The sequence below is a fragment of the Actinomyces provencensis genome, assembly GCF_900155435.1.
Classification (GTDB): Bacteria; Actinomycetota; Actinomycetes; order Actinomycetales; family Actinomycetaceae; genus Pauljensenia; species Pauljensenia provencensis.
This window is the reverse complement of sequence record NZ_LT700212.1, coordinates 3,025,046-3,082,716: the sequence shown is the minus strand read 5'-3', so window position 1 is coordinate 3,082,716 and position 57,671 is coordinate 3,025,046. Positions and strand designations below refer to the sequence as shown.

Sequence of the window (57,671 nt, the reverse complement as noted above, 5' to 3'; positions counted from 1 at the left end):
ATCGAACGATCACATGCCTTCTACGGCCAGCTCTTCGGCTGGACCTTCACGGACTCGGGCGCGGAGTTCGGCCACTACAACATGATCACCCTGGACGACGCCCCCATCGGTGGGGCGATGGAGAACAGTGCGGCAGCCGCCGGGATGCCTCCCGAGATGGCCGACATCGCGATCGGGAACTACTGGAGCACCTACCTCCACACCGCTGACATCGACGCCCTGGCCCACCGCGCGGCCGACCACGGCACCCAGGTGCTGGGCGGGAGCCCCATGCAGGTCGGCGAGCTGGGGTGGAGCCTGGAGGTGCTCGACCCCGCCCTGGGCATGATCGGCGCCTGGCAGCCCCTTGAGTTCCCGGGCACCGGTCTCCTCGCCGCCGCGGGAGCACCCTGTTGGTTCGAACTGCACACCTCCCATTTCCCCGAGGCCGTCTCCCTGATGCGGGACGTCTTCGAGTGGGATGCCGCCGTCACGGCCGACACCCCACAGTTCCGCTACGCAGAGCACAGGAACCCGGAAGGTGCCACTGCCGGAATCTACGACGTCACGCGAACCGGTCCCGGTACGGATGAGGACGCCGGCGTCGCTGCACCCGGGGAGAGCTCGGAAGGATCGGGCGGACCCGAGCCCGCCCACTGGGTCGTCTACTTCGGCACCCCGGACGTGGATGCGGCCGCGTCCCGGGTCATCGAGCTGGGCGGCAGCGTGCTGCTCGGTCCCCACGACTCCCCCTACGGCCGCATGGCCGCCGTGGCGGATGACCAGGGAACCACCTTCAGCCTCGTCCAGGCGGACGCCGTCTCCTGAACCCTGAACAGGGGGGTCGGGCCGGGACGACGCGTCCCGGCCCGACCCGCCCTCAGTCCTTCCCTGCGAAACGGTCGGTGGCGGTGACCAGGGCGTCGGTGATCCCGGGCTCGGAGAAGGCGTGGCCGGCGGCCTCGACCAGGTGGAACTCCGCTTCGGGCCAGGCGCGGTGCAGGTCCCAGGCCGTCGTCGCGGGGCAGCACATGTCGTAGCGGCCCTGGACGATGTCGGCCGGGATCCCCGCCAGACGCTCGCGCGCCTCCGAGATCAGCTGCCCCTCACGGAGCCACCCGTGGTGCATGAAGTAGTGGTTCTCGATGCGGGCGAAGCCGAGCGCCTCCAGCAGTTCCTCATGGGTGAGTTCCTCCTCGGGCTCGGGCAGCAGGTGGATGGCGCGGGACTCCCACTGCGTCCAGGCATCTGCCGCCCGCAGACGAGCGCCCTCGTCGGTGCCGTTGAGGACCTCCCAGTAGGCCTCGATGAGTCGTCCCCGTCGCTCCGGGGCAATGGGTGCCACGTAGTCCTCCCACCAGTCCGGCAACACGGAGGAGGCACCTCCGCCGTGCTCGGAGCCGCCCTCGTAGAACCACGCGAGCTCGGAGTGCCGCAGGGTGAAGATGCCGCGCAGGACCAGCTCGGTGACACGTTCCGGATGGGTCTGCGCATAGGCGAGGGCGAGCGTGGAACCCCAGGAGCCGCCGAAGACCAGCCAGGAACCGATGCCCAGGTGCTCGCGGATCGCCTCGATGTCGGCGACCAGGTGCCAGGTGGTGTTCGCGGTGAGGTCCGCGAAGTCCGATCCTGCCCGCGGGGTGGAGCGTCCGGCTCCACGCTGGTCGAAGAGGATGATGCGGTAGAGCTCCGGATCGAACTGCTGGCGGTGCTCGGGGGAACAGCCCGATCCGGGACCACCGTGGAGGAAGACGGCCGGCTTGCCGTCGGGGTTGCCACACTGCTCGACGTAGAGGCGCTGTCCGTCACCCACGTCGAGCATCTCGGTGTGGAAGGGTTCGATCGCAGGGTAGAGGTCTCGCATGGGAGCCAGCCTAGAGGTCCTGCCTCCCCCGGGTGCTCGTCGCCACCCGCGCCATCAGCAACCTCCGAGAGGCGGGGAGGGAACCGTCGACAGCGTGAGCGCCCGGCGGCCCGGCGACTCCGGGCTCATGCGAGTCAGGGGTCATGTGGCCCGGGGCTCATGCGCCTCAGTCCTCAGGCCGCGACTCCGCCCCCAAGCTGCGGCGCGGGGCTCGTGCGGCCCGACCCTCTGGCTGCGGCGCGGGCCGTGTCGAGCTTCTTGAGGAAGGAGGAGTCCTTCGAGGTGACCGTCAGCGGGAAACCCTGGGGCGCGGCGCTCTCAGTGGCGCGCAGCAGCTCGATGTAGGAGTTCGTCCCTCCGACCAGGCCCGTCACGAAGGCAAGCTCCATGCCCTCCTCACCGAAGGCCTCCGGTGAGTGCTTCTCGATGTCTGCACGGAGGTCCGGAGCCAACGCCTCGGGAGCAAGCCGGACGACCACCTTGCGGTCGTCCATGCCGTAGATCAGGTTGAGGATCACCTTGGAACCACCGCTCAGGGCGTAGGCGAAGTCGATGCCCGTGAAGGCCGACCAGGGAACCAGACCGTGCGAGGGGAGGATGAAGCCGTCGGCGTCGACCCCTGCGGCAACCATGTCGGTCGGTGCGAACTTCCCCTTGGCGCCCGTGGCATTGGCCAGTCCGAGCAACGCCACCAGCACGCCCAGGATCGCCAGGAAGATCGCCTTCCATCCCCACTCCCCCCACTGCATGATCGCTGCGACGACGATCAGCACACCTGCGGCCAGCAGGACGGTGTTCGCAATGAGGACCGTGATCCACTTGCTCGGCTTGTAACGGACGGTCAGGGGAAGGGACCGGGACGCGGTCATTGCGTGATCCTCCGGGTGCCAGGGTTGACTCGACTCAGATGCGGAATGCACATCCATGGTAGGACTTCGGTCCCATTCCACCGCAAGACACACCACCACCGGGGCGACTCCCCCGGCACGGCTGTCGTCGCCCTCGTGAACAGGACAGTGCCCGACTCCCCGCCATCGCGCAGGCCTCGATGACACCCACCTGGACCGCGGCCTCCCGACCGGAGCACGGGCAGTCCCCCCTGCACGGCTGCTGGCGCCCCGACGCCCATCCGGAGCTCAGCGCTGGAGGCTGTGCCCCCGGGCGACGTAGGCCTCCATCTCGGCACGGGGGACCATGCTGCCCCCCGTCGCCCAGGCGATGTGCGTGGCCCGGGAGAGCCGGGCATCATCCAGACCGATCCGCTCGCGGTACTCCCCCGCCTCCACGACCCGCCCGATGCCGACCAGGCCGGCCGTGGAGGAGGGCTCGATGTCGATGCCCTCGGAGTCGTGGAGCTCGGCGACCAGGCGGTAGAGGTGGTCGTCGTCCACGGTCATGTAGCCGTCCACCAGGTGCTGCATCGCCGGGCCGACGAAGCCGGAGGGCCGGGCGCACGCGAGCCCATCGGCTGCCGTCACGTTGTCGATCCCGAAGTCCAGGACCGAGGTCCGGCTGTGCAGACCCGTCCGCACCCCCAGGAACATGCTCGGGCAGTGGGTCGGTTCGGCGAAGACCAGGTGGACGTCGTCCCCGAACTCCACCCTGAGGCCGAACCCGACACCCCCGGGCCCGCCACCCACCCCGCAGGGCAGGTGGACGAAGAGGGGGTGGTCGCGGTCCACGGGCACGTCGAGGACCTGCAGCTGTCCCGCCAGGCGGTGGGCGGCCACGGCGTAGCCGAGGAAGAGGGTGCGGGAGTTCTCGTCGTCGACGAAGTGGCACCTCGGGTCCGACTCCGCCTGGGCACGGCCCTGCCGCACCGCCTCGGAGTAGTCGCCCTCGTACTCGATGACCTCGACCCCGTTGGCCCGGAGTCTGTCCTTCTTCCACTGGCGAGCGTCGGCGGACATGTGCACCGTCGCCCGGAAACCGAGCTTGGCGCTCATGATGCCGATGGAGAGTCCGAGGTTCCCGGTGGATCCCACGGCGACCCCGTACTGCCCGAAGAAGTCGGTGAAGCGGGGCGAGTCGAGGACCGAGTAGTCGTCGTCGAGGTGCAGCATCCCCGACTCCAGCGCCAGGTCCTCCGCGAAGGCGAGGACCTCGTGGATGCCGCCACGTGCCTTGATGGAGCCGGACACCGGCAGTTCGCTGTCCAGCTTGAGCCACAGGTTCCCCGGGAGCCCGCGTCCGGCACCGGCCCCGAGGCGCTCCTTCATCGCGGGGACCGACACCAGTGGCGACTCGATGATGCCCGCGGTCCTGCGGGTGTCCGGGAAGACGCGGGCCAGGTAGGGGGCGAAGCGCCTCAGGCGCGCGGAGGCACCCCGGATGTCCTCCGCGGTCAGGCCGACCTCGGGGAGTGCGCGGGCGGTCGGCTTCAGCGCGGGGTTGAACCACTGGGTCTCACGGCACTCGGTCAGGGAGCCGATCTCGGGGGCCTCCGCGACCCACTCCTGCAGCGTGCGGCCGTGGACCAGGGTCTCTGTCATGCGCGTCTCCCTCGGGGTACGTGGGCGCGGCTCCCGCTGCGGGCTGCCGTCCTTGCGTCCGACGGGTGTCGACGAGGGCGGGGCGGTGGTCCGCTCGGTCCGTGTCCTGTGGACATTCTGTCGCGTACTCTCCCACGCGAGTGGGGCCGCCCGCGACCGTGGTCGCCACGGTTCCAGCGGCACCACCGTCCTGAGCCCGAGTGGCGCGAACTCGTGCGGCCGGTAGCCTTGGGAGTGTCCCGCATCACACTGAGGCGTGGCAACTCCCCTGTCCGCCAGCACCGCGAGGTGGGCACGACACCGAGGAGAAGACGATGACACACAAGACGGAAGAGCACGACCCGCCCTGGACCACTGATGAGGACGCCGCAGCAGCGAGACGGCGCCAGGAGACCACGGAGCAGGGGGAGTACGTGGGCCGCCACGGGACGCGCCAACCCCAGGAGGGCCTGGGGATCGGGAACGCGCCCCTCGACGATCCCTTCAAGGACGCGGCCGACCGCGACGACGACGCGGACGGCACCACCGGGCACCGCGACCCGGCGGAGGGAACGCAGGGGGAACGCGCTGCCCGACGCTTCAACGAGTCCGAGCCCCGCGAGGGACCCGCCTGGGCCGACCGGCCCGAGGGCGGCGGCGTGCGACGGCACGGGACCGGCACCCCTGACAGCGAGGGTGCCAACGCAGAGAAGCCGAGCTCGGCCGGCGGGGACACCCCCGTCGAGGAGATCACGCCGGAGGACCTGCCCGAGGTGGGCGAGTCCTACGCCCAGCCCGGCGCCCCCTTCGAGGTCCAGGGCCCCGACCGACCCTGAGTCCTGGGTCCGCACCGGACCGGACGACCGCACCGTGGCGGCGCAGGTGACCACGGACGGAACACGACGCGGCCTCTCGTCCGGCAGACGTCAATGGCTACACGAGAAAACCCCGGGACCCTCACCAATCGGTGGGATCCCGGGGCAAACCCTGGCGGTAGCGCTGGGATTCGAACCCAGGGTGGCTGTGACACCACACAGCATTTCGAGTGCTGCACCTTCGGCCGCTCGGACACGCTACCTCGGCGCACCAGAGTACAGCAGCGCTCGGCCCACGTGCGAATCCGTCCCGTGGGAGCCTCGACACCCACGGTGGGCCGCTCCCGCCGACGGCCATCGGGCTGATCCTGTCGGACAGGTCATCGGCGCCGTGGGCGTCACTGCCCCCACGCGTACCACACGGGACTCAGGAGTCCTTCTTCGTGCGCCCCTCCTTGGAGCGCTGCTTGTTGACCGTGGCAGCGGCGATCTCCTTGGCGCGCTTCTCGCTGCGGCCCCGGTCCTCCTCACTGTCCTTGACGTGCCGGTACTGCTTCTCGTCCTTCTTGGACCATGCCTCGGGCATCGTCGTCCCCTTCCGTCCTCGTCATGGATGGGTCCTGGGTGCCCACCGAGTGCGGGACGCCCTCGTCCCCGTCAGAAGACCGGGCGACCACCCGTCACGCCGAGCACCGTGCCCGACACGTAGGAGGCCTCCCGCTCACTGGCCAGGTACACGAAGGCACCGGCCAACTCGACGGGCTGTCCTGCCCGACCCAGCGGGGTGTTCTTCCCGAAGTCGGGGATGGAGTCCGCGGTGCGCGTCGCCGGCTGCAGCGGGGTCCAGATCGGACCGGGCGCGACCGCGTTCACGCGGATCCCCTTCGGCCCCAGCTCGGCGGCCAGGTTGACGGTGAAGTTGTTGATGGCCGCCTTGGTCGAGGCGTAGTCGATCAGGGGGACGGAGGGGTCGTAGGCCTGGATCGAGCTGACGTTGATGATGCTGGACCCGCTGTGCAGGTGGGGCAGGGCCTGCTGGGTCACCCAGAACAGGGCCTTGAGGTTCGTGTCGAACACGCGGTCCAGTTCATCCGTGGTGACCTCGGCCAGGCCGCCGTCACGTCGCGCCCACTGGAACCCCGCATTGTTGACCACGACGTCCAGACCGCCCAGTTCCTGCACCGCACGGTCCACGACACCACGGGCGACGTCCTCCTCCCGGAGGTCGCCCGGGAGCAGGACGGCGACACGTCCCTCCTTGCGGACCCACGAAGCGGTGTCCTCCGCGTCGGGCTGCTCCTCGACCAGGTAGGACAGTGCGACATCCGCGCCCTCCCGGGCGAAGGCGATCGCCACGGCGCGCCCGATGCCGGAGTCACCGCCGGTGATCAGCGCCTTCACACCTGTGAGGCGTCCGTGCCCCACCCAGGTGTGCTCGCCGTGGTCGGGGACGGGGTCCATGCGGGAACCCAGTCCCGGATAGGGCTGCTCCTGCTCGGGGAAGCCCTCCCCCTGGAGTGCGGTGGCCTTCTCGGCCGGTTCTTCGACATGTGTGTTGTCCATGCCTCCAGCATGTGTGATCCACACCATTCCCACCACCGGAAGCACCCGACCCACGCGGAGCGCGCCCTCCCCGGACATCCCCTGTGCCCCCGACGGGTGCGCGGCGCGGATCGGTGTGACAATCGAGTCCTGCGACCGGGTCCGCGGCGAGGCGGCCCACGGGATCGACCCGGTCGGAGCGGGCGGTGCGCGGCGCGGATGCCGTGGCCACCCGTGGGTCCACGACGAACGAGCACCCGCACCGCACCGAGAGGCACCCCCATGGACGACCGCCACCCACCCTTCGAGTCGAACCCCGACGCACCGCCGCGCGTGGCCCCGACCGACCCGCCCGACGAGGGCGCCCCCGAACCCGGTCGGGAAGCCCCTGGCACCGACCCGGGGACCCAGCCCGTGGGCGATCCGGACACGGACACTCCCCCACAGGAACCCGACGGTCCGGGGACCCCCGAGGAGGGGACGGCGGACGAGGGCGAAGCCTCGTCATGAGAGCAGTCTTCTGGATGTGGGTCGGCATCATCGTCGTCGGCCTCGCCTGCATGTTCACCGTCGTCGCGATGGGGAGATGACCGATGAGGATCCGCGAGCACGCCCTGAGCCTGGTCTTCGCCGCGTTGTTCCTGGCGGCGCTGGCCGGACAGTCCGTCGTCGGACTCGCCGCCTTCAACGAGGAACAGGCAGCCCACGGGGCCGCCGCCCTGGACTGGGCGTCCTTCGTGACCTCCTCCGCATTCGTCGTCGATGTCGCGGAGAACTGGCAGTCGGAGTACCTGCAGTTCTTCCTCTTCATCCTGGCCACCGTGTGGTTCGTGCAGAAGGGGTCCCCGGAGTCGAAGAAGCCGGGCCAGGAGGGGCTGGGCACGGACAGCGAGCAGCTGGTCGGCCCCCACGCCCGCCCGGACTCGCCCCGCTGGGCGCGGGTGGGCGGCTGGCGCCAGGGGGTCTACTCCAACTCACTGCTCCTGGTGATGGGGACGGTATTCCTCCTGTCGTGGCTGGCCCAGGCCCTGGCGGGGAGGGTCGTGCACAACCATGACCAGCTCCTGCACGGCCAGGAGCCAGTCACCCTGGGCGGCTACCTCGTCTCCCCCGACTTCTGGAACCGCACCCTGCAGAACTGGCAGTCCGAGCTCCTCGCGGTGGGCTCGATGGTCGCCCTGTCCATCTACCTGCGCCAGCGGGGCTCAGCGGAGTCCAAACCCGTGGGCATGCCCCACTCCGTCACCTCCGTCGCCAGCGACTGAGGGTGCCGGGAGGGTGGCCCGGACCCCCGCACGTCGCCGACGGGGCTGGCTAGACCAACGCCGCACCCAGGGCGAGCACCCCCACCAGTCCGACCACGGACACCGCGCACTCCATGAGCGACCAGGTCTTGAACGTCTCCCCGACGGTCATGCCGAAGTACTCCTTGACCAGCCAGAAGCCCGCGTCGTTGACATGGGAGAGGAACACCGACCCCGCCCCGATCGCCAGCACCAGCAGTGCCAGGTGGACGTCCGTCAGCCCGGCGGCCAGCGGCGCCATGATGCCCGATGCGGTGATGGTCGCGACCGTCGCGGACCCGGTGGCGACACGGATGGCGACAGCGACCAGCCACCCCGCCAGCAGGACCGGGACACCGGCCTGGATGATGCTGTCACCGATCACCCCGCCCACTCCCGAGTCGACCAGGGTCTGCTTGAACCCGCCGCCGGCGCCGACGATGAGGAGGATCCCGGCGACCGGTCCGAACGCCGCTCCCGTCAGTGAGGACACCCCACTCGTCGAACGTCCCAGGGCGAGGCCCAGCACCACCATCGCGTAGAGGGAGGTGATGAGCAGGGCCAGCAGCGGGGTCCCGACGAAGCTCAGGACTGCTCCCCACGCCGTGGTGTCGACCCTGAGGGCAACCACCAGCGTGTGGGCCAGCATCAGGAGGACCGGCATGAGCACGACGGAGAGGGCGACCCAGAAGGAGGGTCTGCGGCCGCCCTCGTCCACCCTCTGGCCGACGATCCGCTCGGGCGCCTGGATGGGAACCCAGCGTGCCATGGGGATCGCCAGGAGGGGTCCGGAGACGATCACGGTCGGGATGGCCACGACCAGGCCGAGCGCCAGGGTGAGGCCCAGGTTGGCCTTGAGGGCATCGATGGCGATGAGGGGACCCGGGTGGGGTGGCACCAGACCGTGCAGGGCGGAGAGGCCGGCCAGGGCGGGGATGCCCATGAGGATCACGGGCAGCTTGGCGCGCTTGGCCACCAGCATGACGATCGGGATGAGCAGGACGACGCCGACCTCGAAGAACAGGGGGATGCCGATGATGAAGGCCGCCCCGGCCATCGCCCAGGGCAGACGCTTGGCCGGGGTCTTGGAGAGGATCGTGTCCACGATCTCGTCTGCTGCACCCGACTCGGTGAGGAACTTGCCGATGACCGCGCCCAGCGCGATGAGGACGCCGACGCCTCCCAGGGTCGAGCCGACGCCGGAGCTGAAGGCCGTGAATGCGTTCGCGAAGCCCATGTTCGCCGCCACGGCCATGACGCCGGAGCCGAGCATGAGGGCGAAGAAGGGATGCATCTTCACCCAGACGATGAGCACGACGATCAGGGCGATGGAGACCACGGCCGCGAGGACCAGCTGGGTGGTCCCCGCAGTGGGGGCGGGCGGGTCGTCCGCCAGGGGAAGGAGGGCGCCGACGAGGGCGGGAAGGGTCGTGAGCGGGCTCATGGTCGCGCACCTCCTGACAGGTCATGGCACGGGTCGGGGATCATGGCAGTGGCCTTCCGGGGTGTGATGGGGTCCAGCGATCAGGGGTCAGTGGTGAGGGTTCAGCGCTCGGCGACGACGTCCCGGTAGGTGGCGTCGAAGCGGGCGCGCAGGTCGGCGTAGTAGGACTTCTGGGCGTGGTCGGGCTGGAGCGTGGCCGACTGGGGGACGGTGGCGCGCTGCCCCTCCGGGTCCAGGACCGACAGGGCGAAGACGGCCGTGCCGCGCATGGTGACGCGCTTGACGTCCACCACGCGCACCGGGAAGCCCAGGGCCTGGGCGACGACCTCCATGGTGGCGGGGTAGTGCTGGGTGACGCCCCCCGATGCGATGACCTGGTGGATGTCGGGGTTGACGGAGCGCAGCTGCTCGAAGATGCGCTCGTAGGAGATCGCCACACCCTCCACCGCACCGCGCCAGATGTCCACCGCACCCGTGGAGGAGGAGACGCCCGTGAGCACCGCGCGCGCATTGCCGGCCCACCCCGTGGCGCGCTCGCCGGTGAGGAACGGGAGGACCAGGGGGATGCCGGGGACCGGGTTGCCGCGCAGGGCCACGTCCAGGACGCGCTCCTCCACGGGGGCGAGCGTGGACTCCAGCCAGGTCATGACGCGCCCGACGTCGTTGAGTGCGCCGCCCACGATGGACTCCGAGGCGGAGACCCGGTACGCCCACAGTCCGGTGGGGAGGACTTCGGGCGTGCCCGGCACGATGACGCGCATGGCACCTGAGGTGGCGGCGGACAGCGCCACCGTGCCCGCATCCGTCGCACCCACGCCCAGGTTCGAGGCGTAGCCGTCGGGAATGGCCGGGAACCACAGGGCGCCGACGAGGGCGGGCCAGCGCACACCGGTCTCGGGGGAGACGGCCTCGACGGGGCTGTCGGCATCCACGATCTGCGCGAACTGCTCGCGCCGGGTGCCGGTGGCGGAGAGGAGGTCCACGTCGAGATCACCCGTGTGGCGGTTGAGCAGCCCCGTCCACGCCATCGTCGAGGTCGCCGCCGCATCGACGCCGGCGAGGCGGGTGTAAACGTACTCCCCCAGCGAGACGAAGCGGACGGTGCGCGCGAGCACCTCCGGACGTGTCCGGGCCAACCACAGCAGCCGGGGGGCGTGGTAGCTGGTGTGCAGACGGGCACCCACCGCCTGGTGCACGGCCGACTCGTCGAGTTCGGCGCGCAGCTGGGCCAGCTGGGGCGCGGACCGGGAGTCCGCGTAGGTGATGCAGGGGGTGAGGGCATCGCCCTGTGCATCCACGCAGACCAGGGAGGAGGCGAAGGTGTCCATGGCGACACCGCGCACACTCCCGGGAGCCAGGTCGGCGAGGACCCGGGTGATCACGTCGGCGATCTCGGCGGTGACGGCGTCCGCATCGATCTCGGCCGTGCCGTCCGCGCCCTCACGGAACTGGTGGGCGGCCTTGGCGGCGCGCTTGCGGATGGGACGGGCCAGGGCGTCGTAGAGACAGGCCCTGGTGGAGGTGGAACCGATGTCCATGGCGAGGACCAGCGGCTCGACCGCCTGCTCCAGGGGCACGCCGCGTGCCTCCGGAATGTCGCTCGGTGGGGGAAGGGGTGTCGTCACAGCGGGCATGGTGGCCTCCTTGGGGACAGCCTAGGACTCACCATTCCCTCCGTGGAGCGAACGGAGGGGGCGTCCCGGACCGGCACGCTGCACGGAACCATCGCAGCGTTCCCGGATGCCCCGCCAGGGGCGCGGGGAGACCGACCGGTCCCCGGAGTCGCCGCCGCCCCGCCAGGTGGTCGAAGCGGGGGGCGGGCGCCCTCGTGCATCCCAGATGCCCACGGCATGAGCGAAGATGTCTCCCATGGGGGAGGACGCCGTGGAGCTGAGGGAGTCGCGCAAGGAGCGCGGCGCCTTCTTCACCCCCGCGCCCATCGCGCGCTTCATCGCGGACTGGGCCGTCCGCTCACCCGAGGACACCGTGCTGGAACCCTCCACCGGGGAGGCGGTGTTCCTGCACCAGGCCGGGGGGACGGTCACCGATCTCGGAGGTGTCGTCACCCCGGGCCAGTTCATGGGTGTGGACATCCACGCCGGCTCCGTCGAGCGCGCCCGGCGGTCCCTGTCCTCCTCCGGCATCGAGGCGGACCTGCAGGTCGGGGACTTCTTCGAGTACCGCCCCCCACGCCCCGTCGACGCCGTCATCGGCAACCCGCCCTACATCCGCTACCAGGACTTCACCGGCGCCGCCCGCCTGCGCGCACGCGAGGCAGCGTTCCGGGCCGGGGTCCGCCTGACGGCGCTGGCCTCCTCCTGGGCGGCGTTCACGGTGCACGCCTCCACCTTCCTCGCACCCGGGGGGCGCATGGGGCTGGTCCTGCCCGCCGAGCTCCTCAGCGTCAACTACGCCGCTGCGGTGCGCGCCTACCTGCTGGCCCACTTCGCCGACGTCCGCCTGGTGCTCTTCTCCGAGCGGGTCTTCCCCGATGTCCAGGAGGAGGTCGTCCTGCTGCTGGCGGACGGCTATGCGCCCGTCGGTCCCGGCACCGACCACTTCGAGCTCGTCCAGGTCACCGGTGCCGAGGACCTCCGCGCCGACATCGCCTACCGCAGCTGGGTTCCCCCCAGCCCGGCGGACAAGTGGACCACCGCCCTGGCCCTCTCCCCCGCCTTCACCGAGGTCACCGGTGCGCCAGGGTTCGCACGGCTGGGCGACTGGGGGCGCCTCGCCCTCGGGGCGGTGACCGGCAACAACCACTTCTTCGCCCTCAGCCCGCGGCGGGCGGCAGACCTGGGCCTGGAGCGGCGTGACGTCGTGGCGTTGTGCCCACCGGGGTCCCGCCACCTGCGCTCACTGCGCCTGACCCGCTCCGACCTGCGCCGACTCGGGAGGGAGGGCTCCCCCACGCTCCTCTTCAGTCCGCGCCGCGATCCCTCCCCCGCGGGATGGGCCTACATCCACGAGGGCGAGGCCGTCGGCGTCGACACCGCGTACAAGTGCCGCGTGCGTGACCCGTGGTGGCGCGTGCCGGGTCAGCCGCCGGCCGATCTGTTCGTCACGTACATGAACGCGACGAGCGTGGCCCTGTGCGCGAACGACAGTGGAGCACGCCACCTGAACTCCGTGCACGGACTCTTCCTGGGTGAGGACACCCGCGACGTCGGGCCCGCACTTCTCGCCCTGGTCGCTCTGAACTCCGTCACGGCGTTGGGATCGGAGCTGGTGGGGCGTGCCTACGGCGGGGGGATCCTCAAGGTGGAACCGCGTGAGGCCGTCCAACTGCCGGTGCCCGGGGCTGACCGGGTCCGCGCCCTGCACGGCGAGCTCACGGAGCTGCTGCCCGTGGCGCGGCGCCTGCTGCGCCGCGGTGACCAGGACAGCGCCCGGGCCGCGGTCGACGAGGTCCTGGTGGGCGCCGGGATGGTGTCGGACGAGCAGCTCCAGGAGGTCCGCCGCGCGCACCGACTCATGGCCACACGCCGCAGGACCCGGGGGAGGTCGTCCCGGTGAGCGACCCGACAGCACTGGTCCCGGGGCCGGAGCCGGAACCCGGCGTGCCGACGTCTGGGGGAACCTCGGCCGGCGACATCTCCATCGGGGACGGGACCGACGCGGCGCGGCGCGTCCGTGTCCGCGGTGCCGCTCGCTTCGATGACCTGCTCGCAGCGGCCGGGGTGTCGGACCCGTGGGAGGGCCCCGGGGGCTCCCGCCGCTACGTCCCCGACCTCTCACTGCTGGAGGACATCCTCGCGATCCCCGTCCGGGAGGGGGCGCGCTCCCAGTCGGGCCTGTACGGCCGTGCACTGGATGCCTGGCTGGCCCATGAGTTCCGCCGGGCCGGTTTCGAGGCCGACTCCGTGTGGCCACGCGCCAGCGACCCCCGGGTCCTCCCCCAGGAGATCGGGCATCTGCTGGAGGTCCTGCCCGACCGTGTCGCACGGGCGATGCGCGAACGCCTGCTGCGCGCCACCTCGGTGGCGCCCCAGGACGCACGCATCAGGGGCCGTGCCTACGTCAAGCAGGTCGATGTCGGGATCTCCTCGTGGACCACGGGCCCCGAGCTGCTGCTGTCGACCAAGGCCCTGAACTCCTCGTTCGGCAACAACCTGGCCAACCGCTTCGAGGAGGCCTACGGGGACGCCGGCAACCTGCGGGCACGGTACCCACTGGCCGCGGTCGGCTTCGCCTTCTTCGTGCGGTCCACGATCCTCGACGAGCCCCACATGCTGGCCCGGGCCGTCGACATGGTCGACAAGCTGCGTGACCGGGGCGACGGCAACGGCTACACCTCGACCTGCCTGGTGGTCACACACTGGTCCCCGGACGGATCGGTGTCGGTCATGCCTGATGCGGTCCCCGACCACCTCGGTGCCGGCCCGTTCATGGAGGCACTCATCGACGTGATCCTCGGGTACGCCCCCGTCACCGAGCACACGCGGGTGCGGGACCTGCGTGCGGGCGGGCCCATCGGCTGACCAGCGGGCCCGCGTGCGGCCGCGGCGGTCAGTCATCGGCAGGCAATCACACTGCGACAGGCCCGCGTGCGGTCGCCCAGCTCAGTCGCCGGCAGGCGATCACCGTGTCCGCCGGACTGCCGGACTGCCGGTGCATCGAAGTGTGTTCTCGATGCGAAATCCGGCCCGGATCACCTCGAGACGTCAACGAGACAACACTTCGATGCACTGACACCTCGCCCCCGGAGACCCGGGACCGGACATCCATTGACGGGATGAACGCCAGACCGCTGACACCCGCTGACGGGATGAACGCCTGACCTCTGCCATCCCACCGACGCACAGCGCGCCGCTCGACACACTGTCACTTCTCGACGCACGGGAGCGTCGGCGACATCGCCGAACGGTCGAGCCCACCCGGTCAGTCGCCGGAGCCGCGCTCCAGGGTGCCGATCTCGGAGCCGCCCTCGTCCCTGACGACCATGGTGTCACCGTCGACGGTGGCCGACTTCGCGCCGGAGAGCCAGGTGTCGACGTCCACGCAGGCCATCAGCGTGGAGGCCAGCGCGCCGAACTCGACGGTCTCACCCTCGGCCGTCCACGAACCCATCAGACGGTTGCAGCCGTCCGTGCCGGTGACGTTGCCGTCCTCGGTGAACGTGAGGTTCGGTGACTGTGCGGCGGTGCTGCCCCAGGTGCCCAGAGGGTCCACGGTGCCGCCGTCCGCGGAGCCGGACTCTCCGCCCCCGCCGCCGCAACCGGTCAGTGAGAACGCCATCAGCAGGCCTGTCGTCAGTGCCACGAGTCTGTGTGTGGTGCGCATGGGTTCATCGTGCCATGCGGGGAGGATCCTCGGACAGGCTCCCGGGGGCGGGGATCCACCGACGGGGGCGACGGCGAGGTCGGCGGTGGCGGTGTCCGTGACGGTGAAGGTGAAGGTGACGGCGACGGTCCGCCCCAGGGGGTCTCCCCGACACCGACCCGTTCACCCGTCCAGGCGCCGCGCCAGTTCCCGGTACTGGTGCACCTTGACCTCGACATCCGCGATGTAGCTGATGAGCATGATTTCGTCGACGCCGTGGGTGTCGGCGAAGGTCCGCAGCTGCCCTGCGACCTCGTCCCACGTCCCCACGACGAAGGAGGGATCGAGCCGGAGGTACCGGCGCAGCTCGGCGCGCCGCTCCTCGGGGATCCGTGCGGGGTCCCGGAAGTCGACGGGGCGCCCCTGACGCATGGAGAGCCTGAAGTCCGCGGCAGCGAGTGCCTGTTCCTCCGCCTCCTCGCGCGTGTCGGCGGCGGAGACACCCATGGCCGACAGGGTGCGCCCGGCCGTTGCCGGCTCGGGGAGGTGGGCCCGGTAGTGGTCCATGACGCCGGGGTCCTGACGCCCGGAGAAGAACTGGGCGTAGGCATAGTTGAGGTCGTGCTCCCCCGCCCACGCGGCCGACTGGCCGGAGGATCCCAGCAGCCAGATCTCGGGCAGCACCTCGGCGTGCGGCGTGACGGTCAGCCGTGCGTAGGGATGGTCCTCGGGCAGCGTCCCGCGCAGCAGGCCGACGGTCTCCGCGATGAGTGCGTCGATGGAGGTCGGGTCGATGACACGGCCCTGGTTCAGGGCGTGCGCGGCGAGCATGTCGCCCCCGGGCGCCCGGCCGAGTCCCATGTCGACCCGACCGGGGAACAGCGTGGCCAGGATCGAGAAACGCTCCGCCATCTGCAGGGACCCGTAGTGCATCGCCATCACTCCGCCGCTGCCCACCCGGATGCGTTCGGTCGCCTGGAGCGTGTGCATCATCAGGAGGTCGGGTGCGCTGGAGAGGAACGCGGAGGTGTTGTGGTGCTCGGCGAACCAGAAGCGTGCGTATCCCGCCTCCTCCAGGGCACGCGCCAGACGCACCGTGTCCTCCAGGGTGTTGCGGGCATCGTGGCCGGCGAAGAGGGGGACCTGTTCGAGGACGGAGAGCTTCACGGGGTGTCCTTCCGCATGGGGGGAGTCGCGTTGTGGCATTCCCTGTGTGCAACGCGTGCGACCCGTCCGCCATTCCCGCCGACGAGGACGGTCACACCCCTGCCCACCGGACCCGATGCCCCATGACCCGCCGAGGGACGCCCGAGCCGGTCCCCGAGGTCCTGTGCCTGCCCCGCGGGACACGCCGTGCTGCGCGGCCGATCCGTCCCGGTGCCACCGGGCACTCCCGCCGGGACGGGAGGTCCCGACACGGTGGTCAGTCCCTGAGGCGCTGCCCCTTGAGCTCAGGCAGGGTGAAGGCACCCGCCGCCGCCACGGCGAAGGCCACGGCGAACACGCCGAACACCAGGTGGTTGCCCCCGGCCCCCAGGAGCACCGGAACCAGCAGCGGCGCACCGATGGATGCCAGGCGGCCGAACCCGGCAGCCGCACCGGTTCCCGTCCCGCGCACGGCGGTCGGGTAGAGCTCCGGGCCGATGGCGTAGAGCGCACCCCAGGCGCCCAGGTTGAAGAACGAGAGCAGCATGCCGGCCGCGATGATCGTCGACCCGGTGCTCGCCAGGCCGTACAGTGCGGCAGCCACCGCCGAACCGATGAGGAAGACGCCCAGGGTCAGGCGCCGGCCCCACTTCTCGATGAGCCAGGCGGCTGCCGCGTAGCCCGGCAGCTGGGCCAGGGTGATGATCAGCGTGAACTGGAAGGACTTCACCATGGTGAACCCCTGCTCGACGAGCAGGCTCGGGATCCACACGAACGCTCCGTAGTAGCTGAGGTTGATGCAGAACCAGATGGTCCACAGGGCCGTCGTGCGCCGCCTCAGCTCCGGCGACCAGATGGAAACCGTGCCGGCCTCCGCCGCCCGCGCCCCGGCACGGTCCTGCGCGTACTCCTGGTCCTGGTCCTGGTCCAGAGGATCGGGAAGGCCCGCGGAGCCGCCCTCGTCGACCCCCGGGGTGCTGCCGCCGGCCCCTGGACGCGCGGGGGCCCCACTGACCTGCGGCGCAGCCACTCCGGCAGCGGCCTCGAACTCGCGGACGCTGGCCTCGGCCTCCTCGTGACGGCCCTTGGACTCCAGGAAGCGCACGGATTCCGGCAGGTGCAGACGCACGATGATCGCGTAGAGGGCGGGCACCATCCCGATGGCCAGCGCCCAGCGCCACCCGGCGTCGGAGGAGGGCACGACGAACGCGCCGATGAGGGCCGCGAGCAGCCAGCCGACCGCCCAGAAGGCCTCCAACCACACGACCATGCGACCGCGGATGCGCCGCGGTGCGTACTCGCTGACCAGGGTCGAGGCGACCGGCAGTTCCGCGCCGAGGCCCAGGCCGACCAGGAAGCGCAGCACCATGAACATGCCCACCGACACCGACAGGGCGGAGATCCCCGTCGCCACCCCGTAGAGGACCAGGGTGAGGGCGAAGACCTGGCGACGCCCCACGCGGTCGGCCACGGCGCCTCCCAGCGTGGCGCCGATCGCCATGCCGATGAAGCCGACCGAGGCGATCCAGCCCGTCGTCGAGGAGGCGAGGTCCCAGTGCGCGGCCACGGCGACCATCACGAAGGAGATCAGCCCGACGTCCATGGCGTCCAGGGCCCATCCGACACCGGAGCCGACCAGGAGCTTGGCGTGGCGGCGGGTGAAGGGCAGGCGGTCGAGGCGCTCGGCGCGGGTGAGGGCTGGTTGCCGGCCCGGGTCCCGGTCGGTCCCGTCGGGGTCGGGGAGGTGCGAGGAGGTCTGGGGTTTCACCGGATGCTCCAGTTCAGGCGCGGGGCTGGGATGGTGACGTCGACCGAGCTCGCTGCGGCCCGTCCGGCCACGCCGGATCCACCGCGGAGCCACCGGGGGATGTCCGCTGAAGTATCGCGCCGATCCGGTGGCGGTCGCCGGAGTGTCCGTGTGGTGGTGCCCGCGAATGGTGCGTACGCATGGGTGGGTGAGGAGAGCTTGGGACGTGTTCCTCGCCGCGGGACTCCCGTCGACCGGTCGACGCACGGTCGGTGGACTCGCCGTCGGTGGGCCCACGGCCTGTCGACGCGTCCGTCCGCCCGCGGCCCGCTCTGGGGTGTGCCCGCCTGCGGTGCCTATGCTGGGCGCGAGGACGCGCGGACGGCGCGGCCACCCACGGCAGTGGGAGTCAGTCAGCAGGAGGCACCACCGATGAGCACCTACTACACGCAGACACCTCCGAAGAGTTTCGTGATCACCTGGCTGTTGTCCCTCTTCCTCGGGGTCATCGGCGTGGACCGCTTCTACCTGGGCAAGGTCGGCACCGGCATCCTCAAGCTCATCACCGCAGGCGGATTCGGACTCTGGGCGATCATCGACCTGATCCTGGTGCTCACGGGCAACCAGCGGAGCAAGGACGGCCGTGCCCTGGAGGGCTACGAGCAGAACAAGGTCATGGCGCTCGTCGTGACGCTGGTCGTGTGGATCTTCGGGCTCGGGATCGGCGGCTTCTCCGCCCTGGGCGGAAACTGAGACAGGCGCGGGCCCGGTCTGCGCCGGGCGCGTGGTATCCCGCAGGCCCCCGGATCGGGCACTCGTGCGGGGACGGCACCGCAGGCGGGTGGGTGGTGCCTTGCGGGCCACAGGACGAGCGCACATGCGGAGATGACGCCGCGGGGGTCGGGCGATTGACGAGGGCGGGGCACTTCCCCTCCTGGTCGGACCCATGAGCCACAGGGCCAACACCTGAGGTCGTGGGCGGTGCCTGCTCGGAGTGGTCGGGTGGACCGACCTTGTGGCGAACGGTGCCGAGCGGGGAGGCCACATCTCCCCACTCATTGTGATTCGCATCACATTCTCGCGCTCGGGTCCACATCGAACACCTGTTCGACTCCAAGTGCCCATGGCACCGCACACACTTGACCCATGAAAGCGGATCTGGAGCACGCGGACCTCGCGGTCGTCCCTGAGGACGGTCGTGGGGACCTCGTGTCGTCCTGGACCCCGGTGTCCCACGGCGGTGCATCCTCGGGCGCGAGCACATCGGCCCGGGGCCTGTCCCCTGCCCGTGGCGGTGCCGGGACCGCGCCGACTAACCGGTCCGTTGACGAACCGCCTGCAGACCCGTTGACCCTCCCGGGTCACGCGCAGCACCCAGACCCCGTGGTCCCCGCCTCGGACGGCCTGTCCCCCACCTCGGTCGGCCACGCATCGGTGGCGGCACCCATCAGCAGGTCCTCGAGCACTTCATCCGAGTCGGACACGCACCCTGCGGGGGCCGCACACTCGGCCCTGGAGTGGATTCGCCACCTGGCTGACGGCGACCGGCTCGCCCTCCTCGACGACGACGACCTCGTGGCGGAACTCCGGGTCCTGGAGGAGGTGGGCAGGCTGGTGGACGCGGGCCGCATGTTCGCCGCTGGTCTGGTCGCCCAGCGCTCAGACACGTCGAAGGGCACACAGCGCCTCTGCGCCCGTGAGGGGTTCACCAAGCCGGAGGACATGATCGCCGAGGTCACAGGCACCTCCACCCGCACGGTCCGGGAACGGATCCGTCAGGCGGAGCCCCTCCAACACGTCGAGGAAGCCGCCGGTCCGGACCCTGATCCCGCTGAGACCCCACGACTCGACACGACCCAGTCGGTCCCGTTCCCCCTCCTGCGCCGGGCCGTCAGGGAAGGACTCATCTCCCCCGACGCTGCCAGCGTGATCACCGGCGCACTCGCTCCGGCACGGAAGAGCGGAGTGCCCACCCTCCGCGTCGCCGAGGCGGAGGGTGCGCTCCTGGCGGCGGCCATGGGCGCGGATGCGGTGACGGCCCGGGCGCACGTGTTCGGGGATGCGGCCGAGGCCCTCCTGACGGAGGTACGGCGCTCCGCCACCCAACCGGGGGCGATGGCGCTGACGCAACTGGCTCGGCTCGCCCGGTCCTGGAGCAGGATGCTCTCCCAGGAGTCCGACCCCGATGGTGGGCTGGAGGACGCGCGTGCTTCACGTCATCGACGGGAGGCACGGCGATTCCTGACCATCCACGCCCTGCGCGAGGGTACGAGACGGGTGGAGGGCGAGCTCCTGCCCGAGACCGCAGCACAACTGGAGCGCCTCCTCGATGCCTACCTCAATCCGCGCACCGAGACCGCCTCACCGGGTACTGCGGACCTGTGGGGACCGGGGCCCGGAGTTGCCGGAGGTGTGCGCGAGCACGGCTCCGATCCGTTGACCGACCCCGACTCGGCAGCGGGGGCCGACCCGACTGCGTGCCGCGGCCCTGGCCCCGGTACTGGCACTGGCACTGGCACTGGCCCCGGGACCATCTCGGAGCTCGGCGCCGTGAACGCTCCGGTCATCGATCACCGATCGCCTCGCCAGAAGCGCCACGATGCCCTTTCAGGGATCCTCGCCACCTCCGCCGGCATACCCGAGATGCCTCTCCTGGGAGGCGCAGCGCCCACCCTCGTCGTCACCACGACTGCCGACCAGCTCGGTCGACCCAACGGCACGGCCTTCCTCCAGGGCGCCCACGACGAGGCCGACAGTGCGGTCGACATCTCGGTCGCACACCACATCGGATGCGTCGGCGCCGTCCAGAAGGTCGTCATGGACTCCCGGGGCCGGATCGTGGAGCTGATGGCGCCACAGAGGATCTTCACCGCCCACCAGCGTCGCGCGATCGCCACCAGGGACGGAGGTTGTGTCATCCCCGGGTGCTCGGTCCCCGTCACCTGGTGCGAGATCCACCATGTCCGTGAGTGGCACGAGGGCGGGGAGACCCACACGGACAACGGTGTCGCACTCTGCTGGCACCATCACCGGAGCTTCGAGCAGCTCGGCTGGGACATCCAGATGCGGGACGGTGTTCCCTGGGTCAGACCACCCGCCGCCATCGACCGTCGTCGACGATGGATCCGTGCCCAGTCCGGTCTCCACCAGATGTTCGGTCAGCTGACGGACGAGCGCACCCTCGTGGACACGGCGGATTCCCGGGACGACAGGTCCCGGAGTCCCGGTGGCGATGGCAGCCGCCGACATCTGAGTGGGGGCGGAAGCCAGCGTGATCGAGCTGGCGGCGGCCGGGATCCGGGTGGTGGTGGCAGCAGCCGGGATCCGGGTGGTGGCGGCAGCGGCCGGGATCCGGGTGGCGGTGGCAGTGGCCGAGATCAGGGTGGTGGTGGCAGCGGCCGGGATCCGGGTCAGAGCGGTGAAGACCGGGGCGGAGGAGGCACCCCTGCGCACGGGCTCACCGGGACAGTTGTGTCCGACGCAGGCGGCGGTAGTTCACCCGGGGCGCGGGGACCTGGTGGTCCCACCGCGCGTGATGCGTGGACACGACCGCAGCCGAGGCCGCAGCCGCTGAGCCACACGCTCCCGCCCATTCCCACGCACCTTCCCGCGCCCAAGGCATTGGGAACGGCCACGGCATTGGGAACGGCCACGGGCGGCCAGCAGGGGGTAGTGATCCGCAGCAGCCCCAGTCCCGACGCGGGAGGCAGCCACGACGATCAAGCAGACCTGGGCACACGGCAGGAACAGGACGTCCTCTTCCCGTTCAGCGGGTGAGCACTCGCGACCGCCATCCGATCGGCACCCGGGCGATCTTCCCCGGATGGGCGATCTTCCCCGGTTGTCCGGTGGTCAGATGGGTGCCGTGATCGTGCCCTGCCCCATGAGCGGGTCCCTGACTGGTCCTCCTCGATGTTCGTGTCACGCCCCCGGTCCCGACGACGGTGCCCCTTCAGGAATCCCGGCGGATCACCATGACCGGAATGGGACGGCGACCGGCTCGATCGACGGGCATCCCCTCGGAACCGCCCACGACAACAGCCCCGATTTCACAGCCACCAGCGGCGACACCCCCGAGATCGCAGCCACCACACGCACACGCGCCGGTGCTGGCGCCAGAGCCCGGGACGCCGGGCGCGGAGCCCGGGGCACCGACGGCGGACAGCGGACCATCGCTCTCCCGCCCGCTCACGGGGTCCGCACCCCAGGCGAGTCCGGCGGCCTCCCCGTCGTCCCGGGATGTCCCGCGCTCCAGCGCGGTCGAGATCATGAGCTTGATGCGGTTGAGCTGGTTGACCTCCGACGCGCCCGGGTCGTAGTCCACGGCCACCAGGTTCGCCTCCGGGTAGCGGGTGCGCAGCGCCCGGAACATGCCCTTGCCCACGACGTGGTTGGGCAGGCAGGCGAACGGCTGGGCGCAGATGATGTTGGGGCACCCGTGCTCGATCATGTCGACCATCTCCGAGGTCAGGTACCACCCCTCCCCCGCCTGGTTGCCCATCCGGGCGATGTCGGTGGACCGAGCCGCCATCTCCTGGATCGGGCGGTGCGGCTCGAACTTCCCCCCGGTGCGTGCGAACGCGGCGCGCACCGGCGCCTCGCACCGCTGCATCGCCCACAGCGCCAGGGGCTTGGCCCAGCGCGCCGTCCCCCCGATGCCGAGGTTGTCGTGGTTCCACCGCGCCGACACCATCGCGTTGTGGAAGAACTGCATCATCCCCGGCAGCTCCGCCTCGCAGCCCTCCTCCTCGATGACGTCGACGGCGTGGTTGTTGGCGTCGGGGTGGAACTTCACGAGGATCTCCCCCACCAGTCCCACACGCGGTCGCCGCGGTTCGTCCCGCAACGGCAGCGCGTCGAACTCCGCCACGCACCGCCGCACGAGGCCACGGAAGGTGAGGCGCCCACCCCAGGTCGCGGACCGTTCCCTCCCCTCCAACCATTCTCGGCAGATCGCGTCCCACCGCCCGTACAGGGCCATGGCGGCACCGGGCTCCTCCTCGTAGGGACGCACCCGCAGGACCATCGTCTGGAGCATGTCCCCCAGCACCAGGGCACGCACCGCGCGGTGGACCATGGGGACGGTGAGCTCGAAACCGGGGTTGTCCTCCAACCCCTGCACGGAGGCGGCGATGACCGGCACCTGCGGGTATCCGGCGTCGCGCAGCCCCTTGCGCAGCAGGGACGCGTAGTTCGTCGCCCGGCATATCCCACCCGTCTGGGTGATGGCCACGGCCGTGCGGTCCGGGTCCGAACGCCCCGAGGTGAACTCCTCCAGGAGCTGCCCGATCACGACGATCGCCGGGTAGCAGGCGTCGTTGTTGACGAAGCGCAGCCCGGTCTCCATGGACTCCCGCGAGGTGTGCTCCAGGAGCCGCACGTTCAGCCCCGCCCGACGCAGCACGGGCACGACGAGCCGGAAGTGGATGGGCGACATCTGCGGCGCCAGGATCTCCCACCCCTGCTCGCGCATCTCGCGGGTGAACCGCGCACGGGGCTGGACGTGACCGGCACGTGTCTCCTCGGCTGCGGCGCGCGCGGCGGGGTCCTGGGACGTCCCGACATTCACGAGGGCGGAGCCGCCGTCGTCTCCGGGCAAGGTCGTAGGGTCGGGAACTGCGCCGATCGCGGCAGCCGGTCCACCCACGGCAGAGGATCCCTCCCGACCGTATACGGACGCCACGGACGCAGGCCCCCTCCCGCGCAGCGTCGTGGGGACGGGGGCACCCCCGGGCAGCGTCGCTGGGACCGGGGCGCCCCCCGATGCACGTTCCCGGGCGGCGGCGTCGAGGGAGCGCAGGCGGATGCGGGCGGCGCCGAGGTTGGAGACCTCGTCGATCTTGAGGACGGTGTGGATGTCGCCGCGGCCCTCGAGGATCTCCTGGACCTGGTCGGCGGTGATGGCGTCCACGCCGCAGCCGAAGCTGGTCAGCTGGACCATCTCCAGGTCGTCCTCGTCCCCGACGCGGGCGGCGGCCTCGTAGAGGCGGGAGTGGTAGGACCACTGGTCGCGTACCCGCAGGGGCCGCTCCAGGCGCCCGTCGCACACGGAGTCCTCGGTGAGCACGCCCATGCCGAGGCCGACAATGACCTCGGGGATGCCGTGGTTGATCTCCGGGTCGAGGTGGTAGGGACGCCCGGCGAGCACGATGCCGCGCACCCCGTTGGCACGCATCCATCGCAGGGACTCCTCGCCCTTGTCGCGGATCTCCTGCTTGACGGCGGCGTCCTCCTCCCAGGCGGCGTCCAGTGCCGCGCGCATCTCGTCCTCGGGGATGTCCCAGTCGGAGAAGACCTCGCACAGGCGGGCGGGCAGGTACTCGCGGTTGGCGAGGTTGAGGAAGGGCGCGAGGAAGCGCACGCCCGGGTCGCGCAGTCGCTCCATGTTCGTGCGGATGACCTCGGGGTAGGTGGCGACCACGGGACAGTTGAAGTGGTTGTCGGCGCCGGGGCTCAGCTGCTGCTCGAAGCTGACGCAGGGGTGGAAGATCGTGGTGATGCCCTTGTCGAGGAGCGCCTCGATGTGTCCGTGGACGAGCTTGGCGGGGTAGCAGACGTTCTCCGAGGGGATCGACTCCATGCCTGCCTCGAAGAGGTCGTGGTTGGAGCGCTGGGAGACCATCACGCGGAACCCGAGATGGGTGAGCAGGGTGAACCAGAAGGGGTAGTTCTCGTACATGTTGAGCACCCTGGGGATCCCGATGTCCCCGCGGGTGGCCCGGGCCTCGGTGAGGCGGCGGTAGCCGAAGATCCGCTTGTACTTCCAGTCGTACATGTTGGGCAGCGCGGACTTCTTCGGGATGCGTTCCAGGGAGGCGCCGCGCTCGCAGCGGTTGCCGGAGACGTTGCGCTCCCTGGTGGAGAAGGTGGAGATCGTCATCCGGCAGTGGTTCTGGCACAGGCGGCAGGTCTTGTGCGTGGTCTCGACGGAGAACCCTTCCAGGTCCTCGACACCGGCGAGGCCGGAACGCCCCGTCCCGTCGTCGTGGAGGCGCGCGGTCAGCGCCGCACCGTAGGCGCCCATGAGGCCCGCGAGATCGGGGCGCACGACCTCACGACCCGTCAGGAGTTCGAAGGCCCGCAGGACGGAGTCGTTGAGGAAGGTCCCACCCTGGACGACGACGCGGTCGCCGAGGTCGGAGGGGTCCTTGAGCTTGATGACCTTGTACAGGGCGTTGCGCACCACGGAGTAGCTGAGGCCCGCGGCGATGTCGCGGACGTCCGCGCCCTCCTTCTGGGCCTGCTTGACGGAGGAGTTCATGAAGACCGTGCAACGTGTCCCCAGGTCCACCGGTGAGCGGGACTCCAGCGCCCAACGGGCGAAGGTCTCCACATCCGTGTCCATCGTCTGGGCGAAGGTCTGCAGGAAGGACCCGCATCCCGAGGAGCAGGCCTCGTTCACGCAGATGGAGTCCACGGCGTGGTCGCGGATGCGCAGGTACTTCATGTCCTGGCCGCCGATGTCGATGACGGAGGTGACGCCGGGCGCGAGCTGTTCGGCGGCCCGGAAGTGGGCCATGGTCTCCACCTCGCCCTCGTCCAGGCGCAGCGCCGTCCTGACCAGGCCCTCCCCGTAGCCCGTCGCGCAGGAGCGCCCGATGACGGTGCCCTCGGGCAGTTCGGCGCGCAGGTGGCGCACGATGTCCACGGCCGCGGTCACGGGGTCGCCCTCGTTGGAGGCGTAGTGGGTGAAGACGATGCGCCCGTCCTCGTCGACGAGGACCGCCTTGATCGTCGTGGAACCCGCGTCGATGCCGAGCCAGCAGCGCCCGCGCGCCTCCTGGGGGCGGGCGACGGGGACGGTCTCGCGGCCGTGGCGGGCGCGGAACTCCGCGAGGTCGACCGGGGTGGCGAACAGCGGGGGCATGTGGTGGGTGGCGGTCTCGGGGGCGGCGTGCTGCAGGTCGCCGACGAGGGCGGACAGCGGACGCGCGGTTCCGCGGGAAGGGGCGGATTCACGGGAACGCCCTCCCTGCGGGAGATCCCCGGCCCGGCGGGGGTCCCCGGCCAGCATGGCGGCACCCAGGGCGACGTAGAGCTGGGCGTCCTCGGGGGTGACGAAGGCGTCGGCCCGGGGCAGGAGGTCCTCGTAGGCGCGGCGCAGCTGGGGCAGGAAGTGGAGTGGACCACCCAGGAACATCACGGTGCCGCGGATGGGTCGTCCGCAGGCCAGGCCCGCGATGGTCTACGTGGCCACGGCGGTGAAGACGGAGGCCGCGAGGTCCTCGTGCGCCGCGCCCTGGTTGATGAGTGGCTGGAGGTCGGACTTGGCGAAGACCCCGCAGCGTGAGGCCACGGGGTAGATCTGCTGGTGGCGGGCGGCGAGGTCGTCCAGGCCGGCGGCGTCGGTGTGGAGGAGGGTGGCCATCTGGTCGATGAAGGCGCCCGTCCCACCCGCGCACGTCCCGTTCATGCGCTGTTCGGGGGTGGGGTGCAGGTAGGTGAGCTTCGCGTCCTCCCCGCCCAGTTCGATGACCACGTCGACCTCGGGGTGGAGCCTGCGGGTGGCCTCGGTGGCGGCGATGACCTCCTGGACGAAGGGGATGCCCAGGGCGCGGGCCATGGACAGGCCTCCCGAGCCGGTGATGGCCGCGTGCACCCGTGCCTCCGGGTGGGCGGCGGCGATCTCGGCGAGGAGACGGGCGAGCTCCCCACGCACGTCCGCGTTGTGGCGCCGGTAGTCGGAGAGGACGACGCGGGGCCCGTCCAGGAGCGCGACCTTCACGGTGGTCGAGCCGACGTCGATGCCGAGGGCCCACACCGGGGGAACGATCGGTGCAGTGGACGACAGCGCTGCGGGAGAGGCCACTGACGGGGGCACGGCCGACCGGTCCACTGTCGGGCGCGCAGCGGAGGAGGCCGCAGACGGTGGCACCGTGCGCGGAGGCGCAGCCGAAGCGGACCCGGTGGGAGAGGCGCCGGACAACGACTTCCCGCAGCGGTCTCCGGCCCCGCCCGCACCGCTGGTGGCCCCACTCCCCTCGGCGCGTCCCGCGCGGGAGACCCCGACCCGGCCTCGACCCATGCTCTCCTCCTCTGATCCTGTCGATGAACGTAGGGTGGTGCCGAGGCGATTTCCACAGTGTTGAAATGAGGATGGGATCATGGCCACGCACCCGGAGGAATCGGCCCAGTCCCGTCCGCGAGCGGGACTCCCACACCCCGGACCGTCAGGACCGAGCCCCTTCCCCGTTGAAATCTCCCCCGACAATTCCGTGAGCGATCCTGTTGCGAAAACCGGCGACCCTGCAGCCGGACCCTCCAGTGAGGCGCCCTCGTCGACCGCGACGGACCGCCCACCCCACGGCTGCCACCGCGGGCGCGGACCCCACGGACCCCGTGGCGAGCAGCGCTCCCACATCCTCGCCTCCGCGCACACCGAGTTCGTGGAACGCGGGTACGAGGGTGCCACGATCCGTTCCATCGCTGCCTCCGCCCAGTGCGACCCGGCGCTCGTCTCCTACTACTTCGGCACCAAGCAGGAGCTGTTCCGCGCCTGTTTCGACCTGCCCTCCGACCCCGCCTCCGAGGTCCTGTCCCTGCTGCTGCCCGGACCGGAGGGCGCAGGAGAACGCCTGATCCGCTACGCCCTGGTGCTCTATGAGGAGAGACTCACGGCCGACACCATGCAGGCCCTCGTGCGCGCACTCATCACGGACGCGGCCACGGGCAGGCGTTTCCGTTCCTACGTCCGCACCGAGGTCATCGAGCCCCTGGAGGTCCTCCTCGGGCACGGGACACACGTCGCCGAGCAGGTGGAGCTGGCCATGGCCACCCTCTACGGGATCGTCACCATGCGCTACGTCGTGCGGGTGGAGCCGTTGGCGTCCATGCCCCGCGAGCGCCTGGTCGAGGGACTCTCCCCCCTGGTCCAGGAGCGCATCGAGCAGGCCTGGCGCGGGTGAGGTGCCCCTCAGGTCGCGTCCCACAGGGCACGGTAGTAGGCGATCCGTGCTGCGTCGGGGCGAATCCCGTAGGTGTCCCAGAAGAGGTCCTCGTCCACGTCGGCGAAGTTCCACCCCAGGGACATCGTGGCCACCGCCAGGTCCGCCCACCGGTCCGCCACCCCCAGTCGTGCGAGGTCGACGTGGGCGAGGAAGCGGCCCTGCCCGTCGAGCAGGGTGTTCGGGGCACAGGGGTCGCCCTGGCAGACGACCGGTCGGTCGATCGGGGGCGGCGTCCGCAGCTCGTCGGGCACGCTCCTCCCGTTCGCCTCGGCCTGCGCGATGCGGCTCGCGACGTCCCACGTGAAGGGGCAGTCGGTGACCGGAAGCGTGTGCAGGGCGCGCAGCCCGGAGGCGATGGCGCGCACCGCGTCGTCGGTGTCCCCGGCCCAGCGGGGGTCGACGGCGGAGAGCCCCGGGAGGGCGGCGGTGACGAGGACCTCCGCTTCGGGCGTGTCGACGAGGGCGACCACACGCGGCCCGGGGTGGCGGCCCTCCAGCCACCGCATGCGTTCGGCCTCGTGGACCAGGGACTCGTGGGAGGGCTTGGGGTTCCACTTGACGAACCGGGGCTCGGGCCCCTCGACGCGCCCGGTGAGTCCCCCGACCATGTTCTCCCAGACCAGGGTGACCGGCCCCTGGGCGATCTCCTGCATGAGCGGGGGCACGGGGACCCGGGGGTCCGGGTGGCTGGCGAGATCGGGCACCCCCGGTCCGGGCAGATGTGAGCCGTCGGACGTGGGGCCCGGGTCGGCCGGGCGCTGGGCGTTCAGTGTCTCGCGTCGCCGCGCCGGCGCCGCCGCACGGGGATCGCCCCGATGTCCTGCGGGGAGGCAGCGTCGACACGTCGGGGCGCGGCCCTCGGATCCTGGTGATCGGGCGCGGACGGGTTCTCGGGCTCTGCTGCGGAGGAGGGCCGCCTCGCACCGGGACGTGACGCGGGGTCCGCAACTGTCATGGGGAGCGGGGGCACTCCGCCGGGGACCGTCGGTGAGCCGGGTCGGGGAACGGGTCGCGCCTGGGGCGGTGCCGGTTCCGCGGGAGCGGTGGTGCCGGTCGGTGCCGTAGTGCCCGTCGGGGCTGCGGCACCGCGCAGGCGATCACGACGGGAGGGCAGTTGCGCCTCCCCCCTCGTACCGGGGCCGCCCGGGGAGGAGGAACGGCGCGAGGGCGTCGCCCTCGTGGATGTGGACGCGGCAGCGGCCCCTGGTGCCACGGGGGCAACCGTGGGGCTCGGCACAACGGCGGGGACGGACGTAGGGGCGGGGGCGGAGGCCGACCCGGACTGCCCGCGTTCCCAGGAACGGGGACGTGAGCGCACGGTGCCCGCTGACTGCCGGTCCGCCGACGACGACGCCCCCGAGGAGGCGCGGACGGACCCGAAGAAGCCGCGCAGCTGGATGGTGGCCTCCTCCTCGAGGATGCCGCCGATCACCTCGACGCGGTGGTTGAGGCGGGAGTCGCGCAGGACGTCGCGCACCGAGCCAGCAGCACCCGCCTTGGGGTCCCAGGCGGCGAAGACGACACGGTCGACGCGGGCCTGGACGGCAGCGCCCGCGCACATCGTGCAGGGCTCCAGGGTGACCACCAGGGTGCACCCGACGAGGTTCCAGCGGGCCAGGCGCCTGCCGGCCTCGCGCAGGGCGATGACCTCGGCGTGGGCGGAGGGATCGTGGTCCTGCTCGCGGCGGTTCCGGCCCTCCCCGACGATGCGACCCTGCGAGTCGAGCACAACGGCGCCGACGGGCACGTCGCCCCCCTCCCGAGCCCGGTTGGCGAGGAAGAGCGCCCGCCCCATCGCCTCACGCAGACGGTCCATGGACACCACGCCCACAGCCTACATGCGCCGCGCGCGCCGCAGCAGGGGGTCTGGGCCGAGTCGCTCGCGGTACCCTTGCCCCATGCGTCTCCACGTTGCCGATCACCCGCTCATCGCCCACAAGCTGACCATCCTGCGCGACAAGAAGACCCCCTCGGCGACGTTCCGCCAGCTGGTCGACGAGCTCGTGACCCTGCTGGCCTACGAGGCCACCCGTCACGTCTCCGTCACCGACGTCGCCATCAACACCCCCGTCGCCCCCACCGTCGGGCGCAAGATGGCGGAACCCCGCCCCATCGTCGTCCCGGTGCTGCGCGCGGGCCTGGGGATGCTGGAGGGCATGACCCGCCTGCTCCCGACCGCCGAGGTCGGCTTCCTGGGCATGAAGCGTGACGAGGACACCCTGCAGGTCGAGACCTACGCCAACCGCCTGCCCGACGACCTCACCGACCGCGAGTGCTTCGTGCTCGACCCGATGCTCGCCACCGGGCACACGATGGTCGCCGCCGTGGACTACCTGTTCCAGCGCGGGGCCCGCGACGTGACCTGCGTGTGCCTGCTGGCCGCGCCCGAGGGCCTGGCGGAGCTGGAGAAGTTCGTCGGTGACCGCGCCGATGTGACCGTGGTCGTGGCGGCCGTGGACGAGCGCCTCAACGAGAAGTCCTACATCGTCCCCGGGCTCGGGGATGCCGGCGACCGCCTCTACGGCATCGTCGACTGACCCCTTGCCGAAGTCCGCTCTGTTCCAGGCGTGAAGTCCGCTCTGTTCTGACCCCGAAGTCCGCTCTGTTCTGACCCCGAAGTCCGCTCTGTTCGGGGCGTGAAGTCCGCTCACCCTGCCCAGCGCGGGCGGCGGGGAACAGGGATGCTGCCGGCGGTCAGGGACGCTCCAGCCAGCGCTCCATCACGACGCTGGTGCTGCGACCGAAACCCTGTTCCTCGTAGAAGTCGAGGACCTGGGTGTTCGCCGCCCTCACCATCAGCATGATCTTCGGGATCCCCCGGGCGAGAAGCCATTCCTGGGCCGCCGCCACCAGTTGGTGGCCGATGCCCTGCCCGCGGTGGGCGTCGTCGACCGCGAGGTAGTACATCCACCCGCGGTGCCCGTCATGGCCGACCATGACCGTTGCGATGACGTGGTCGCCCTCGTCGCGCACCCCGAGCACGTCGGAGACCTGGCCACCCAGGGCCCGCAGGAAGTCGGCCTGGGGCGGGTTCCAGGGGCGCGTGAGCCCGCACGACTCCCAGAGGTGGGCGACGTCGTCGGCGTCGGTGGGGCGCAGGGACATCGCGCGTCCATAGCAGCCGGTTCCTGCGAGCCGGGACGGTTGCTGCTGATCGGAGACGTCTCCCATGATGTGGCCTTCCATGTTGTCGGGCTCGCTTCCCCCGATCCGCAAGAAGCTCTGTGGTCTTGCCGAGGACTGTTTCTCCCTGAACAGGGATCCATGCCAAATGAGATCAGAACCGGGCCTTCAATGCCTGCATCTGTCCGAATGACGCGGCAAGGTAGGAGCCCCACTTCGCCCAATCTGTGTAGCACATGATGCAGTCCGAACGAGTCCAGCAGTCGAGGGACGGAGCTGGAAGTTCGCCACGGGCTGGAGCAGCCGACTCAGTCACGCCCGAGTCTCCATTCTCCGTCGGCGGGGAGCCTTCTGAGTCGGATCGAGCGGCAGTGATGGCAGCTCGACCGTCTGAGCATTCGCGGGAGCAATCGGAGGAGACGGTGCTCCGTTCTCCCACCCGGGGTCCTCCCCGCATTCGCGGGGAGCACTAGGACAGGCACTCCGGGTCCGTCACCGTGCCGGGATCATCCCCGCATTCGCGGGGAGCACTACGGCTACACGGGTGCCGAGGCCGGCACGCAGGGATCATCCCCGCATTCGCGGGGAGCACATCGCCTTCGATGGAGACGAGTCCGTCCACATCGGATCATCCCCGCATTCGCGGGGAGCACATCGTCTACACGCTCCGCAGCCTCTCCGACTACGGATCATCCCCGCATTCGCGGGGAGCACATCCCCGGCCACCAGCCCGGCACCACCCTGGACGGATCATCCCCGCATTCGCGGGGAGCACGCCGCTCCCAAGGAGGGCGGCCAGCCCGTTGCGGGATCATCCCCGCATTCGCGGGGAGCACTCCGAGTACGAGTTATGGCCCCTTGGCGTGTACGGATCATCCCCGCATTCGCGGGGAGCACTCGTAGGCACTGATGCCCAACTGGTCCATGAGCGGATCATCCCCGCATTCGCGGGGAGCACGTCCCATACGGGAATCCCATTCACTGGGGATGGGGATCATCCCCGCATTCGCGGGGAGCACGCCAGCATCCAGGGCGACCAGCTCCGCACCAAGGGATCATCCCCGCATTCGCGGGGAGCACTTCCGCAGCTTCCGCGCCTTGTCGCGGGCGGCCGGATTATCCCCGCATTCGCGGGGAGCACCCGGACAGCTCCAGGGCATCAACGCGCGCGAGGGGATCATCCCCGCATTCGCGGGGAGCACGTCCCCTTCTCGGTGCGGAACCGGACCCTGAACGGATCATCCCCGCATTCGCGGGGAGCACTCAGCGGTCCACTTCTCGGAGCGGTCGGCGGCCGGATCATCCCCGCATTCGCGGGGAGCACCTCTGGCGAGTCTCCTACGAACTCGACCTGAGCGGATCATCCCCGCATTCGCGGGGAGCACTGCGCCTCTGCCTCCACTACTGCGAGCCGGTCAGGATCATCCCCGCATTCGCGGGGAGCACGAATCCGACGCCGCAGGGTCCGTGGTCAGTGGAGGATCATCCCCGCATTCGCGGGGAGCACCTCCCAGCGGACGAGCTTGGCGAGGGCGGTGACGGATCATCCCCGCATTCGCGGGGAGCACATGTTGTGTGTTGACAACGAGACGGGACAGGGGGGATCATCCCCGCATTCGCGGGGAGCACTTCCCCCGGCCCGACCCCGAGGACATCTACAAGGGATCATCCCCGCATTCGCGGGGAGCACGACGGCTCCGGTGCGCTGGCGGCGGGTCATCGGGGATCATCCCCGCATTCGCGGGGAGCACGCCGAGATCCGCGCACAAGCTGCGGGTCTGGGCGGATCATCCCCGCATTCGCAGGGAGCACCCACGTCGGGCCTCCAATCTGCTCGTGACTTGAGGATCATCCCCGCATTCGCGGGGAGCACGCCTGCTCCCACGCGATTTCCTCGCGCGTGTACGGATCATCCCCGCATTCGCGGGGAGCACGGGGGCTGTTTCATGCGGCGCGGCGCTTGCGGGGGATCATCCCCGCATTCGCGGGGAGCACTTCGAGGCAGTCCCCGTGGTAGAGGGTCACATGGGATCATCCCCGCATTCGCGGGGAGCACTTCCCGAGGAGCCACTGCATGAGGCCGTCAGGCGGATCATCCCCGCATTCGCGGGGAGCACCGTCAGAGAGAACGTGAAGAGTCCGCTCGACGCGGATCATCCCCGCATTCGCGGGGAGCACCGTCTGTGAGGTTCCGGGAACGCTTCGCCCCGGGGATCATCCCCGCATTCGCGGGGAGCACCTGGTAGGCGGGGGTCGTCGCTGCGTCTGGGTGGGATCATCCCCGCATTCGCGGGGAGCACAAGCAGGTAGGCCCACATGGACAGAGCCGGAAGGGATCATCCCCGCATTCGCGGGGAGCACTACCGGGGGATCTGGCCGCCCCACTCGCGCGGGGGATCATCCCCGCATTCGCGGGGAGCACACCGTCCGTCATTGACGCTCCAGACGTGACGAGGGATCATCCCCGCATTCGCGGGGAGCACGTCTCCACCTCGACGTCGTAGCCGTCAGCGTCCGGATCATCCCCGCATTCGCGGGGAGCACGTCTCGGTCACACGGATGGACCATCCGGTGTTGGGATCATCCCCGCATTCGCGGGGAGCACAAGGTCTCCCCGTTCACGTTTGACAGGCCCTTGGGATCATCCCCGCATTCGCGGGGAGCACGCGTCGCTCTCCGAGATCCCGCCGTACCCCAGCGGATCATCCCCGCATTCGCGGGGAGCACGTGATGGACTGGGCGACGATCTGGCCGTCCTCGGGATCATCCCCGCATTCGCGGGGAGCACCTTCTACTACCGAGAGACACGGAAATGACCCGCGGATCATCCCCGCATTCGCGGGGAGCACGTCGTCCCGAGTGAGGCGGGTGGGCGGACGCGGGGATCATCCCCGCATTCGCGGGGAGCACGCCATGTTCTCTGCGCGCGTGCCATAAGCGAGGGGATCATCCCCGCATTCGCGGGGAGCACTCAACTTGACCGGTCGGCCCAACCTGACCTAAGGGATCATCCCCGCATTCGCGGGGAGCACCTATTCCTACCCACCCCTTTGCATTAGAGCGCAGGATCATCCCCGCATTCGCGGGGAGCACATACCTATAACTATACCGCTCTACCCGGTACAGGGATCATCCCCGCATTCGCGGGGAGCACAGAGTGTGCGAGTGAGTTGTGCCCGCCCTTGAGGGATCATCCCCGCATTCGCGGGGAGCACACACACACACATCGACAGTACTATTGAGAATCGGGATCATCCCCGCATTCGCGGGGAGCACATCCGCGTCTCGCGTACGCGTACGCGTAACGTAGGATCATCCCCGCATTCGCGGGGAGCACCGTATTGCTCTAGCTATTCATTAGTTCCTATAGCGTGAACAGAACGAGTTCTTACAGTTTGTAGGGGAATGTGTTTCCGGTGATGAATGTTTCGAACGCGTGGCGGGTCTGTTCGAACGTGTCGCGTTGGAGGTTGGAGATCTGGGCCTTGGCTTCTGCCCAGACGTGTTCGATGGGATTGTGGTCGGGAGCGTAGGGCGGCATGTTGATCAAGTGAATACCGGCCAGCGTCTGGTTGGTGGCGAGTTCATGGCGGAGTTTCTTCGACTTGTGCCAGCCTGCATTGTCCCACACGATGGTGATCTTGTGGCCCTTGTGGTGGAGTGCGAAACTGGTGAGCGCAGTGATGATGGTGTCACTGTTTTGCCACTCGACTGCTTCCAGGTGCACGCTACCCGTCTTCTGGTCGAGGAACCCGATGTAGGACTGGGCCTGACGCTGACGGTCGACCTTCAGCTTCGTCTTCTCACCCCGCTTGTACCATGCCCGCCGCGTGATCGCCTCGTGCTCAAGGCGGACCTCATCTGCTGCCACCACAATCACCTCAGGGTCGGCGAGGTCCTCAGCGAGCTCCGCCTGGATCTCCCCCATGCGCACCTCAATCACATCGTCGCTGGCCCGGCGCTTGTCGAACGCTTCCACACCATGGAAGGACAAGCCTGCTTGGTGGAGGAGGAACACCAAGGACGTGTCACTGTCGTAGGTCACCTCGAAGCGGTCACTGACCCACGCGCTCAGTGCAGGCACCGTCCAAAACCCACTCGGCACCAAGTCCGGGGAGGGTGGTTGGGACAGGACCTCCATGACTTCCTCCCGTTGGGAGACAGTCAGCTTGGAAGCATTCAGGTTCCCCAACTTGAAGTCATGGATGGACGCCAACCGACACTCCCCAAAGTCCCTCTTCCACTGATTGACCGTGGAGGGCTGACGTCCGACAATGCGAGCAACGAAATCAATGCCTGCACCTTCGGCGAGCATGAGCATTGCCTCAGCCTTCTCACGCATCAAGACCGTCGGCCCGTGTCTCTTGTGGTCAAGAAGAATATCCCATTCTTCCACCGTCACCTCAATCTTTCCCATAGCGTAATTCTACGGGCCCGCTCACACATTTTGGCGTTATCACCAAAGCGTGTCCGGATTACGATCGCGAAATATCGACAGGCAATTCTGAACCATCAGAACTCGTTCTGTTCCCGCTATACCGGCATCATCCCCGCATTCGCGGGGAGCACGTGAGCGTGATGTACGCCAGTCGCTGCACGACGGGATCATCCCCGCATTCGCGGGGAGCACAGGGTTCCCTGGGTTGTTCGGCCGTCAGGGCCAGGATCATCCCCGCATTCGCGGGGAGCACGCACGACACCCCCGAGCGGGGGTGTTTCGGCTAGGATCATCCCCGCATTCGCGGGGAGCACTTACTTCTAACTATACCGCTCTACCCGGTACAGGGATCATCCCCGCATTCGCGGGGAGCACTTCTAACGTTCTAACGTTCTAACTAATCAATAGGGATCATCCCCGCATTCGCGGGGAGCACCAAACCTAGGTCATATTCGGCCGACCGGTCAAGGGATCATCCCCGCATTCGCGGGGAGCACCTAATGATTAGTTAGAACTGTATGTGTTCACAGGGATCATCCCCGCATTCGCGGGGAGCACCCCAGCCGCCCTACGACGTGGCCGCGTACGGCGGGATCATCCCCGCATTCGCGGGGAGCACCTTCTGCTCGTAGCGCTCCGGGACTAGACCCCAGGATCATCCCCGCATTCGCGGGGAGCACGACACACTTGACTAACCAAACAACTACCCTCCCGGATCATCCCCGCATTCGCGGGGAGCACGCCACGTCCTGCTGTGCGGCTTTCGTGCGCAGGGGATCATCCCCGCATTCGCGGGGAGCACCTTCGCGAAACTTCTGCATCCACGGACACCCTTGGATCATCCCCGCATTCGCGGGGAGCACGAGTCGGCGGCCAAGGAAGTGAGTCGCGCCGAGGGATCATCCCCGCATTCGCGGGGAGCACGGCCTCAAGGAGGACGAGAAGTGGTGTCGCCACGGATCATCCCCGCATTCGCGGGGAGCACAGGACATGGACGGTGGAGGCTTTGGCCTTCGTGGGATCATCCCCGCATTCGCGGGGAGCACACCCGCTCACGGATGGGTGCGGGCCGCCGACGGGGATCATCCCCGCATTCGCGGGGAGCACCCCCCACCGATCCGGTCCCGTACATGGAGAAGGGGATCATCCCCGCATTCGCGGGGAGCACGGCCTCGCTGACGCCGCCGCCGTAGACCTTCACGGGATCATCCCCGCATTCGCGGGGAGCACCAGGTCCACTCCCGCTTCCCGGTGATCTCGGAGGGATCATCCCCGCATTCGCGGGGAGCACGCCTTCTCGCCAAGTTCCTTCACGCGGGAGTAGGGATCATCCCCGCATTCGCGGGGAGCACCTTCTGGTCGCGCTTCCACTGGTCGTAGGCGAGGGATCATCCCCGCATTCGCGGGGAGCACACGCTGCTCATGGCCTCGTCGAAGTCCGCGAACGGATCATCCCCGCATTCGCGGGGAGCACCGTCTACGAGGGCTCGTGGTGGGTGAACCTCGAGGATCATCCCCGCATTCGCGGGGAGCACTCCGGCCTCATCCTCGGCCTGAGCGCCGCGGGCGGATCATCCCCGCATTCGCGGGGAGCACCTACGTGGCTTGAAGCCGATGACAGTTGACGAGGGATCATCCCCGCATTCGCGGGGAGCACGCACCGGGTCCGGTGCATCCACCTCCACGGGCCGGATCATCCCCGCATTCGCGGGGAGCACCTTCTCCGTCCGGGCGACGATGGCCGCGAGCGCGGATCATCCCCGCATTCGCGGGGAGCACAACGGGGAGGCGTCGGCAGTGAGGACGGCCAGCGGATCATCCCCGCATTCGCGGGGAGCACGGATGGGCAGCGTCTGGGGGTGGAGCTCGCCGCGGATCATCCCCGCATTCGCGGGGAGCACCTTCCCGCCCGACGATGGCTCGATCATGACCCGGGATCATCCCCGCATTCGCGGGGAGCACATCAAGGCCGCTGCGACTGTGGACCGGGTGATGGGATCATCCCCGCATTCGCGGGGAGCACTTGCACTGCGTGATCAGGCTGTTGTGGCTGACGGGATCATCCCCGCATTCGCGGGGAGCACCCTTTGAGCGGACCATTTCCACGGATCAGGTAGGGATCATCCCCGCATTCGCGGGGAGCACCTCGCCAGTGTGGACTCGCGACAGGCCGAGGGGGGATCATCCCCGCATTCGCGGGGAGTACTCCCGGCGGCGCTGTCCGATCCACTGGGTGATGGGATCATCCCCGCATTCGCGGGGAGCACATCGAGTGCCGCCCCGAGATGAGCCCCGGCGACGGATCATCCCCGCATTCGCGGGGAGCACGCCATCGACAACTACGCCCTCCGCGGTCCCTTCGGATCATCCCCGCATTCGCGGGGAGCACACGAGCCTGCAGGTCCTCGCCGCCCTCACCGGCGGATCATCCCCGCATTCGCGGGGAGCACCTGCGTAGCCTCTCAGCCATGAGGCGGCCACAGGGATCATCCCCGCATTCGCGGGGAGCACCCCAGCAACGCCATGCGCATCAACTGGAGCGCGGGATCATCCCCGCATTCGCGGGGAGCACGCAGAGAGGCGAGACCCGAAGTACCAGTTCGCGGGATCATCCCCGCATTCGCGGGGAGCACGTCTCCTGCATCCTGTCTGTGGACCGCTTGATGGGATCATCCCCGCATTCGCGGGGAGCACACGTCGAATGCCGTGCCCGCGCCTCGGTCCTGCGGATCATCCCCGCATTCGCGGGGAGCACACACGCCTATAGCGGCTCTTCGTAATCAAGGGTGTAGCGGGGGTTTGGGTCTGGCTGGCGTGTCGGGGTGGGTGTGAGGGTCGGGGTCTTCCGATGATGGGAGTTCCTACACAGCCCATCTGAAAGACCCCGACGTGTCCCACGCTACCTTCACGCGCCCTGATCTGACCACGTTCGCCCGCTTGGATGACCTCGGCCTCGTGGTGGTAGGCCAGAGGATCCTCCCGGATCGCTGCGAGGTGGCCTGCCGGGTGGTGGAGGATGACCGGTGGTGTCGCGAGTGTGGGTGTGAGGGGATTCCCCGTGACACCGTGGTCCGTCGTCTCGCCCACGAGCCCTCGGGCTGGAGACCGGTGACACTGCGGGTAGCGCGTNGATTGAGGTGGTCGCCATGGATGGGTTCACCGGGTTCAAGACCGCAGCCAAGGAAGAACTCCCCGACGCGCATGCGGTCATGGATCCCTTCCACGTTGTCCAGCTCGCCGGTGATGCCCTGGACCACGCCAGGCAGCGCGTCCAGCAGGAGACCACCGGGCATCGTGGCAGGTCCGGGGACCCTCTGTACGGGGTGCGTCGGACGCTGCACACCGGGATGGATCTCCTCACAGACAAGCAGCGCACCCGCCTGGAGGCCGTCTTCGCCCAGGACCGACACGCCCAGGTGGAAGCCAGTTGGAGCGTGTACCAGAAGATCGTGGGTGCCTACCGCAACCCCGACCGGGCCGCCGGTCGAGACCAGCTGGCCCACCTCATTGATGCCATCAGCCGCGAAGTCCCCTCCGTCCTCGCGGAGATCACCACGCTGGGACGCACCCTCAAGCGGCGTGCCGCAGACGTCCTGGCTTACTTCGAGCGCCCCCACACCTCCAATGGTCCGACCGAGGCCCTCAATGGCCGACTGGAACACCTGCGCGGCTCAGCCTTGGGATTCCGCAACCTCACAAACTACATCGCCCGCAGTCTGCTCGAGGCCGGAGGATTCAGACCCCAACAACACCCTCAATCGTGAAGAGCCGATCATCCCCGCATTCGCGGGGAGCACTTCCCCCGGCCCGACCCCGAGGACATCTGCAAGGGATCATCCCCGCATTCGCGGGGAGCACTCCAGGGGCGCGCGGACCTCACCGACGTCCTCGGGATCATCCCCGCATTCGCGGGGAGCACTCAAACTTGAACAGGCTGTCGAGGTCAGCGTCGGGATCATCCCCGCATTCGCGGGGAGCACCAGTCCGTAGGAGTCGGCAAGGGCTTCCGCTTCGGATCATCCCCGCATTCGCGGGGAGCACTTCCCAGACGCCTCGAAGCTCTCGCGCATCTCGGGATCATCCCCGCATTCGCGGGGAGCACTCCATCATGGGCGGCCCCAAGTCCGTGGGCTCGGGATCATCCCCGCATTCGCGGGGAGCACTCCGCTTGTCAGCACACGACTATGGACCTAGTAGGATCATCCCCGCATTCGCGGGGAGCACGCCGTGAACCAGGTGGGGAACGTCAGCACATGCGGATCATCCCCGCATTCGCGGGGAGCACCAAGTTGCTCATGTCGTGCTACCTCCTGGTCAGGGATCATCCCCGCATTCGCGGGGAGCACCACGGACAGTAGGAACTAATGGACAGTAGGAACGGATCATCCCCGCATTCGCGGGGAGCACGGCCCGATCAGCCCGTCAGCCTCCACGCTGAGCGGATCATCCCCGCATTCGCGGGGAGCACTCAGCCCCACTAGTGGAGGGTGCGCCGGCGCCGGGATCATCCCCGCATTCGCGGGGAGCACCTCAACTTGCCCTCGAACCTCTCGGCTCGGCCGGGATCATCCCCGCATTCGCGGGGAGCACCTCATGTCTTTGATTGACTCCCTGCGGAGCATGGGATCATCCCCGCATTCGCGGGGAGCACGTGGTGGCCGAGGGCTGTCCGGCGACCTGGTGAGGATCATCCCCGCATTCGCGGGGAGCACGTGGAGCGGATGACGGCTGTGAAGGCCGTCCAGGGATCATCCCCGCATTCGCGGGGAGCACAAGCCGGTCGCGGTCTGCACCTTCCCCAGGGCCGGATCATCCCCGCATTCGCGGGGAGCACCCCAGGATGCGTCCCGGGATGCCACCGACCCAGGGATCATCCCCGCATTCGCGGGGAGCACACGTCGCCTGCCCACACCCGCAGGGACTCCTCAGGATCATCCCCGCATTCGCGGGGAGCACATCTCAGCAAAAGGGCTCAATGGAACCGTCCGTGGATCATCCCCGCATTCGCGGGGAGCACGTCCACGGCAGTCACTCGCACGCCGTCGTCCTGGGATCATCCCCGCATTCGCGGGGAGCACGCTGGGGTACGGGGCTCAAGGAAGAGGACTTCGGGATCATCCCCGCATTCGCGGGGAGCACTCCATGTTCGCGGCGGACTCGTGGGTGGCCGCCGGATCATCCCCGCATTCGCGGGGAGCACCCGAGCAGGTCGGCGACGACGAGGCGCTCGCGCGGATCATCCCCGCATTCGCGGGGAGCACATGCCCACGGCATGGTCCATCATCGAACATGTGGGATCATCCCCGCATTCGCGGGGAGCACTGCCGTGGGGGTGAGTGAATCCCTGTATGGCTGGGATCATCCCCGCATTCGCGGGGAGCACTTTAGACATTCCCCTCCCCATTACAACTAATCAGGATCATCCCCGCATTCGCGGGGAGCACCTATATCTTCCATAACTTCTAACTAATCATTAGGGATCATCCCCGCATTCGCGGGGAGCACGCTTCCTTGCCGATGACCTAAACCTAAGTCAGAGGATCATCCCCGCATTCGCGGGGAGCACGTAAGGCTTGCCTAAGTGGGGGAGCCCTTATGCGGATCATCCCCGCATTCGCGGGGAGCACCACAGTATCCACAGGTACCCTCGTGGGTATGTGGGATCATCCCCGCATTCGCGGGGAGCACTTCTAACTAATCATTAGTTATAACTATTCATCAGGGATCATCCCCGCATTCGCGGGGAGCACCCCGTGATCGCACCTCCAGTAGCAGCGCCCGGCGGATCATCCCCGCATTCGCGGGGAGCACTATAGCTATAGTTCTAACTATATCTTCCATAACGGATCATCCCCGCATTCGCGGGGAGCACGTGAGAGGCGCTGCTGGCCCCGCGCCGCGAGTGGGATCATCCCCGCATTCGCGGGGAGCACTTCAGCGACACCTATGGCGACGTGCGAAAGCAGGGATCATCCCCGCATTCGCGGGGAGCACGTGGACGCCCTGCAGGAACTGCAGGATGCGCAGGGATCATCCCCGCATTCGCGGGGAGCACGATCTCTGCGGTGGTAGAGCTTGAGCCTGGCAGGGATCATCCCCGCATTCGCGGGGAGCACGTCGGCGGACCGGCGGGTCTCCCCCGCGAGTAGGGATCATCCCCGCATTCGCGGGGAGCACAGGACACGCACGTAGGTGATGGCCGCTGAGTACGGATCATCCCCGCATTCGCGGGGAGCACATCACAGACGTTCTGGGCACGCTGCCCGACCTGGGATCATCCCCGCATTCGCGGGGAGCACAAATTCATTGAGAAAGGAGCCTCCCCTGAAGCGGGATCATCCCCGCATTCGCGGGGAGCACGACTGGCCGAGACTCTCACTCTCGGCTATTCAGGGATCATCCCCGCATTCGCGGGGAGCACTCATTAGTTATAACTATTCATCAGTTCTAACTAGGATCATCCCCGCATTCGCGGGGAGCACGCTACGCCCCCACCCTCACGCTCTCCCGTCGCGGGATCATCCCCGCATTCGCGGGGAGCACTCATTAGTTATAACTAATCAATAGTTCTAACTGGGATCATCCCCGCATTCGCGGGGAGCACTCTAACTATACCGGCCTACCCGGTACGCTATTGGGATCATCCCCGCATTCGCGGGGAGCACGTCCCACCTGTAGGCTACCCGACATGCCGCGCGGGATCATCCCCGCATTCGCGGGGAGCACGTTGAAGTGATCCGGACTTCCTCCCTGTCCCAGGGATCATCCCCGCATTCGCGGGGAGCACGATCTTGTTCGGACACCGCATGGACGATCCCGAGGATCATCCCCGCATTCGCGGGGAGCACTCCAGCGCACCGAACACCGGGTAGGTGATCGCGGGATCATCCCCGCATTCGCGGGGAGCACTCGAGTTTGGAGGGAATGTAAGCGTCCCATCCGGGATCATCCCCGCATTCGCGGGGAGCACCCCACGCTGCGATGAACGGCGAGACGGTCGGTAGGATCATCCCCGCATTCGCGGGGAGCACGGCCTCTATGTCTGGCGCCGCGACATGCAAGCGGGATCATCCCCGCATTCGCGGGGAGCACCCCCTATTGCCCGTGTAAACAATACCCTAACCAGGATCATCCCCGCATTCGCGGGGAGCACGACTGGCCGGACCTCTCACGCCCGGCTATTCAGGGATCATCCCCGCATTCGCGGGGAGCACCTACGTCAGACGTAGTAAGGACTAAAGACCTAGGGATCATCCCCGCATTCGCGGGGAGCACAGGGCCTGGGCGAGGGCGTTCTGCACCTCGGCGGGATCATCCCCGCATTCGCGGGGAGCACACGTAGGAGAGGGTGCCGCCGCCCCCGGCGGGGGGATCATCCCCGCATTCGCGGGGAGCACGTCGATCCGGGTGGGGATGGCGACGGCCTCCGCGGATCATCCCCGCATTCGCGGGGAGCACCGACACCTTGCCTAGGCAAGGTGTTTCGGCTTAGGATCATCCCCGCATTCGCGGGGAGCACGTTGAGGTGATCCGGACCTCCCCACGGTCCCAGGGATCATCCCCGCATTCGCGGGGAGCACTGTTCTGCCCGATGGTCGGGTGGGAGACGGCGGGGATCATCCCCGCATTCGCGGGGAGCACCTCGCCCGCGTCAGCGTGCCCGGGAGCCGAGTGGGATCATCCCCGCATTCGCGGGGAGCACGGCGCCTTCAACGGCCTCGGGAAGGCAGCCGAGGGATCATCCCCGCATTCGCGGGGAGCACATCGACCCGGAGACCGACGTGAGCGTCCTCCTGGGATCATCCCCGCATTCGCGGGGAGCACTGGTCGGACTTCGACACGAACAGCCGCGCCGAGGGATCATCCCCGCATTCGCGGGGAGCACTACTTGCAGGAAGCGCCGGTGTTCACGGACGTGGGATCATCCCCGCATTCGCGGGGAGCACCTAACCTGTTGGTTAGGAAGGGAGCCCTTATGCGGATCATCCCCGCATTCGCGGGGAGCACCCTTGACGGTCAACACCATCGGCATGTCCTGCCGGATCATCCCCGCATTCGCGGGGAGCACTGTAACTATACCGCCCTACCCGGTACGCTATTGGGATCATCCCCGCATTCGCGGGGAGCACTCGTACACGGTCAAGCCGATGATGGTGCCCGGCGGATCATCCCCGCATTCGCGGGGAGCACCAGCGCCCAGTTCACGGGACTATGGCATCGCAGGGGATCATCCCCGCATTCGCGGGGAGCACCAGCTCATCTACGAGTCGGGCGACGCGGACGTGGGATCATCCCCGCATTCGCGGGGAGCACCATGTCCGCGACCTCGCGTGTCGTGAACACTGGGGATCATCCCCGCATTCGCGGGGAGCACGCGGCTCCCGTCTGCTCCACGTATTCCTTCTCGGGATCATCCCCGCATTCGCGGGGAGCACTCAACCTCGACGCGCCGGTGCCATCCTTGACAGGGATCATCCCCGCATTCGCGGGGAGCACGGCTCTGCGGTCACGATGAGACGCACCCAGCGGGGATCATCCCCGCATTCGCGGGGAGCACCAGTGGTGACGGCTCTGGAGGAGTGGCGCACGGGGATCATCCCCGCATTCGCGGGGAGCACCACGTTATCTTCATCGCCCCAGCCACGCCAGGGGGATCATCCCCGCATTCGCGGGGAGCACGACTTGCACAGGACGGCATTTAGGCCGACCTCGGGATCATCCCCGCATTCGCGGGGAGCACCTTTACCTCTAATAGTACTATCACCGCCACGGGGGATCATCCCCGCATTCGCGGGGAGCACTCTAACTAATCATTAGTTATAACTATTCATCAGGGATCATCCCCGCATTCGCGGGGAGCACCCACTCTCGATCCGGAGCGCGTTGAGGAACATGGGATCATCCCCGCATTCGCGGGGAGCACAGTGGCTGACCTGCGCCAACCGATACGGCACCGGTCAATTTACATGGATTGCAGCCTTGCGCCTTCTGCGCTCAGGTTCACGGGAGGGCGTCCGCGACCCGTATCTGCTACGCACGCACGGGACAGACGCCCCCCACGAACTTGGTCACTTCCTCCCGAACCTGCGCCTCCGGGCCGCGGTCGACCATCCTCTCGGAGGCTTGTCCGACGGCACTCCGTCCACCGGATCGCGTCCTTCTGGCGGCCGACGCATGAGCACGATGCCGTCGAAGTCCTCCATCCCCCACCCGTACTGGTGCTCGCGGACGACGTAACCCTGCTCATTCCTGGCCGGATAGATCAGCAGAGCCCGTCCCTGACCGGCCGCTTCGACGATGCGATCCCACAGCTGGTCGCGAACCCGCGCCGACACCCGACCCACGTAGACACCCGGCGCGAGTTCCATGAACCAGCGCGACACGTCTCCCCTCAACCCTGCCGGACAGGAGTTCAGGACCAGGACCTGCATGTCAGAAGTCCAGATCGTAGTTGGTGCCACCAGCGAGTCTCTCCCGCTGGTAGTCCCACAGGCTCACGACATCGGCCTCCAGGAACTCCTCCGACTCCCGGGAGACACCAAGGAGTTCCTGCACATCCGCCACCGTCCGCTGGAGCAGATGACGTTCGAAGACCACGTCACGCATCCGCCGACGCACAGTGTTCGCGACATCTCCCTCGTCCTCCGCCACGGTGTCGAAGGCGATCGGGATCGTCGTCTCGGCCTTGTACAGGTCCGCCACGTCGTAGAGGAAGCACAGGTCGTGCCCGTCGTGGACGATCCCCAGTCCCGGCGAGCACCCCAGCCCGACCAGCGCTGCATGGACGATCCCGTACAGCGCCGTGTTCGCCGCCGACAGGGCCTGGTTGATGGGATCGGAGTCGAGGAAGTCATCGGGCCTGTAGTCCCGCCGCTTCCACTCCACCCCGGTCCGCTCGGCGTTCTCCCGGTAGATGCGCCGGACCCGGGCGCCCTCCCGTCCTCGCAGCTCCTGCATCGACAGGCCCGACACGTCCTCACCGGGAAACCTCATCGCATACATGGCCCGCGCAACTGCCAGCCGCTCGGTGCGGACGGAACTCTTGCGGGCCTGCGCCTTGAGCATGCGGTTGGACCTCGCCAGGGAGCGTCCCGAGGCATAGACCCGGACTCCGCGTTCGCCGGTCCACGCCATCGAGGTCCCCGACTGCCCCATGAGCGTCATGGCCTGGTGCGTCACCGTCGTCCCCGGCCCCAGCAGCACCACCGACATCATGGTGATCGGGACATGCACCACGCCCCGGTCATTGCGCAGCGTCATCGCATTGTCGTCACGGTGCACCACGCACTGCTCGGCGTAGATGAAACTCAGCCTGTCCTCCACCCGCGGGAGGAGGGACACCGGCGGGGGCGGCGCACCACTCACGGACACGGTGTTCCTCCTCCCAGGACCCCTTCCACAGTGTTCACGGCCGTGCCAGCGTCATGAGACCGCACCCGTACGCCTTCGCGTGCCCCATTCCGTTGACGAGGACGGACCTGAGGGTCTGCGGATCGACGACTTCGAGGGCGCCCTCGTAGCTGGTCCGGGTCAACGTCACCCGGCGACGACCCGTTCCTGCACCCTGATGGCTGAACTGCACGACCTCCCGTCCCACCACCGTGAAGGAGAACGGCGTACTGCCGTCCTCATCTCCCGGGTCCTGGGCAGTGCCGGCGCACCGAGCACCCCACCCTGCCAGCCGCGCTCCCAACCACGCCTCCTGTTGCGTCGCCGTGAGGTGGCCGAAACGCTGGGTGTCGGCGGAGTCCCGGCTCCGCCGACCCGAGTGCGTCGGGTTCGCGGTGAGGCGGAAGGCCCAGACCTGACCCACCGCGAGCCTGTCGAGGAAGGGCGCGTAGTCCTTCGTCTCCCAGCCCTGGGTTGCCGGACGTCCGATCTCCTCGACGACGTGGGTGAGGTCCGGACGGGAGGCGCTGGCGAGGTACAGCCACACTCCCTCCCCCACCCGGTCGATCCGCCACAGTCGACGCTCTCCGGCGGATGAGGCGGGGAAAGCTGCCTCGACGGCGGCATGCATGACCTGGGGCGATCCCAGGTAACGTCGGGCGGCCCGGCGTCGGGGATTGATCTCCATGCGCGTCAGGTAGTGGGGTCCGTCCATCACAGTTCCTCCCAAGGGTCATGCCTGGTGCTGCGGGTGTCCCGCGTGTCGTCCGCTCGTGTCATGGGCACCTCCACGGTCGTGTGCGTGACCTCGCGCCACTCGTACTCGCGCCTTCGTGGGTCCCACGATCGTGGGACGTCCCGCACGCGTTCCACGGAGTCCGCCCTCCCCGGTGCAGAACTCGGTCCGTCCAGCGACAGCGCACACCTGTACGTCACGTCCGCGGAGCGCCGGGACTGTCGGCGCTGGAACCAGTCCGATGCCTGCCACTTCGCGTCCCGCAGCGAGGCCTCCAGGTCCTCCTGTTCGACACCCGCGAAGACCGGCCGGGAGGGTACGCAGGAGCGCCTGCCGAGGTAGAGCGGATATCGAGGTGAGCGGACGGCGTCCGCGAGACCCTCGATCAACTCGTCATCCCCCTCCACCCCTGCGAGGAAGACGCCATCCGTGATGTAGTAGCGCTCCGACAGTGGCATCGTGGCCGCACCGTCCAGGCTCCGGGCGGTCTGGAAGTCGCGGAGCACCCGTCCCGGCTGATCGGTGCGGACACCGAAACGCAGGGTGAGCAGGTCCTCGACGGGATCCGTACGTCTGCGGCCCTGCGCGGCCGCCAGCATCCCGAGGATTCCCGACCTGGTGGGCTCCCGCCGTGTGAGCCTGCGACTGAACCGGCTCGAATCACCCCAGGCCTGCATGGGCCCGGCCAGCCGCAGGAGCAGGACGCTCACTGCTCCTCCGGGATCCTGTCGGCCACCGCATCGATGACCGAGTCGACGGTGGTGGGCAGGGGGGCCACATCGGCGATGGTTGCGACGCGGTCCCGATACTGCGGCAGCGCGGACGCCCACCGGTGCACGGCCGGGTGGCCGTAGGTGTCGTCGATGCCGGTGGCGGTGTCGACGAGGGCGGCCACGGAGGGCTCCACGACCCCGGAGTCAATGGTCCTGACCGGACGCTCGAACGCCCCCACCCAGGAGACGGGCTGGTCATCACGGAGCGAGACCACGACGACCTCGGGAAGGGTGCGGTTGGCGAAGGTGTTGATCTTGCCCGTCGGCATGGATCGGACGAAGGACTCGAGGAACTGCCGGACGGCCTCCACGGTGCTGGTGCGGTCGCCGAGGTTGGTGCACAGCGCGTCGACGTTGATGGTGGCGAAGCGGTAGAGGGTCGCCGAGTTGAACTCGACCGTGCCCATCATGCCGGCCCCGGCATCACCCTCCTCGACGGACTTCGCGTCGTCCACGGCGGTGAAGAAGTCGAACTCCGAGGTGACGGTGTGCGTGGACAGGGCATGGGCGACCTGGCAGGCAGCATCCACGTTGAGGTCCGTGTCGTCGGCCACCATACGGCCGAACAGCGCGACGTCGAGCGAGTTGTCCTGCTTGAGGGCGGCCTTGAGGTCCTTCTTGTGGGAAGCGATGGCATCGACTCCCTCGTCCCGGACGATCTCCACCACCCGCTCGGCGACGTTCCTGATCTGGGCGGCGGAGAGGAACAGGAGGTACCCGGACTCAGCTGCGCGGGCGGGGGCGTCCTCGGACTCGCCCTTCTTCCGCTTGGGTTCGGTGACCTTGATGCCTGCGGCCTTGAAGGCGGCTTCTGCGAGTGACGCGGCCCGCTCACGGACCTCCTCGGGCACCTCCGGGTCGCGCTCCGCCAGATCGGTGAGGGCCTCGGCCAGCTCCTCGACGACGCGCTTGGTCCTGCGGCCCATGGCCTCCTCGTCGACGTGGTCGCGGAAGTCCAGGCGGACCGCCCGCTTCCAGGACTGGGAGGAGACACGGGCCCGGGGGACCCCTCCGTACACGGCGGACTTGGGAGAGCCCGTGTCGTCGCGGTTCAGGCAGCTCGGCGGGACCGACTGCAGGATGTGGATGTCGACGTAGGTGCTCATCAGTTGTTCTCCTTCACGATTGGGTTGTTGTCTTCGTGGCTCGTGCGGTAGTACTGCCGGGACCAGCGCAACCGCACAGCGGGAGCGCCGCCGGGTTGCTGGAGGCGGAGGATGTCCTCGGCGAGCATCGCGTAGTCCAACCCGATGGAGGGCTGCGCACTGCGGAACTGGGTGACCAGACCACGCAGGTGGTGGAGGCACTCCTCGGTGGAGCCTGCGGTGAGCACCTTGGCGAACCGCCTGCGGACAGGTGAGTCCAGGCCCGCGTCCCCGCCGGCCAGTTCCCGCACGGCCCCTCCCAGTCCGTGGCCCTGCCTGTGCATCTTGTCGGGACGCCCCTGCTGGTGGATGGCGTAGAGGCACAGGGCGGCGTGCACGGCCCATTCCTCCGGTGTGGGGTCGTCGGAAGCGTGCGGCCCGACCTCGACCTCGGTCCACTCCCAGACCTCGGGCACGGACCCGGGCTCCTGACGGACGGCGGACCGCAGTCCCGCCAGGACGGCTCGAGCCCAAGGGGCGTCGACGCTCCCCGTGGCTGCCTCCTGCAAGCGGGAGACACGACCGTCGACCAGCCGACCGATGTGCCCCAGGTGTCGCGTCACCCCCTTCACCGCGTTCTCGTCACTCATGCGGATCTCCTTCCTCTCCCTGGTGCGTCGGTGTCATGTCCGTGGTGGTGGGCCTCGGGTCGACACCGAGCTTGTGTCGTCGTGACCTGAAGTAGACCTCGGCGAGCCCGGCATCCATGTCCCCGCGCGAGGTCGCGCGACCCTCGAAGGCCTCGGGCGGGATACCCGCGATGAGGACCTGCGCCTCGTCCTCGCTGAGCCTCCACAACCGAGTCGCCCACTCCACCCGGTCCGCACCGATCGTCTCCGGTGAGACGTCGACGACCCACTGGGCGAACTCGGGAGCCACCGCTGCGATCATCTGTTCGCGAGCCCGAGCCTCTTCGCCATCCGTGGAGTCCGCCCCCGCAGCCCGGGCGAGGTTGGCGGCGAAGTAGCCGAGTTCACGAGCCAGGTCCTGTGCCAGCCGTGCCGCATCCACGACCCGGTTGCGCAAGTTCTCCTGCTGCGGTTCGAACACGGCGCGGGGCAGGACCACGGAGTCGTCGAGGAGCTCCACGATGACGGAGTTGTTGCTCCCCAGCTTCACGCCGGTCGCGTGGTAGCGAATGTCCTGTGCCGAGAGGAACCCCGCCTCGATGAGCTTCTCCAACCACTCCGACAGTGCAGGAGGGATCTGGCGCGGAGCCTTCGACACCTTCACCCTCGGATCCTGGGGGGAGGTTCCCGGAAGCAGGGCCTCCAACCCCTGCCACAGGGACCTCGCCGGGTCGAGCTCCTGGGGCATGTAGACGATGGTTCCCGCCTTCTTCGTCTGCGGCTCCGAGTAGCGCCACGCAGTGCGCGGCTCCAGGTGCTGGCGGAACTGCGGCGTGACCCGATCGCCCTGGCAGAGCACGATGCCCACGACGCCCTCGTCGCTGCCGACCAGTCGAACACGCCGGGACTGCCAGGTCGCCAGGTCGACGGGCCCTCTCGGATCGCGCCCTCCTCGGGCTTCCTCCTGCTCGGAGAGCTGGGGGCGTTCCCACGGAGGGAGGTCCGTGGTCTCGTCGAAACTGAGACCCCCCACTCCGTTCGGCACGAGGTTCGTCAGGAGCGTGTCCCACAGGCTGTCCCGATCGACGACCAGGCCACCGATCTGGGCCGCCCACCCCGCTCCGATGGGATAGCCCTTCCCGCCCTTCACGCGTGGGTCTCCGACGGCACCGGACCTGATGCCGGAGGGGTCGAAGGCCTGGACGTGGACGAGCCATCGCGCCGCCTCCGCCCAGCTGATCCTCCGGTTGCCCTCGCGCAGACGGGTGGTGAAGAAGGGTTCCCCGTTGGGGACGTCCGCCAGGAGCACTTCGAGTCCGGAGTACTCCCCCTTGCCGGTGCGCAGATCCGCGACCTGGTAGAAGGGGCGCTCGGGATCCCGCAGGTCGAAGCGGTCGTGGAACTCGTCGAGGTAGTCCAGGACCGTCTCGATGGCGGCATCAGGATCCTCGGCGACCTGCTCCCACTCCCCGATCCCCCAGGGCTTGGCCCTGTGACCGATCTGGATGTCCTGCGCGCTCAGCGTGGGACTCCATGAGCGCACCATGACCCGTCTGAGGACGGAGGAGAGCAGCCCGAGGACGGCGAAGGACTGTGTGGGGACCTCACCCCCGATGCGTGCGATCTCCCTGCTCCGGTCGAACACGCCACTCAAGGAGACGAGCGCGCCGGTGCCGTCTCGGGTCTCCACCGGGATCCAGGGCTCGTCCACCAGGTTGAACCGTCCCATGTTCATGCGCTCTCCTTCTCCGTGACCCTCAGTCCCAACTCCGATGAGTACGTGACCTGCCTGCCGTCCACCGTGGTGCCGTCGTCGCCCAGGACGAGGAACAGCTGGCCTCGCAGATCCGGGGACTCCTGCCATGCCTGCCAGTAGCAGCGCCCCGCGATCTCGTCGATGACCCGATCGACGACACGGGGGTTGGTGAGTGAGGCCGGCAGCTTCACCGTCGACATGGCCAGTGCCCGCACGGCGGCGCGACTCGGAGGGAGGTCGGTGCGCAGGTCCTCGGGGTGACCACCTTCAGGGGGCGCCCATGCCTGGAGGCCATCCGTCGTCCTGCGCAGGAGCATGACCTCCACGGAGTCGTCCCCGTCACGGACCTTGGCGAAGCCACGTTGGCCGTCCTCGTCCCCTTCTGCCGACACCGAGAGCCACCCGTCGAGTGACGTCGGTCGTTGCGCGTCCCACGGCGGGTCGGAGACGAGGAAGGTCCCGGCCCTGAGGCGCGCATCCGCCACCTTCCGGTCCCGTGCTTGCAGGGCACCGGCCATGCGTGTCTGCCAGGCATCCGGAACGTGGAGGTCACCCTCGTACGCCTCCTCGACGAGGGCGCCGATGTCGGCGGGCAGGTCCACCCACTGCCCCTCGACGTCTCCCGCACCACGCAGGACGAGGGCGGCCCTGAGCAGCGCCCAGGCCCCGTAGACGAAGGTCGAACCACGGTCCATCTCGGGAACGGCTCCGGCGTCACTCGGCATTCCGAGGACATGACAGACAGGTGTGGACAGTGCCCTGGGCCGCACGCGGCCCGCGTGCCGGTGGATGCGGCCGATGCGCTGGAGCAGGATGTCCACCGGTGCCAGGTCGGTGACCAGGGTGTCGAAATCGATGTCGAGGGACTGCTCGACCACCTGGGTCGCGACGACGATCGATCGTTCGGGACGCCTCCGGTTCTCCCCGGTGGCCTCCTTGCCGAAGTGGTCCAACAACCACGTGTCGTTCGCCCGGCGGTCCTCAGCCGTGAAGCGCGAGTGCATGAGTCGCACCTCCGCGTCCTCGCCCTCGCCGGCCGGGTGTCGCTCCCGGAGGACCTGGTACAGCGCCTGCGCTGACCCCACCGTGTTGCGGACGACGAGAACGCATCCCCCGTCCCGGGCCAGGTCGTCGACCAGGTCCGCGACACACTCAGGGTCGGAGCCTGTGGTCTCGGCCCGGACCAGGACCCGGCTGGGGGGCAGCGCGGCGGGGATGGCACAGACGGTGACCCCGTCCGCCTGGACCCGCATGAGCCTCGGGTAGGGCGGAACGGGCGTGCCCTCCGCCAGCACGGACAGCCCGAGATCCTGCGAAGGCGACAGACGACCGCCTGCCCCCATGCCCTGGAGGTAGGCGAGTGCGAAGCGCTGGCGCAGTTCACGGTGGAGTGTGGCCGAGAGGATCACCACGCTCACCCCGTAGCAGCCCAGCCAGCGCAGGACCGCCTCCAGGAAGACGTTCATGTGGTCCGACGAGGCGTGCGCCTCATCGATGATGACCACCTTCTGGGCCAGACCCAGGTGACGCAGGACCAGGTGCTTCGACTTCAGGCCGGCGAGCAGCAGGTGGTCGATCGTCGCGGTGGTGAACTCGGACAGAGGGGCCTTCTTCCGCCCACTCAGCCATGGATGGGCCACCACGGTGCCCCCACCCGCATCGAGCGGGATGTCGCGACCGACGTCTCCCGGATCCCCGAGGTGCTCGAGACCCCGGAGGGCGAGTTCCAGCATGTCCCGTCCGGAACTGAAGAGCCTGCTGGCGTCCTTGTTGAACCGACTGCGCCCGTGGAGCAGGGATGCGGTGACCTCCGCATGGGCGGCACTGGCGGCAGCTGCGATCTTCTCGTCCGCGACGGTTCCCAGGTAGGTGAGCAGTCTGGAGAACATCGCGTCGGTGGTGGCCTGCGTGGGCAGGGCGAAGAGGAAGCCCGACGCGCCGGTGCGTGCGGCGAACAGCTCGGCCGCAAGGGTGCCCGCCTCGGTCTTGCCTGAACCCATCGCGTCCTCGATGAGAAGCATGCCCGGTCCGTCCCCGCTGCGGGCCAGCTCGACGGCTGCTTCCTGGAGCGGTCGGGCGTGGGCGTCCTCCCCCAATCGGAAGCGCCGACGCAGGAGGGCCGTGGCGTCCTCGCCCGCATCCACCACATTCCAGGGAACGGGCAGGTCGATGGACTCCCAGGCCCGGCGCAGGCGCTCCCGCTCGCCACCTGTACCGAGATAGCGGAAGTCGACGTCATCGAAATCGGCGAGAGGGAAGTAGGTCGCGTTCGACGCGATCCAGTCGGCCACGATCGTCAGACCGGATGCCAGGGTGAGGAAGGACATCGGCAGGCGGAGGGGAAGACGGAGATCCTCTTCCGCGCCCGACAGACCCAGGCAGAAGTCGATGAACTCCTCGTGCACATCGGCCCACCGGGTCCGTGCCGTCGCACCGGGTGCGTCTCCCCATTCCGACTCACGCTCCCGTGTGTCGCGCACGGTTCGCGAGTCCACGGTCATCCCGTGATGGGACCCCACGACGGAGGCGAGGGCGCGGGCGGTTCCACGGGAGGCGCCACGGGACGTGAGAGCGCGCGTCATGATGACTTCACCGACACGACCGTGGGACAGGTCCCGGGAACCGCGCTGGCGAACGGTGTCCATGCTGGGGACATCGATGCCACCGTCGACGCGCATCCTGCGGGCCAGGGGCGCCACCTGTGCGGCGAAACTCTGCGATGCTTTGCCGCAGTCGTGCGCGGCAGCCAGGAACCGCAACACACGTCGTGCCGCCTGGTCCGGCTCGGGTGCCGACGCCGCCCCGAATGGCTCGGCGAGGAGCGCCTTCTGGTGTTGGCTCAACCAGTCGTCCCAGAGTCGACCCATCACGCCAGCTGCGTCCATTGCGTGACCGACCAGGGGAAGCCACACCGTGGGGTGGTCACCCTCCGACTGATCCGTCTTCGCCCAGCACACCCGCAGTGCAGGTGAGAGCTCGCTCGGCTTCATCGCCTCACGCACTGATCCCTTCGGACGGGATAGGGTCGAGGGCATCGGTGGCCCGCCTACCGCCGACGCCTTGTTCATGATCGTAGACCGGCAATCGCTCCGTGGTCAAGGAGTGATCTCTAGGCCCGGAATCGATCTGTGATCGAGGAATGATCCAGAGTGCTCTCTTGGCTGCTCGAGGATCGGCAAATGCTCCCCGCGCATGCGGGGTCACGGAGGGGGAGGAACCGGGTCCGGTTCCTCCCCCTCCGATTCTCCTGTGTTCGTCATGTTCCGACGGTATGCCTTGGCGTGTGCATCTGGGCGCTGTCCGGCATTTCGGTTCCCGGCGACCCCGCGTCCGGGAGCCGGGACCCTGCGTCAGAACTGCCGACCATCTCGGATCCCACGGACTTCCGGCGACGCATCCCGACAGCTTGGTCACGGCTGCCGAACCTCATCGGGCGCCTGACCATCTCACCCCAACGCCTCAGCCAACCCCACCAGCGTCTCGGTCACTCCGGCATCGACCTTGACCGTCGCGAGGCGGTCCGCCCTCGTCGCGCCGCGGTTGACGACGACGATCGGGAGTCCGTCCGCCACCGCGCGGCGGACGATGCGCAGCCCGCTCTGGACCGTCAGGGAGGACCCCGCCACCAGGAGCGCCTGCGAGCAGTCCACCAGCGCCAACGCACGCTCTGCCCGCTCGTGGGGCACGACCTCCCCGAAGTAGACGATGTCGGGCTTGAGGATGCCCCCGCAGTACTCACAGTCCGCGACCACGAACCCGGAGGTGTCCTCGATGACGGCATCGGCGTCGGGGGCGATCTCGATGTCCCCGATCTCCCCCGCCAGGTCGTCGACGAAGTGCGGGTTCAACGCCTCCAGGCGCCCGGCCAGGTGCTCGCGGGAGATCACCCGCCCGCAGGTCAGGCACACCACCCGGTCGTAGCGCCCGTGCAGGTCGATGACGGTGCGCGATCCGGCCTGCTCGTGCAGGAGGTCGACGTTCTGGGTGATCACACCGGCGACCACGCCGTCGCGCTCCATCCGGGCCAGCGCCCGGTGCCCGTCATTGGGACGCGTGTCGTGGACGTGTCGCCACCCGACGTGGTTGCGCGCCCAGTACACGCGCCGGAACACGGGGTCGCCCGCGAACTGCTGGTACGTCATCGGGGTGCGCGGCGGCGAGTCCGGCCCGCGGTAGTCCGGGATCCCGGAGTCCGTCGACACACCCGCCCCCGTCAGTACGGCGATGTGCCTGCCGGACAGGGCCTCCACGGCGTCACGGAGGGTGCCGGGGGCCTTCGTCTGGGTGGTCACGTCGTCATCGTACGAGGGCGGTCCCGGACCTGCCGGGCCGGGAGGACAGGACGAGGGCACACGCACGGGAGAGGCGCACCCCCCTCGAGGACGGACTTCGCGGCCCCAACTGAGCGGACCTCGAGGGCAGAAGTGAGCGGACTTCGACGAAGGGGGCGGGCCGAGTGATCGGCCCGCCCCCTCAGTGGCAGTGCAGGGCCGCCCCGGGCGACCCGTCCGCAGGTCTCAGACCGTGCGGGTGTCCAGCGCGAACTCCGCATCGGGCTCATGCGTGATGCGGTTGCGCAGGTCGCGGCGGAAGATTTCAATGGCCCACATCCACACGGCGTGGCCGAAGAGTTCGGAGAAGTGCTCCTCGAAGGGCTGGTCCCAGGGGGCGGGGACGACACCCATGAGGGGCATGATCACGACGTGGAAGGCGATCCAGATCGCGACACCGAAGGCAGCGCCCTGCCAGAGCTTGACCTGGGGGAAGCGCTCGGCGAGCACGGTGTAGAGGACGGCGAAGAAGATCGAGAAGCCGAAGTGGACGATGAAGGAGACCCAGGGCAGTCCGTCGTTGCCGTTGTAGGCGTACGAGGAGTGCACGAAGTTGTCGGAGAAGCCGAGCAGCTCAAGGAATGCCTGGGGCGGGTTGGTGACCGCGCGCTCGGGGGTACGCGGGGGGAGGGGGACCTCCCAGCCGAACTTGACGATGGCGCCGACGATGCCGGCGATGACGCCGACAATGACGGCGACCTTGTAGTTCCTGCGTGATGGATCAGTCTGTGTGAGGGCCATGGGACAAGCGCGCTCCCCCCGCTGAGACAGTTTCAACATTCGTCCGGTCAGTGGGGTTGTGTGGCATCGTGAGCGCCTCCCACATTTCGCGGAATGCCGCGGATTCTCGGGATTCCGGTGTCACCAACCCCACACGACGACAGTCTGGTCCTCGCCGGCGTCACAGGTCCAATCCTGACCGACCGATCCGCTCACGTTCCCACATCGACGTCCTCCACGGTCGCGACTTGTCCGGAACCCGCGGACCTCCTGGGATCGGGTCCGCCCTCGCTCACCGGGGCCGACCTCGTACGCGTGTCCGAGCGGTGGGGGTCCCCCGCACGCTACCTTCTGGAGCACGGACTGGAACCGGAGGACCTCCTCGCCCTGGGGCGGGGACTCCTCCCCGGAGAGGAATGACCATGAGCGACCCCGACGTCCCGGAGCATCCCCGACCCCACCCACTGGCTGCGCCCCGGCCCCGTTGGGGGTTCACGACCACCCAGGTCCACGCCGGGCAGGTGCCCGACCCCTCCACGGGTGCGCGCGCCCTGCCCATCTTCCAGACCACGGCCTACGTGTTCCCCGACGCGGAGACGGCGGTGGAGCTGTTCAACGGGCACCGCACCGGTTTCACCTACGCCCGCGTCAACAACCCCACCGTCGCCGTGGTCGAGGAGCGCATCGCGGCGCTCGAGCGCGGCAGTGCCGCCGTCCTGCTCTCCTCCGGCCAGGCCGCTGTGACGGCCACGGTGTTCACGCTGGCCAATGCCGGGGACCACGTCGTGGCCTCCGCCAGCCTGTACGGAGGCACGCGCACCCTGCTGGCCAACAACCTCTCCAAGCACGGCATCTCCACCACCTTCGTCGACGACCAGGCGGACCCGGCCTCCTGGCAGGCGGCCGTCACCCCCCGCACGAAGCTCTTCCTGGGGGAGTCCCTGCCCAATCCTCGCGGTGACGTCCTCGACATCGAGACGGTCGCCGAAGTCGCCCATCGCAACGGCGTGCCCCTGGTCGTGGACAACACGGTGGCCACCCCCTACCTGATCAGGCCCCTGGAGTGGGGCGCGGACGTCGTGGTCCACTCCGCCACCAAGTACCTCTCCGGGCACGGGACCGTCCTGGCGGGCGCGGTGGTGGACGGCGGGACCTTTGACTTCTCCGCGGATCCCACCCGCTGGGCGGACTTCAACGAACCGCTGCCCGGCTATGACGACCTGGTCTTCGCCCGTGACTTCGGGACCGGGGGCCCTCTGGCCCCGGGTGGGCGCAACATGGCCTTCGCCGCCAAGCTGCGCGGTGAGCAGCTCCACGACCAGGGCGCCTGCCTGTCCCCCTTCAACGCGTTCCTGCTGGCCCAGGGCGTGGAGACCCTGTCGCTGCGCATGAACCGTCACGTCGCCAACGCCCAGGGCATCGCCCAGTGGCTCCACGACCGCGACGACGTGGCAGCGGTGAGCTACTCGGGCCTGGCGGACTCCCCCTACCGCGCCCTGGTGGACAAGTACTCCGACCACGGTGCGGGCGCGATCATCGCCTTCGACCTGCCCGGTGGGCGCGAGGCGGGCCTCACCTTCGTCTCGGCACTCAAGCTGCACTCCCTGGTCGCCAACATCGGGGACGTGCGCTCCCTGGCCGTCCACCCTGCCACCACCACCCACGGCCAGATCTCGCCGGAGGCGCAGCTCCAGGCGGGCATCACCCCGGGCACGGTGCGGCTGTCGGTGGGCATCGAGGACCTGCCCGACCTGCTGGCGGACCTCGAGCTCGGCTTCGACGCGGTGGCGCGGGCGGGGTTGCTGTGAACGGGGGCGAGGTCGCGGTGGAGGGCGACGGGTCTGTGCTCAGCCGATCCGGTGCCGGGGCACATGAGGGCGGAGCCCCGGTCGACCGGCACGACTCCGACCCACACCCCTCGGGTTCCCTCACCGACGTCCCGGGCGTGCGCGTCGGGCACGCCCAACGCCTCGGTGACGGTTTCCGCACCGGTGTGACCGTGGTGCTGCCCCCACCGGGCACCCTGGCAGCCGTGGACGTGCGCGGCGGCGCCGCCTGCACCGCCCAGACCGACGCGCTGCGCTCCGGTGCGGTCAGTGCCCACCCCCACGCCCTCATATGCTCTCGGGTGGCTCCGGGTACGGGCTGGCGGCACTGGCGGGCGTCCAGCAGTGGTGCGCCGAGCAGGGGC

General features: G+C 69.0%; 38 protein-coding genes, 1 tRNA gene, 1 pseudogene and 3 CRISPR repeat arrays (1 of these 43 cut by a window edge). Of the genes and pseudogenes, 13 read left to right on the top strand and 27 right to left on the bottom strand.

Annotation, left to right across the window (positions count from 1 at the left end):
• Positions 1–807 carry the 3' portion of a VOC family protein gene (locus BQ9890_RS13340; RefSeq protein ID WP_075892156.1) on the top strand. It extends 54 nt beyond the left edge of the window, so 807 of the gene's 861 nt are visible here — the last part of the coding sequence; its start codon lies beyond the left edge, outside the window; its stop codon occupies positions 805–807.
• Positions 808–859: 52 nt separating this feature from the next.
• Here the strand turns inward: BQ9890_RS13340 and pip are convergent, their stop codons facing one another.
• From pip to BQ9890_RS13325, 3 genes are all read right to left on the bottom strand, one after another.
• Positions 860–1,843, bottom strand: a complete 984-nt coding sequence (pip, locus tag BQ9890_RS13335) for a prolyl aminopeptidase (protein WP_075892153.1) — start codon at positions 1,841–1,843, stop codon at positions 860–862.
• 173 nt (positions 1,844–2,016) lie between these two features.
• Positions 2,017–2,712, bottom strand: a complete 696-nt coding sequence (locus tag BQ9890_RS13330; protein ID WP_075892151.1) for a hypothetical protein — start codon at positions 2,710–2,712, stop codon at positions 2,017–2,019.
• A 267-nt stretch (positions 2,713–2,979) separates the two neighbouring features.
• Entirely contained in the window at positions 2,980–4,335 is a 1,356-nt protein-coding gene (locus BQ9890_RS13325; RefSeq protein WP_075892149.1) for a D-serine ammonia-lyase, read from the bottom strand.
• Between the two features lie 314 nt (positions 4,336–4,649).
• Here BQ9890_RS13325 and BQ9890_RS13320 point away from each other — a divergent pair, with 314 nt between their 5' ends.
• On the top strand, positions 4,650–5,150 hold the full coding sequence (locus BQ9890_RS13320) for a hypothetical protein (RefSeq protein ID WP_075892147.1): 501 nt from the start codon (positions 4,650–4,652) through the stop codon (positions 5,148–5,150).
• A gap of 152 nt (positions 5,151–5,302) precedes the next feature.
• Here the strand turns inward: BQ9890_RS13320 and BQ9890_RS13315 are convergent.
• From BQ9890_RS13315 to BQ9890_RS13305, 3 genes are all read right to left on the bottom strand, one after another.
• Positions 5,303–5,392, bottom strand: a tRNA-Ser gene (locus BQ9890_RS13315).
• Between the two features lie 164 nt (positions 5,393–5,556).
• Positions 5,557–5,715, bottom strand: a complete 159-nt coding sequence (locus BQ9890_RS13310; protein ID WP_197067822.1) for a hypothetical protein — start codon at positions 5,713–5,715, stop codon at positions 5,557–5,559.
• A 71-nt stretch (positions 5,716–5,786) separates the two neighbouring features.
• A complete protein-coding gene (locus BQ9890_RS13305) occupies positions 5,787–6,692 on the bottom strand; it encodes an SDR family oxidoreductase (RefSeq protein WP_075892144.1) in 906 nt (301 codons plus the stop codon).
• A 261-nt stretch (positions 6,693–6,953) separates the two neighbouring features.
• Between BQ9890_RS13305 and BQ9890_RS13300 the strand changes: the two genes are divergently transcribed.
• A complete protein-coding gene (locus tag BQ9890_RS13300) occupies positions 6,954–7,181 on the top strand; it encodes a hypothetical protein (protein ID WP_075892142.1) in 228 nt (75 codons plus the stop codon).
• A gap of 83 nt (positions 7,182–7,264) precedes the next feature.
• Positions 7,265–7,936, top strand: a complete 672-nt coding sequence (locus BQ9890_RS13295; protein ID WP_075892139.1) for a DUF6766 family protein — start codon at positions 7,265–7,267, stop codon at positions 7,934–7,936.
• 49 nt (positions 7,937–7,985) lie between these two features.
• Here the strand turns inward: BQ9890_RS13295 and BQ9890_RS13290 are convergent, their stop codons facing one another.
• Positions 7,986–9,398: a GntP family permease gene (locus BQ9890_RS13290; protein WP_075892137.1), complete on the bottom strand. Its 1,413-nt coding sequence runs from the start codon at positions 9,396–9,398 to the stop codon at positions 7,986–7,988.
• Between the two features lie 101 nt (positions 9,399–9,499).
• Positions 9,500–11,032: a gluconokinase gene (locus BQ9890_RS13285; RefSeq protein WP_075892134.1), complete on the bottom strand. Its 1,533-nt coding sequence runs from the start codon at positions 11,030–11,032 to the stop codon at positions 9,500–9,502.
• A gap of 235 nt (positions 11,033–11,267) precedes the next feature.
• Between BQ9890_RS13285 and BQ9890_RS13280 the strand changes: the two genes are divergently transcribed.
• Both BQ9890_RS13280 and BQ9890_RS13275 read left to right on the top strand, forming a co-directional pair.
• The gene (locus BQ9890_RS13280) at positions 11,268–12,914 is read left to right on the top strand and encodes an N-6 DNA methylase (protein ID WP_075893251.1); all 1,647 of its coding nucleotides are present in this window, start codon (positions 11,268–11,270) and stop codon (positions 12,912–12,914) included.
• Positions 12,911–13,879, top strand: a complete 969-nt coding sequence (locus BQ9890_RS13275) for a hypothetical protein (protein ID WP_078062470.1) — start codon at positions 12,911–12,913, stop codon at positions 13,877–13,879. Before BQ9890_RS13280 ends, BQ9890_RS13275 begins: the two co-directional genes overlap by 4 nt.
• Before the next feature lie 400 nt (positions 13,880–14,279).
• On the opposite strand, the gene BQ9890_RS13270 is transcribed toward BQ9890_RS13275, so the two are convergent.
• The 3 genes from BQ9890_RS13270 to BQ9890_RS13260 form a co-directional block, all read right to left on the bottom strand.
• On the bottom strand, positions 14,280–14,681 hold the full coding sequence (locus tag BQ9890_RS13270; RefSeq protein ID WP_075892132.1) for an META domain-containing protein: 402 nt from the start codon (positions 14,679–14,681) through the stop codon (positions 14,280–14,282).
• Positions 14,682–14,843: 162 nt separating this feature from the next.
• Entirely contained in the window at positions 14,844–15,866 is a 1,023-nt protein-coding gene (locus tag BQ9890_RS13265; protein WP_195907686.1) for an MsnO8 family LLM class oxidoreductase, read from the bottom strand.
• A gap of 217 nt (positions 15,867–16,083) precedes the next feature.
• On the bottom strand, positions 16,084–17,574 hold the full coding sequence (locus BQ9890_RS13260) for an MFS transporter (RefSeq protein WP_230297959.1): 1,491 nt from the start codon (positions 17,572–17,574) through the stop codon (positions 16,084–16,086).
• A gap of 411 nt (positions 17,575–17,985) precedes the next feature.
• Here BQ9890_RS13260 and BQ9890_RS13255 point away from each other — a divergent pair, with 411 nt between their 5' ends.
• The gene (locus tag BQ9890_RS13255; RefSeq protein WP_075892128.1) at positions 17,986–18,306 is read left to right on the top strand and encodes a TM2 domain-containing protein; all 321 of its coding nucleotides are present in this window, start codon (positions 17,986–17,988) and stop codon (positions 18,304–18,306) included.
• Between the two features lie 630 nt (positions 18,307–18,936).
• Positions 18,937–21,330: an HNH endonuclease signature motif containing protein gene (locus tag BQ9890_RS13250; protein WP_075892125.1), complete on the top strand. Its 2,394-nt coding sequence runs from the start codon at positions 18,937–18,939 to the stop codon at positions 21,328–21,330.
• Positions 21,331–21,505: 175 nt separating this feature from the next.
• Here BQ9890_RS13250 and BQ9890_RS13245 read toward each other — a convergent pair whose 3' ends face one another.
• Both BQ9890_RS13245 and BQ9890_RS16980 read right to left on the bottom strand, forming a co-directional pair.
• Entirely contained in the window at positions 21,506–25,693 is a 4,188-nt protein-coding gene (locus BQ9890_RS13245) for an acyl-CoA dehydratase activase-related protein (RefSeq protein ID WP_407638919.1), read from the bottom strand.
• Positions 25,694–25,738: 45 nt separating this feature from the next.
• Positions 25,739–26,314 (bottom strand): BadF/BadG/BcrA/BcrD ATPase family protein, encoded by a 576-nt coding sequence (locus BQ9890_RS16980; protein ID WP_407638906.1) that lies wholly within the window; start codon positions 26,312–26,314, stop codon positions 25,739–25,741.
• Positions 26,315–26,768: 454 nt separating this feature from the next.
• Between BQ9890_RS16980 and BQ9890_RS13240 the strand changes: the two genes are divergently transcribed.
• Positions 26,769–27,458 (top strand): TetR/AcrR family transcriptional regulator, encoded by a 690-nt coding sequence (locus BQ9890_RS13240; RefSeq protein WP_230297958.1) that lies wholly within the window; start codon positions 26,769–26,771, stop codon positions 27,456–27,458.
• Positions 27,459–27,466: 8 nt separating this feature from the next.
• On the opposite strand, the gene BQ9890_RS13235 is transcribed toward BQ9890_RS13240, so the two are convergent.
• Positions 27,467–28,204 carry an aminoglycoside 3'-phosphotransferase gene (locus BQ9890_RS13235; RefSeq protein ID WP_230297957.1) on the bottom strand — a complete coding sequence of 246 codons (738 nt, stop codon included), beginning with the start codon at positions 28,202–28,204 and terminating at the stop codon, positions 27,467–27,469.
• Between the two features lie 62 nt (positions 28,205–28,266).
• On the bottom strand, positions 28,267–29,316 hold the full coding sequence (gene tadA, locus BQ9890_RS16630; RefSeq protein WP_075893241.1) for a tRNA adenosine(34) deaminase TadA: 1,050 nt from the start codon (positions 29,314–29,316) through the stop codon (positions 28,267–28,269).
• An 82-nt stretch (positions 29,317–29,398) separates the two neighbouring features.
• Here tadA and upp point away from each other — a divergent pair, with 82 nt between their 5' ends.
• Positions 29,399–30,037: a uracil phosphoribosyltransferase gene (upp, locus tag BQ9890_RS13225; protein ID WP_075892123.1), complete on the top strand. Its 639-nt coding sequence runs from the start codon at positions 29,399–29,401 to the stop codon at positions 30,035–30,037.
• A gap of 157 nt (positions 30,038–30,194) precedes the next feature.
• Here upp and BQ9890_RS13220 read toward each other — a convergent pair whose 3' ends face one another.
• Together BQ9890_RS13220 and BQ9890_RS13215 are read right to left on the bottom strand one after the other, a co-directional pair.
• The gene (locus tag BQ9890_RS13220) at positions 30,195–30,671 is read right to left on the bottom strand and encodes a GNAT family acetyltransferase (protein ID WP_230297956.1); all 477 of its coding nucleotides are present in this window, start codon (positions 30,669–30,671) and stop codon (positions 30,195–30,197) included.
• Positions 30,672–31,065: 394 nt separating this feature from the next.
• A CRISPR array of direct repeats spans positions 31,066–33,960; the repeat unit is 28 nt; unit sequence GGATCATCCCCGCATTCGCGGGGAGCAC.
• Positions 33,961–34,011: 51 nt separating this feature from the next.
• Positions 34,012–35,040, bottom strand: a complete 1,029-nt coding sequence (locus BQ9890_RS13215; protein WP_075888578.1) for an IS630 family transposase — start codon at positions 35,038–35,040, stop codon at positions 34,012–34,014.
• Between the two features lie 123 nt (positions 35,041–35,163).
• Positions 35,164–37,816: a CRISPR direct-repeat array (repeat unit 28 nt; unit sequence GGATCATCCCCGCATTCGCGGGGAGCAC).
• Between the two features lie 134 nt (positions 37,817–37,950).
• Between BQ9890_RS13215 and BQ9890_RS13210 the strand changes: the two are divergent.
• A pseudogene (locus BQ9890_RS13210) lies at positions 37,951–38,825 on the top strand (ISL3 family transposase).
• A gap of 4 nt (positions 38,826–38,829) precedes the next feature.
• A CRISPR array of direct repeats spans positions 38,830–43,984; the repeat unit is 28 nt; unit sequence GGATCATCCCCGCATTCGCGGGGAGCAC.
• Between the two features lie 145 nt (positions 43,985–44,129).
• Here BQ9890_RS13210 and cas2e read toward each other — a convergent pair.
• From cas2e to BQ9890_RS13160, 10 genes are all read right to left on the bottom strand, one after another.
• A complete protein-coding gene (gene cas2e, locus BQ9890_RS13205; RefSeq protein ID WP_075892119.1) occupies positions 44,130–44,492 on the bottom strand; it encodes a type I-E CRISPR-associated endoribonuclease Cas2e in 363 nt (120 codons plus the stop codon).
• Between the two features lies 1 nt (position 44,493).
• Positions 44,494–45,384, bottom strand: coding sequence for a type I-E CRISPR-associated endonuclease Cas1e (cas1e, locus tag BQ9890_RS13200; RefSeq protein ID WP_230297955.1), 891 nt, complete (start codon positions 45,382–45,384; stop codon positions 44,494–44,496).
• Positions 45,385–45,466: 82 nt separating this feature from the next.
• Positions 45,467–46,165, bottom strand: a complete 699-nt coding sequence (gene cas6e, locus BQ9890_RS13195; RefSeq protein ID WP_075892115.1) for a type I-E CRISPR-associated protein Cas6/Cse3/CasE — start codon at positions 46,163–46,165, stop codon at positions 45,467–45,469.
• The gene (gene cas5e / locus BQ9890_RS13190; protein ID WP_075892113.1) at positions 46,165–46,896 is read right to left on the bottom strand and encodes a type I-E CRISPR-associated protein Cas5/CasD; all 732 of its coding nucleotides are present in this window, start codon (positions 46,894–46,896) and stop codon (positions 46,165–46,167) included. Before cas5e ends, cas6e begins: the two co-directional genes overlap by 1 nt.
• Complete coding sequence (cas7e, locus tag BQ9890_RS13185) at positions 46,893–48,065, bottom strand: type I-E CRISPR-associated protein Cas7/Cse4/CasC (protein ID WP_075892111.1); 1,173 nt, start codon at positions 48,063–48,065, stop codon at positions 46,893–46,895. Before cas7e ends, cas5e begins: the two co-directional genes overlap by 4 nt.
• A complete protein-coding gene (gene casB / locus BQ9890_RS13180; RefSeq protein WP_078062468.1) occupies positions 48,065–48,694 on the bottom strand; it encodes a type I-E CRISPR-associated protein Cse2/CasB in 630 nt (209 codons plus the stop codon). The genes cas7e and casB overlap by 1 nt, the downstream gene beginning before the upstream one ends.
• Complete coding sequence (gene casA / locus BQ9890_RS13175; RefSeq protein ID WP_195907685.1) at positions 48,687–50,408, bottom strand: type I-E CRISPR-associated protein Cse1/CasA; 1,722 nt, start codon at positions 50,406–50,408, stop codon at positions 48,687–48,689. The genes casB and casA overlap by 8 nt, the downstream gene beginning before the upstream one ends.
• On the bottom strand, positions 50,405–53,431 hold the full coding sequence (cas3, locus tag BQ9890_RS13170) for a CRISPR-associated helicase Cas3' (RefSeq protein WP_195907684.1): 3,027 nt from the start codon (positions 53,429–53,431) through the stop codon (positions 50,405–50,407). Before cas3 ends, casA begins: the two co-directional genes overlap by 4 nt.
• Before the next feature lie 444 nt (positions 53,432–53,875).
• Positions 53,876–54,721, bottom strand: a complete 846-nt coding sequence (locus tag BQ9890_RS13165) for a Sir2 family NAD-dependent protein deacetylase (protein ID WP_078062466.1) — start codon at positions 54,719–54,721, stop codon at positions 53,876–53,878.
• 225 nt (positions 54,722–54,946) lie between these two features.
• Positions 54,947–55,501: a YagU family protein gene (locus tag BQ9890_RS13160; protein WP_075892107.1), complete on the bottom strand. Its 555-nt coding sequence runs from the start codon at positions 55,499–55,501 to the stop codon at positions 54,947–54,949.
• Between the two features lie 395 nt (positions 55,502–55,896).
• Between BQ9890_RS13160 and BQ9890_RS13150 the strand changes: the two genes are divergently transcribed.
• Together BQ9890_RS13150 and BQ9890_RS13145 are read left to right on the top strand one after the other, a co-directional pair.
• Positions 55,897–57,288 carry an O-acetylhomoserine aminocarboxypropyltransferase/cysteine synthase family protein gene (locus BQ9890_RS13150; protein ID WP_456047834.1) on the top strand — a complete coding sequence of 464 codons (1,392 nt, stop codon included), beginning with the start codon at positions 55,897–55,899 and terminating at the stop codon, positions 57,286–57,288.
• A partial coding sequence (locus BQ9890_RS13145; protein WP_230297954.1) for a P1 family peptidase occupies positions 57,285–57,671 on the top strand: 387 nt, incomplete at its 3' end. The genes BQ9890_RS13150 and BQ9890_RS13145, both read left to right, overlap by 4 nt.

What these genes read in the sequence shown, in the direction of transcription:
- pip (WP_075892153.1), bottom strand. Translation starts at nt 1,843, where the DNA reads ATGCGAGACCTCTACCCTGCGATCGAACCCTTCCACACCGAGATGCTC.
- BQ9890_RS13330 (WP_075892151.1), bottom strand. Translation starts at nt 2,712, where the DNA reads ATGACCGCGTCCCGGTCCCTTCCCCTGACCGTCCGTTACAAGCCGAGC.
- BQ9890_RS13325 (WP_075892149.1), bottom strand. Translation starts at nt 4,335, where the DNA reads ATGACAGAGACCCTGGTCCACGGCCGCACGCTGCAGGAGTGGGTCGCG.
- BQ9890_RS13320 (WP_075892147.1), top strand. Translation starts at nt 4,650, where the DNA reads ATGACACACAAGACGGAAGAGCACGACCCGCCCTGGACCACTGATGAG.
- BQ9890_RS13310 (WP_197067822.1), bottom strand. Translation starts at nt 5,715, where the DNA reads ATGCCCGAGGCATGGTCCAAGAAGGACGAGAAGCAGTACCGGCACGTC.
- BQ9890_RS13305 (WP_075892144.1), bottom strand. Translation starts at nt 6,692, where the DNA reads ATGGACAACACACATGTCGAAGAACCGGCCGAGAAGGCCACCGCACTC.
- BQ9890_RS13300 (WP_075892142.1), top strand. Translation starts at nt 6,954, where the DNA reads ATGGACGACCGCCACCCACCCTTCGAGTCGAACCCCGACGCACCGCCG.
- BQ9890_RS13295 (WP_075892139.1), top strand. Translation starts at nt 7,265, where the DNA reads ATGAGGATCCGCGAGCACGCCCTGAGCCTGGTCTTCGCCGCGTTGTTC.
- BQ9890_RS13290 (WP_075892137.1), bottom strand. Translation starts at nt 9,398, where the DNA reads ATGAGCCCGCTCACGACCCTTCCCGCCCTCGTCGGCGCCCTCCTTCCC.
- BQ9890_RS13285 (WP_075892134.1), bottom strand. Translation starts at nt 11,032, where the DNA reads ATGCCCGCTGTGACGACACCCCTTCCCCCACCGAGCGACATTCCGGAG.
- BQ9890_RS13280 (WP_075893251.1), top strand. Translation starts at nt 11,268, where the DNA reads ATGGGGGAGGACGCCGTGGAGCTGAGGGAGTCGCGCAAGGAGCGCGGC.
- BQ9890_RS13270 (WP_075892132.1), bottom strand. Translation starts at nt 14,681, where the DNA reads ATGCGCACCACACACAGACTCGTGGCACTGACGACAGGCCTGCTGATG.
- BQ9890_RS13265 (WP_195907686.1), bottom strand. Translation starts at nt 15,866, where the DNA reads ATGCCACAACGCGACTCCCCCCATGCGGAAGGACACCCCGTGAAGCTC.
- BQ9890_RS13255 (WP_075892128.1), top strand. Translation starts at nt 17,986, where the DNA reads ATGAGCACCTACTACACGCAGACACCTCCGAAGAGTTTCGTGATCACC.
- BQ9890_RS13245 (WP_407638919.1), bottom strand. Translation starts at nt 25,693, where the DNA reads ATGTTCCTGGGTGGTCCACTCCACTTCCTGCCCCAGCTGCGCCGCGCC.
- tadA (WP_075893241.1), bottom strand. Translation starts at nt 29,316, where the DNA reads ATGGACCGTCTGCGTGAGGCGATGGGGCGGGCGCTCTTCCTCGCCAAC.
- upp (WP_075892123.1), top strand. Translation starts at nt 29,399, where the DNA reads ATGCGTCTCCACGTTGCCGATCACCCGCTCATCGCCCACAAGCTGACC.
- BQ9890_RS13220 (WP_230297956.1), bottom strand. Translation starts at nt 30,671, where the DNA reads ATGGGAGACGTCTCCGATCAGCAGCAACCGTCCCGGCTCGCAGGAACC.
- BQ9890_RS13215 (WP_075888578.1), bottom strand. Translation starts at nt 35,040, where the DNA reads ATGGGAAAGATTGAGGTGACGGTGGAAGAATGGGATATTCTTCTTGAC.
- cas2e (WP_075892119.1), bottom strand. Translation starts at nt 44,492, where the DNA reads ATGCAGGTCCTGGTCCTGAACTCCTGTCCGGCAGGGTTGAGGGGAGAC.
- cas6e (WP_075892115.1), bottom strand. Translation starts at nt 46,165, where the DNA reads ATGGACGGACCCCACTACCTGACGCGCATGGAGATCAATCCCCGACGC.
- cas7e (WP_075892111.1), bottom strand. Translation starts at nt 48,065, where the DNA reads ATGAGCACCTACGTCGACATCCACATCCTGCAGTCGGTCCCGCCGAGC.
- casB (WP_078062468.1), bottom strand. Translation starts at nt 48,694, where the DNA reads ATGAGTGACGAGAACGCGGTGAAGGGGGTGACGCGACACCTGGGGCAC.
- casA (WP_195907685.1), bottom strand. Translation starts at nt 50,408, where the DNA reads ATGAACATGGGACGGTTCAACCTGGTGGACGAGCCCTGGATCCCGGTG.
- BQ9890_RS13160 (WP_075892107.1), bottom strand. Translation starts at nt 55,501, where the DNA reads ATGGCCCTCACACAGACTGATCCATCACGCAGGAACTACAAGGTCGCC.
- BQ9890_RS13150 (WP_456047834.1), top strand. Translation starts at nt 55,897, where the DNA reads ATGACCATGAGCGACCCCGACGTCCCGGAGCATCCCCGACCCCACCCA.